The organism is Microbacterium sp. zg.Y1084, from assembly GCF_024623595.1.
GTDB lineage: Bacteria > Actinomycetota > Actinomycetes > Actinomycetales > Microbacteriaceae > Microbacterium > Microbacterium wangruii.
The window spans coordinates 1-57,179 of sequence record NZ_JANJGV010000012.1 but is presented as its reverse complement, the minus strand read 5'-3'; the positions used below and the strand labels follow the sequence as shown (position 1 = coordinate 57,179).

Annotated in this window: 49 protein-coding genes and 1 tRNA gene (1 of these 50 running past the window's edge); 37 read left to right on the top strand and 13 right to left on the bottom strand. The window is 71.5% G+C overall.

From position 1 onward, the window contains the following. From NQ165_RS13740 to NQ165_RS13725, 4 genes are all read left to right on the top strand, one after another. On the top strand, positions 1-501 hold the 3' portion of the coding sequence (locus NQ165_RS13740) for an SURF1 family protein (RefSeq protein ID WP_257533929.1). 291 nt of this gene lie to the left of the window's left edge; 501 of the gene's 792 nt are visible here — the last part of the coding sequence; the start codon falls outside the window, past its left edge; it ends in the stop codon at positions 499-501. A 51-nt stretch (positions 502-552) separates the two neighbouring features. Then, positions 553-1,104 carry a DUF3817 domain-containing protein gene (locus NQ165_RS13735; protein ID WP_257526375.1) on the top strand — a complete coding sequence of 184 codons (552 nt, stop codon included), beginning with the start codon at positions 553-555 and terminating at the stop codon, positions 1,102-1,104. Further along, a complete protein-coding gene (gene guaA, locus NQ165_RS13730; protein WP_257526376.1) occupies positions 1,101-2,684 on the top strand; it encodes a glutamine-hydrolyzing GMP synthase in 1,584 nt (527 codons plus the stop codon). Before NQ165_RS13735 ends, guaA begins: the two co-directional genes overlap by 4 nt. Before the next feature lie 95 nt (positions 2,685-2,779). Further along, the gene (locus NQ165_RS13725) at positions 2,780-4,201 is read left to right on the top strand and encodes a glycosyltransferase (protein WP_257533915.1); all 1,422 of its coding nucleotides are present in this window, start codon (positions 2,780-2,782) and stop codon (positions 4,199-4,201) included. A gap of 147 nt (positions 4,202-4,348) precedes the next feature. On the opposite strand, the gene NQ165_RS13720 is transcribed toward NQ165_RS13725, so the two are convergent. Further along, complete coding sequence (locus NQ165_RS13720) at positions 4,349-5,251, bottom strand: Bax inhibitor-1/YccA family protein (RefSeq protein WP_257533914.1); 903 nt, start codon at positions 5,249-5,251, stop codon at positions 4,349-4,351. Positions 5,252-5,412: 161 nt separating this feature from the next. Here NQ165_RS13720 and NQ165_RS13715 point away from each other — a divergent pair, with 161 nt between their 5' ends. The 3 genes from NQ165_RS13715 to NQ165_RS13705 are packed head-to-tail and all read left to right on the top strand — an operon-like array spanning position 5,413 to position 8,439. After that, positions 5,413-6,447 carry a glycerophosphodiester phosphodiesterase family protein gene (locus NQ165_RS13715; protein ID WP_257526381.1) on the top strand — a complete coding sequence of 345 codons (1,035 nt, stop codon included), beginning with the start codon at positions 5,413-5,415 and terminating at the stop codon, positions 6,445-6,447. Between the two features lie 10 nt (positions 6,448-6,457). After that, positions 6,458-7,408 carry an ABC transporter ATP-binding protein gene (locus tag NQ165_RS13710; RefSeq protein ID WP_257526383.1) on the top strand — a complete coding sequence of 317 codons (951 nt, stop codon included), beginning with the start codon at positions 6,458-6,460 and terminating at the stop codon, positions 7,406-7,408. Beyond that, the gene (locus NQ165_RS13705; RefSeq protein WP_257533913.1) at positions 7,405-8,439 is read left to right on the top strand and encodes an ABC transporter permease; all 1,035 of its coding nucleotides are present in this window, start codon (positions 7,405-7,407) and stop codon (positions 8,437-8,439) included. The genes NQ165_RS13710 and NQ165_RS13705 overlap by 4 nt, the downstream gene beginning before the upstream one ends. Positions 8,440-8,600: 161 nt before the next feature. Here the strand turns inward: NQ165_RS13705 and NQ165_RS13700 are convergent, their stop codons facing one another. Further along, a complete protein-coding gene (locus tag NQ165_RS13700; RefSeq protein ID WP_257533912.1) occupies positions 8,601-9,554 on the bottom strand; it encodes a M23 family metallopeptidase in 954 nt (317 codons plus the stop codon). A 227-nt stretch (positions 9,555-9,781) separates the two neighbouring features. On the opposite strand from NQ165_RS13700, the gene NQ165_RS13695 reads away from it, so the two are divergent. Then, positions 9,782-9,964, top strand: a complete 183-nt coding sequence (locus tag NQ165_RS13695) for a hypothetical protein (protein ID WP_257526386.1) — start codon at positions 9,782-9,784, stop codon at positions 9,962-9,964. 19 nt (positions 9,965-9,983) lie between these two features. Next, positions 9,984-11,090, top strand: a complete 1,107-nt coding sequence (locus tag NQ165_RS13690) for an FUSC family protein (protein ID WP_257533911.1) — start codon at positions 9,984-9,986, stop codon at positions 11,088-11,090. A gap of 21 nt (positions 11,091-11,111) precedes the next feature. Here NQ165_RS13690 and NQ165_RS13685 read toward each other — a convergent pair whose 3' ends face one another. Both NQ165_RS13685 and NQ165_RS13680 read right to left on the bottom strand, forming a co-directional pair. Beyond that, complete coding sequence (locus NQ165_RS13685) at positions 11,112-11,243, bottom strand: hypothetical protein (RefSeq protein WP_257526388.1); 132 nt, start codon at positions 11,241-11,243, stop codon at positions 11,112-11,114. A gap of 97 nt (positions 11,244-11,340) precedes the next feature. Next, a complete protein-coding gene (locus tag NQ165_RS13680) occupies positions 11,341-12,099 on the bottom strand; it encodes an MBL fold metallo-hydrolase (protein WP_257533910.1) in 759 nt (252 codons plus the stop codon). Between the two features lie 174 nt (positions 12,100-12,273). On the opposite strand from NQ165_RS13680, the gene NQ165_RS13675 reads away from it, so the two are divergent. The 4 genes from NQ165_RS13675 to NQ165_RS13660 are packed head-to-tail and all read left to right on the top strand — an operon-like array spanning position 12,274 to position 14,970. After that, positions 12,274-13,341: an iron-containing redox enzyme family protein gene (locus NQ165_RS13675; RefSeq protein ID WP_257526390.1), complete on the top strand. Its 1,068-nt coding sequence runs from the start codon at positions 12,274-12,276 to the stop codon at positions 13,339-13,341. Beyond that, positions 13,316-14,287, top strand: a complete 972-nt coding sequence (locus NQ165_RS13670) for a glycosyltransferase family 2 protein (RefSeq protein ID WP_257526391.1) — start codon at positions 13,316-13,318, stop codon at positions 14,285-14,287. Before NQ165_RS13675 ends, NQ165_RS13670 begins: the two co-directional genes overlap by 26 nt. After that, positions 14,284-14,505: a CDGSH iron-sulfur domain-containing protein gene (locus NQ165_RS13665; protein WP_257526392.1), complete on the top strand. Its 222-nt coding sequence runs from the start codon at positions 14,284-14,286 to the stop codon at positions 14,503-14,505. The genes NQ165_RS13670 and NQ165_RS13665 overlap by 4 nt, the downstream gene beginning before the upstream one ends. A gap of 57 nt (positions 14,506-14,562) precedes the next feature. Next, positions 14,563-14,970 (top strand): HIRAN domain-containing protein, encoded by a 408-nt coding sequence (locus tag NQ165_RS13660; protein ID WP_257526393.1) that lies wholly within the window; start codon positions 14,563-14,565, stop codon positions 14,968-14,970. Positions 14,971-15,016: 46 nt separating this feature from the next. Here the strand turns inward: NQ165_RS13660 and NQ165_RS13655 are convergent, their stop codons facing one another. After that, the gene (locus NQ165_RS13655; RefSeq protein ID WP_257526394.1) at positions 15,017-15,661 is read right to left on the bottom strand and encodes a MerR family transcriptional regulator; all 645 of its coding nucleotides are present in this window, start codon (positions 15,659-15,661) and stop codon (positions 15,017-15,019) included. Positions 15,662-15,764: 103 nt separating this feature from the next. On the opposite strand from NQ165_RS13655, the gene NQ165_RS13650 reads away from it, so the two are divergent. Further along, entirely contained in the window at positions 15,765-16,184 is a 420-nt protein-coding gene (locus NQ165_RS13650; RefSeq protein ID WP_257533909.1) for a hypothetical protein, read from the top strand. Between the two features lie 18 nt (positions 16,185-16,202). Here NQ165_RS13650 and NQ165_RS13645 read toward each other — a convergent pair whose 3' ends face one another. The 3 genes from NQ165_RS13645 to NQ165_RS13635 form a co-directional block, all read right to left on the bottom strand. Beyond that, positions 16,203-17,471, bottom strand: a complete 1,269-nt coding sequence (locus tag NQ165_RS13645; protein ID WP_257526397.1) for an MFS transporter — start codon at positions 17,469-17,471, stop codon at positions 16,203-16,205. A gap of 138 nt (positions 17,472-17,609) precedes the next feature. Then, positions 17,610-17,682 (bottom strand) — tRNA-Met (locus tag NQ165_RS13640). A gap of 349 nt (positions 17,683-18,031) precedes the next feature. Further along, positions 18,032-18,436 (bottom strand): YccF domain-containing protein, encoded by a 405-nt coding sequence (locus NQ165_RS13635; protein ID WP_257526399.1) that lies wholly within the window; start codon positions 18,434-18,436, stop codon positions 18,032-18,034. Between the two features lie 75 nt (positions 18,437-18,511). On the opposite strand from NQ165_RS13635, the gene NQ165_RS13630 reads away from it, so the two are divergent. From NQ165_RS13630 to ligD, 4 genes are all read left to right on the top strand, one after another. Next, complete coding sequence (locus NQ165_RS13630) at positions 18,512-20,995, top strand: ATP-dependent helicase (protein WP_257533908.1); 2,484 nt, start codon at positions 18,512-18,514, stop codon at positions 20,993-20,995. A gap of 30 nt (positions 20,996-21,025) precedes the next feature. Beyond that, positions 21,026-23,107, top strand: coding sequence for an acyltransferase family protein (locus tag NQ165_RS13625; protein ID WP_257533907.1), 2,082 nt, complete (start codon positions 21,026-21,028; stop codon positions 23,105-23,107). A 52-nt stretch (positions 23,108-23,159) separates the two neighbouring features. Further along, entirely contained in the window at positions 23,160-24,185 is a 1,026-nt protein-coding gene (locus NQ165_RS13620) for an SseB family protein (RefSeq protein WP_257526402.1), read from the top strand. A gap of 244 nt (positions 24,186-24,429) precedes the next feature. Next, positions 24,430-25,461 carry a non-homologous end-joining DNA ligase gene (ligD, locus tag NQ165_RS13615; RefSeq protein ID WP_257526403.1) on the top strand — a complete coding sequence of 344 codons (1,032 nt, stop codon included), beginning with the start codon at positions 24,430-24,432 and terminating at the stop codon, positions 25,459-25,461. 21 nt (positions 25,462-25,482) lie between these two features. Here the strand turns inward: ligD and NQ165_RS13610 are convergent, their stop codons facing one another. Further along, positions 25,483-26,748 carry an AI-2E family transporter gene (locus NQ165_RS13610; RefSeq protein ID WP_257533906.1) on the bottom strand — a complete coding sequence of 422 codons (1,266 nt, stop codon included), beginning with the start codon at positions 26,746-26,748 and terminating at the stop codon, positions 25,483-25,485. Positions 26,749-26,781: 33 nt separating this feature from the next. Then, on the bottom strand, positions 26,782-27,810 hold the full coding sequence (locus NQ165_RS13605) for an ATP-dependent DNA ligase (RefSeq protein ID WP_257533905.1): 1,029 nt from the start codon (positions 27,808-27,810) through the stop codon (positions 26,782-26,784). A gap of 76 nt (positions 27,811-27,886) precedes the next feature. Here NQ165_RS13605 and NQ165_RS13600 point away from each other — a divergent pair, with 76 nt between their 5' ends. Beyond that, on the top strand, positions 27,887-29,467 hold the full coding sequence (locus NQ165_RS13600; RefSeq protein ID WP_257526406.1) for an aspartate:alanine exchanger family transporter: 1,581 nt from the start codon (positions 27,887-27,889) through the stop codon (positions 29,465-29,467). Between the two features lie 588 nt (positions 29,468-30,055). Here the strand turns inward: NQ165_RS13600 and NQ165_RS13595 are convergent. Further along, positions 30,056-30,730, bottom strand: coding sequence for a TetR/AcrR family transcriptional regulator (locus tag NQ165_RS13595; protein ID WP_257526407.1), 675 nt, complete (start codon positions 30,728-30,730; stop codon positions 30,056-30,058). 70 nt (positions 30,731-30,800) lie between these two features. Here NQ165_RS13595 and NQ165_RS13590 point away from each other — a divergent pair, with 70 nt between their 5' ends. The 4 genes from NQ165_RS13590 to NQ165_RS13575 all read left to right on the top strand — a co-directional run bounded on the left by NQ165_RS13590 (position 30,801) and on the right by NQ165_RS13575 (position 35,101). Then, on the top strand, positions 30,801-32,318 hold the full coding sequence (locus NQ165_RS13590) for an FAD-dependent oxidoreductase (RefSeq protein WP_257526408.1): 1,518 nt from the start codon (positions 30,801-30,803) through the stop codon (positions 32,316-32,318). Positions 32,319-32,467: 149 nt separating this feature from the next. After that, on the top strand, positions 32,468-33,634 hold the full coding sequence (sucC, locus tag NQ165_RS13585) for an ADP-forming succinate--CoA ligase subunit beta (RefSeq protein WP_257533904.1): 1,167 nt from the start codon (positions 32,468-32,470) through the stop codon (positions 33,632-33,634). A gap of 25 nt (positions 33,635-33,659) precedes the next feature. Then, positions 33,660-34,562: a succinate--CoA ligase subunit alpha gene (gene sucD / locus NQ165_RS13580; RefSeq protein WP_257526410.1), complete on the top strand. Its 903-nt coding sequence runs from the start codon at positions 33,660-33,662 to the stop codon at positions 34,560-34,562. Between the two features lie 98 nt (positions 34,563-34,660). Further along, positions 34,661-35,101: a nitroreductase family deazaflavin-dependent oxidoreductase gene (locus NQ165_RS13575; RefSeq protein WP_257526411.1), complete on the top strand. Its 441-nt coding sequence runs from the start codon at positions 34,661-34,663 to the stop codon at positions 35,099-35,101. 37 nt (positions 35,102-35,138) lie between these two features. On the opposite strand, the gene NQ165_RS13570 is transcribed toward NQ165_RS13575, so the two are convergent. After that, positions 35,139-36,554 (bottom strand): NCS2 family permease, encoded by a 1,416-nt coding sequence (locus tag NQ165_RS13570; protein ID WP_257533903.1) that lies wholly within the window; start codon positions 36,552-36,554, stop codon positions 35,139-35,141. 99 nt (positions 36,555-36,653) lie between these two features. Between NQ165_RS13570 and NQ165_RS13565 the strand changes: the two genes are divergently transcribed. From NQ165_RS13565 to purH, 3 genes are read left to right on the top strand one after another with little or no spacing between them, the layout of a single operon-like run. Next, positions 36,654-38,006, top strand: a complete 1,353-nt coding sequence (locus NQ165_RS13565) for a DUF6350 family protein (protein WP_257533902.1) — start codon at positions 36,654-36,656, stop codon at positions 38,004-38,006. A gap of 4 nt (positions 38,007-38,010) precedes the next feature. Further along, a complete protein-coding gene (gene purN, locus NQ165_RS13560) occupies positions 38,011-38,604 on the top strand; it encodes a phosphoribosylglycinamide formyltransferase (protein ID WP_257526414.1) in 594 nt (197 codons plus the stop codon). A 16-nt stretch (positions 38,605-38,620) separates the two neighbouring features. Further along, the gene (gene purH, locus NQ165_RS13555; protein ID WP_257526415.1) at positions 38,621-40,228 is read left to right on the top strand and encodes a bifunctional phosphoribosylaminoimidazolecarboxamide formyltransferase/IMP cyclohydrolase; all 1,608 of its coding nucleotides are present in this window, start codon (positions 38,621-38,623) and stop codon (positions 40,226-40,228) included. A gap of 57 nt (positions 40,229-40,285) precedes the next feature. Here the strand turns inward: purH and NQ165_RS13550 are convergent, their stop codons facing one another. Continuing rightward, positions 40,286-41,707 (bottom strand): NAD(P)/FAD-dependent oxidoreductase, encoded by a 1,422-nt coding sequence (locus tag NQ165_RS13550; RefSeq protein WP_257533901.1) that lies wholly within the window; start codon positions 41,705-41,707, stop codon positions 40,286-40,288. A 222-nt stretch (positions 41,708-41,929) separates the two neighbouring features. Here NQ165_RS13550 and NQ165_RS13545 point away from each other — a divergent pair, with 222 nt between their 5' ends. The 11 genes from NQ165_RS13545 (at position 41,930) to NQ165_RS13495 (ending at position 56,733) form a co-directional block, all read left to right on the top strand. Then, positions 41,930-43,216, top strand: a complete 1,287-nt coding sequence (locus NQ165_RS13545; protein WP_257526418.1) for an extracellular solute-binding protein — start codon at positions 41,930-41,932, stop codon at positions 43,214-43,216. Position 43,217: 1 nt separating this feature from the next. Continuing rightward, complete coding sequence (locus tag NQ165_RS13540; RefSeq protein ID WP_257526419.1) at positions 43,218-44,195, top strand: carbohydrate ABC transporter permease; 978 nt, start codon at positions 43,218-43,220, stop codon at positions 44,193-44,195. Then, positions 44,192-45,031, top strand: coding sequence for a carbohydrate ABC transporter permease (locus NQ165_RS13535; RefSeq protein WP_257526420.1), 840 nt, complete (start codon positions 44,192-44,194; stop codon positions 45,029-45,031). The genes NQ165_RS13540 and NQ165_RS13535 overlap by 4 nt, the downstream gene beginning before the upstream one ends. A gap of 3 nt (positions 45,032-45,034) precedes the next feature. Then, complete coding sequence (locus NQ165_RS13530) at positions 45,035-46,111, top strand: glycosidase (RefSeq protein ID WP_257526421.1); 1,077 nt, start codon at positions 45,035-45,037, stop codon at positions 46,109-46,111. Then, positions 46,108-48,183, top strand: coding sequence for a hypothetical protein (locus NQ165_RS13525; RefSeq protein WP_257533900.1), 2,076 nt, complete (start codon positions 46,108-46,110; stop codon positions 48,181-48,183). The genes NQ165_RS13530 and NQ165_RS13525 overlap by 4 nt, the downstream gene beginning before the upstream one ends. A gap of 141 nt (positions 48,184-48,324) precedes the next feature. Beyond that, the gene (locus NQ165_RS13520) at positions 48,325-49,884 is read left to right on the top strand and encodes an AlkA N-terminal domain-containing protein (RefSeq protein ID WP_257533928.1); all 1,560 of its coding nucleotides are present in this window, start codon (positions 48,325-48,327) and stop codon (positions 49,882-49,884) included. Further along, positions 49,881-50,420 (top strand): methylated-DNA--[protein]-cysteine S-methyltransferase, encoded by a 540-nt coding sequence (locus NQ165_RS13515; RefSeq protein WP_257533899.1) that lies wholly within the window; start codon positions 49,881-49,883, stop codon positions 50,418-50,420. Before NQ165_RS13520 ends, NQ165_RS13515 begins: the two co-directional genes overlap by 4 nt. 219 nt (positions 50,421-50,639) lie before the next feature. Further along, a complete protein-coding gene (locus tag NQ165_RS13510) occupies positions 50,640-50,765 on the top strand; it encodes a hypothetical protein (protein ID WP_257533898.1) in 126 nt (41 codons plus the stop codon). Beyond that, positions 50,749-52,560 carry an ABC transporter ATP-binding protein gene (locus tag NQ165_RS13505; protein ID WP_257533897.1) on the top strand — a complete coding sequence of 604 codons (1,812 nt, stop codon included), beginning with the start codon at positions 50,749-50,751 and terminating at the stop codon, positions 52,558-52,560. The genes NQ165_RS13510 and NQ165_RS13505 overlap by 17 nt, the downstream gene beginning before the upstream one ends. After that, positions 52,557-54,365 carry an ABC transporter ATP-binding protein gene (locus NQ165_RS13500; protein WP_257526426.1) on the top strand — a complete coding sequence of 603 codons (1,809 nt, stop codon included), beginning with the start codon at positions 52,557-52,559 and terminating at the stop codon, positions 54,363-54,365. Before NQ165_RS13505 ends, NQ165_RS13500 begins: the two co-directional genes overlap by 4 nt. Before the next feature lie 148 nt (positions 54,366-54,513). Further along, positions 54,514-56,733, top strand: coding sequence for an NADP-dependent isocitrate dehydrogenase (locus tag NQ165_RS13495; RefSeq protein WP_257533896.1), 2,220 nt, complete (start codon positions 54,514-54,516; stop codon positions 56,731-56,733). Positions 56,734-57,179 lie beyond the last annotated feature (446 nt).

Below are 57,179 nucleotides of genomic sequence, written 5' to 3'. Positions count from 1 at the left end.
CTGCGCCTCGACGCCGCCTCCGTCGGCAGTGACCAGCCCACGTCGCTGGCCGTCGCCGTCGGCTGGGCGCCCACACGCGAGCGTGCCGCCGCCGCCGTCGAGGAGCTCGAAGCGCAAGCCGAACAGCACCCGGATGCCGTCGTCGACGTCACCGGTCGGATCATCGCCGACGAAGGTCCCGCCCTCCCGCCGCGCGGGACGGACCCGCACGAGATGACCCGCATGTCTCCGGCGGCTCTGCTGGCGCAGTGGCATGACACCGAGGGCCTCGACGTGTACCGCGCGTACCTCACATCGGCCGAGCCGTTCGCCGGCCTCGAGGCGATCCACTCGCCGCCGCCCGACGAGGGCTCGTCGGTGAACTGGCTCAACATCTTCTACGCGGTGGAGTGGGTCGTCTTCGCCGGCTTCGCGTTCTACATGTGGTACCGGCTGGCCCGCGACGCGTGGGAGAAGGAGCTCGAGGCCCTCGAGGAGGATGCCGCCGCGAACGCGCCGTGAGGCCTCCGCGCGCGGGCGGGGGACTCAGGCGGCGGCGGTAGGATGGAACCCATGCCGGCACCCAAACTCGCCTCCTTTCCGGCGATCCGCGGGGCTCTGCGCTTCTACCAGATCGCCTCGGTGATCACCGGTGTGGGACTGCTGCTGCTCTGCGCCGAGATGGTCCTGAAGTACACGCCCCTGGCTGTCGAGGTCTTCGCCGGGGGTTCGGGCGGACTGCTGTGGCTCGCGCCCGTCGTCCCCGGTCCCGAGGGGGAGCTCATCTCCACCGGTGACGGTCTGAACCTGTCGCTGGGCATCCTCATCGCGCACGGCTGGTTCTACGTGGTGTACCTCTTCGCATGCTTCCGCATCTGGAGCCTCATGCGGTGGCCGTTCTGGCGGTTCCTGCTGCTGGCCAGCGGCGGCATCGTGCCCCTGCTGTCGTTCTTCATGGAGGCCGGCGTCGCCCGCGACGTCAAGGCCTACCTCGCCCGCCGCGAAGCCGATGCCGCAGCTGCGGCGGTCGTCGCCGGCGACGCCGCTCCCGTGCCAACCACGCCCCCGGCGTCCGCCGGTGCACCCGATCCCGCCCCCGCCCCCGCTACGGAAGGCAACCGTTGACTTCTCAGACCGAGACCGCCCAGCGCCCCGTGCTGGTGGTCGATTTCGGCGCCCAGTACGCCCAGCTGATCGCGCGCCGCGTGCGCGAGGCCGGCGTCTACAGCGAGATCGTGCCGCACACCGCGACGGCCGAGGAGATCGCCGCCAAGGACCCGGTGGGCATCATCCTCTCCGGCGGTCCGTCGTCGGTGTACGAGCCGGGCGCCCCGGCGCTCGACCCCGCCGTCTTCGACCTCGGCGTGCCCACGCTGGGCATCTGCTACGGCTTCCAGGTCATGGCCAAGACCCTCGGTGGCGAGGTCGCCAACACCGGCCTGCGCGAGTACGGCGCGACCGATGCCGCGCTGAGCGGCGACGGCGGCGTGCTGCTGTCGGGTCAGCCGTCCACGCAGAACGTGTGGATGAGCCACGGCGACCAGGTCTCGGCCGCGCCCGAGGGCTTCGAGGTGCTCGCGTCCACCGCCGCCACCCCCGTCGCCGCCTTCGGCAGCGACGAGCGTCGCCTGTACGGCGTGCAGTGGCATCCGGAGGTCAAGCACACCGACCACGGCCAGGAGGTGCTGGAGAACTTCCTGCACAAGGCGGCCGGGCTTCCCGCCGACTGGAACAGCGGCAACGTCATCGCCGAGCAGGTCGCGAAGATCCGCGAGCAGGTCGGCACCGGCCGCGTCATCTGCGGGCTGTCGGGCGGGGTCGACTCCGCCGTCGCTGCGGCCCTCGTGCACGAGGCCGTCGGCGACCAGCTCGTCTGCATCTTCGTCGACCACGGCCTGCTGCGGAAGAACGAGCGGGAGCAGGTCGAGCAGGACTACGTCGCCTCCACCGGCGTGCGTCTGGTCACCGTCGACGCCCGTGAGCGGTTCCTCACCGCGTTGGCCGGTGTCAGCGACCCCGAGCAGAAGCGCAAGATCATCGGGCGCGAGTTCATCCGCACCTTCGAGCAGGCCGAGGCGGAGCTCGTGGCCGAAGCCGAGGCCGACGGTCAGCCGATCCGCTTCCTCGTGCAGGGCACGCTGTACCCCGACGTCGTCGAGTCCGGCGGCGGCAGCGGCACGGCCAACATCAAGAGCCACCACAACGTCGGCGGCCTCCCTGAGGACCTGCGGTTCGAACTCGTCGAGCCGCTGCGCACCCTCTTCAAGGACGAGGTGCGCGCGATCGGCCGCGAGCTGGGTCTTCCCGAGGTCATCGTCGCGCGCCAGCCGTTTCCGGGCCCCGGCCTCGGCATCCGGATCGTGGGCGAGGTCACCGCTGACCGTCTCGAGATTCTGCGTGAGGCCGACGCCATCGCCCGCGAGGAGCTGACCAAGGCCGGCCTCGACGGCGAGATCTGGCAGTGCCCGGTCGTGCTGCTGGCCGACGTGCGCTCCGTGGGGGTGCAGGGCGACGGCCGCACCTACGGCCACCCGATCGTGCTGCGCCCGGTCTCGAGCGAGGACGCGATGACCGCCGACTGGACGCGCCTTCCCTACGACGTGCTGTCGAAGATCTCCAACCGCATCACCAACGAGGTGCGCGAGGTCAACCGCGTGGTGCTCGACGTGACGAGCAAGCCCCCGGGGACCATCGAGTGGGAGTGAGCCGGTGACGGATGCCGCGGCCTGAGGGTCGCGGCATCCGTCGTTTGCGGCCGGGGATCGGCAGCCGACCGAGAGGCGTGGGGGAGGATGGATCGATGACCGACCCCGTGCTGCCCGATTCCGTGCTGCCCGATGCCGACTACCTGGTTCTGGCGAGCCGGCTGATCCCCGACCGCGACGGCGGCTTCACCATCTCGGTGCTGCGCCGCGCGCAGGACATGGCCGCCGCCGGCGCGCGGGTGACGCTGCTCACCGTCGACCCGGGCGAGCGGGCCGACCACGACCGCGATCGCGCGGAGTGGGTGCGCCGGGGGCTGCTCACGGACCCGGACGACCTGCGCAACCTCTTCGACGACGCCCGCGCGGATGCCGGCTGGCTGCGCGCGGCGGCCCTGCCGCTTCCCGCGCCGGCGCCGGACGAAGACGCGCACGGCACGGTGACCGGCGCCCGTGTCATCGCCGATGCCGCAGGCCGCACCGTGCTGGAGCTTCCGGTGATCTCCGGTGACCCGGCATGGCACCTGAGTTCCGCGCCGGTGACCGTGTGGTCCGAGGACGGCGCGGCGCCGGTGGGCTGGCTGCCGGGGTTCGGCGGGCTGTACCGCGCGTGGGTGAATGCGCGCGCCGCGGCATCCGCACGCCCGGTGGCGGTGCTCTGCGAGGCGCGCCAGGTGGGGGAGCTGCTGGTGGCCGATGCGCCTCCGCTGCTCGACCCTGCGATCCGGGTGCTGCACACCACCCACGCCTGCCACCTGCAGGCGCCGTATACGTGGGACGCGCCGATGGATGCCGCGTGGTCGCGGTGGCTCGACATCGCCGACCGCTTCGACGGCGTGCTGTGGCTCACCCCGTCGCAGCAGCGCGACGTGGAGCGACGCGTGGGCGACGGCATCCGCTCGTTCGTCGTGCCTCATCCCGCGCCGTCGGGGCTCGCGAACGACCCGGTGGCGGGGCGCATCGTCATGCTCAACACGCTGAGCGCCCGCAAGCGCGTCGATCACGCCACCCGGGCGCTGGCGACCGTGCGCGCGTCGGTGCCGCACGCCGAGCTGCATGTCTACGGCGACGGGCCGGAGCGCGCGGCGCTGCAGTCGCTCGCCGACGAGCTCGGCGTCGCCGACGCGGTGGTGCTGCACGGTCACACCGCCGATCCCGAGGCGGCGTGGGCCACCGCCGACCTGTTCGCCTTGACCAGCACGAACGAGGGGCAGCCGCTGGTCGTGCTCGAGGCGCTGGGCCACGGTGTGCCGGTGGTCTCGTACGACATGCCCTACGGGCCCCGCGACACCCTCGCGCGAGGCGGCGGCATGCTGGTGCCCGACGGTGACGTCGACGCTCTCGCCGGCGCGCTGACCGCGCTTCTGACGGGGCCGGGCGTGCGCGCCTGGCTGTCGGATGCCGCGCGGGCGGCGGCCGCGCAGATGGATGCCGCCTCCTCGATGCGCGCTCTCGCCGTCGCCGCGCGCGCCGCCCTCGACGCCCCCGCCTCGCGCCCCGGCCGCCCGCCGCATCGGTGAGACGAATCCTGACGGCCGAGAACATGGGTGGTACCCGCCGTCTCGGCCACCGGCTTTCGTCTCACGGTGGGGACGGGGCGGGGGACGGGGCGGGGACGACGAAGGGGCCGCCCCGGTGGGACGGCCCCTTCGTGCGAATGCGAGGTGTCAGTCGTTGCCGCGCAGGATGGCGAGCATCCGCAGGATCTCGACGTACAGCCACACGACGGTGACCATGATGCCGAAGGCACCCATCCAGGCGAACTGGCGGGGAGCGCCGTTGCGCACGCCCTGCTGCACCTGGTCGAAGTCGAGCACCAGCGAGTACGCGGCCAGGATGACCACGACCACACCGAGGAGGACGCCCCACGGAATGCCGAAGAGCGGGCTCGGCATGCTGCGCGCGCCGAACATCATGTCCTCGGGGATGACGTTCGTGAGCATGAGCACGACGTTCAGCAGCGAGAAGACGAGGTAGCCGATCATCGCGATCATGAAGATCTTGGTGGCCTTCTTCGACGCGCGCACCTTGCCGCTGGCGAAGAGGACCAGCGTGACGCCGACCACCGCGAGGGTGGCGAGGGTCGCCTGCATGACGATGCCGGGGAAGACGAACTCGAAGTACGCCGAGATGCCACCGACGAACAGGCCCTCGAAGGCCGCGTAGGCGAAGATCAGGCCGGGGCGGATCTTCTTGCGCGACGTGAAGATGACGACCATCGCCAGCACGAAGCCGCCGAGCGCGCCGATGATCCACGGCATCATCGTCGGGGCGCTGTTGGGCAGCGGCGACAGGGTCCACATCCAGCCGACGACGGCGGCGGCGACGAGGATGCCGAAGAGGCCGACCGTCTTGACGACGGTGTCCTCGACGGTCATGCGATCGGTTTCGACGGCCCCGGCGGACGGAGCGGCGTACATGCCCTCCATCTGAGCCTGGGCGGCGACGTCGACGCCCTGGTGCTGGGCGGCGGCGTACGAGGTAGCGGCGCCCGGAGCGGCGGGCGGCGTCAGACCGGGACGCTGCTCCTGGAACGCCGGGTTGGCGAATGCGGGGTTGTTGAGGGCCACGTGCTCTCACACTCCAAAGTCGGGATAGGTGACACAGCGCCGTGCTGTGTGTCTCCACAGTATCCGACACGCCCGTGGGGTGGTCTTGCATATCGCTGAGAGCGAGCATGGAACGTCGGATGCCCGGGCTGTGAGCGGCGCCCCGCGCGTAGCCTGAGCGGGTGCCCCGTCCCCGCCCGCTCGTCATCGGCCACCGCGGTGCGCCCGGCTACCGCCCCGAGCACAGCCGGTCCTCCTATGCGCTGGCCCTGGAACTCGGGGTGGATGCCGTCGAGCCCGACGTCGTGGTCAGCCGCGACGGCGTGCTCATCGTGCGGCACGAGAACGAGATCGGCGGCACCACCGACGTCGCCGACCGCCCGGAGTATGCCGCGCGACGCACCACGAAGAGCGTGGACGGTGAGAGGCTGACCGGCTGGTTCGCCGAGGACTTCACCGCCGAGGAGCTGACAGGCCTGCGCTGCCGCGAGCGTCTGCCGGCGCTGCGCCCGGCCAGCGCGAGCTTCGATGACACCCAGCCGGTGCTGACCCTGCGCGACGTGCTGGACCTCGTGCGTGCGGCATCCGAGGATCAGGGGCGCGAGATCGGCGTGGTGCTCGAAGTGAAGCACGCCACTTACATGTCGGCGCTCGGGTGGGACCTGGCCGAGCTCATCGCCGGCGAGCTGCAGGCGGCGGGGTGGGCGGAGGGCCGGCTGCCGCTGATCGTGGAGTCCTTCGAGCCCACTGCCCTCGCGCAGCTGCGCGCCACCGGCATCCGCGCGCGGTACGTGCTGTTGTTTGAGGCGACGGGGAGCCCTTTCGATCTGGTCGTGGCGTCGGGGCGTGCTGCGCCCACCTATCGGGACCTGTCCTCATCCGCGGGTTTGGAGGGGCTGAGGGGCGAGGTCGACGGCATCAGCGTCGACAAGCGGATGATCCTCGACCCCGACCGGCGCGATCGCCCGCCCGGGGCTCCCACGCTCGTCGCCGACGCGCGAAGCCGCGGGCTCACGGTGTTCACGTGGACGGCCCGACCCGAGAACGCCTTCCTCGCCCGGCGTCACCGCGGGCCGGGGGGCAAGGCCGCGTGGGGTGACTACGAGGCGGAGTGGCGCGAGCTGGTGGATGCCGGCGTCGACGGGGTGTTCGTGGACCACCCCGACCTGGGCGTGTCGGCGCTGCGCGATGACGGGGCGCAACGGCCGCTCCACTAGGGTCGGCCTTGTGACCAACCCGGGAATCACGGCGCGCGGCGTGCGCCGATCGTTCGGCGACGTGCACGCGGTGCGTGACGTGACGCTGCAGGCGCGGGCTGGGGCGGTGACGGGCCTGGTCGGGCCCAACGGCTCCGGCAAGACGACCCTCATGCTGATGCTGGCCTCGCTTCTCGCCCCCGACGCGGGCGAGGTGCGCATCGGCGGCGTCGATCCCATCTCCGATCCGGCCGCGGCCCGGCGCCTGCTCGGGTGGATGCCGGACGCCCTCGGGGCATGGCCGGCGCTCACCGCCCGGGAGACGATCGCGGTCACCGGTGAGCTGTACGACCTGCCGCGGGCGCAGGCGAAGGCGCGTGCGGCGGAGCTGCTGCGCGAGCTCGGGCTCGAGGACCTCGCCGATGCCCCCGCACGCGTGCTGTCGCGCGGGCAGAAGCAGAAGCTGGGGCTCGCCCGCGCTCTCGTGCACGACCCTCACGTGCTGCTGCTGGACGAGCCCGCATCGGGACTCGACCCCCAGGCCCGCATCGACCTGCGCGTGCTGCTGCGCCGCTTCGCCGCCGAGGGGCGCACCGTGCTGATCTCCAGCCACGTGCTCTCCGAGCTCGAGGAGGTCATCGACGACGCGGTGTTCCTCGTCGCCGGCGAGACGGTGACCGCCGACCGGGTGGCCGCCGCCGCTTCGCGGACGCGCACCTGGCGGGTGCGCCTGGCCGACCGCGACGGCATCGCCGCTGTGCTGCCGGTGGCCACCGCGCTGGGGCTCGACGCCGGCATCCTCCCGACCGATCGACGTGATGTGCTGGTCGGATTCGCTTCCGACGCGGATGCCGCGCGCGGGCTCGCCGCACTGGTCGCGGCAGGGCTCCCCGTAGCGGAGTTCTCCGCCGCGACGGGGATGCTCGAGCACACCTTCCTGGATCTGCGTGAGCAGCCGGGAACCCCGGGAGGAGCGGCATGAACGTCAGACGCATCCGGACGCTCGTGCGTCTCGAGCTCATCCAGCGCATGCGCTCGGTCGCCTGGTATGTGCTGCTGGGGGTGTTCACCCTGCTGCTGATCGGCGTGACCGCGCTGTCCTTCCTCGCGTGGAGCGGCAGCGGCGACCGGGGTGCCGGCGTCTACTCGACCGTGGTGCTGGTCACCCTGCTGCTGACGCTGCTGGTCTCACCGACCCTCAGCGGCAACTCCATCAACGGCGACCGGGATGCCGCCACCCTCGCCCCGGTGCAGGTGACGCTCGCCACGACCGGCGAGATCCTCGTCGGCCGGTTCCTCGCCGCCTGGGCGACCGGGCTGGCGTTCGCCGTCGTCGCGGTGCCCTTCCTCGTGATCGCCACGCTCGCGGGCGGGGTGAACCCCGTGACGGTGCTCGTGTCGCTTCTCATCCTGGTGATCGAGATCGGCGTCGTCGCCGCCATCGGCACAGCGCTCAGCGGCATCCTCGCCCGACCGCTCTTCTCCGTGGCCACCACCTATCTCGTGGTGGCCGCGCTGGTCATCGGAACGCCCATCGCCGTGGCGCTGGTGTCGTTCAGCGTGCGCAGCGAGGTGGTCTCCTCCTATCGCGTGGTGGTGGACTACACCGACACCGGGGTGACCTGCAGCGACGACTGGGAGACGACCACCTACGAGATCCCCCGGCCCGACACCGTGTGGTGGCTGCTGGCGGCCAACCCGTTCGTCGTCCTCGCCGATGCGATCCCGTTGCAGTACGACCGCAACGGCTGGCCGCCCGACCTCTTCGGCGCCCTCAAGCTCGCGGTGCGCTCGATCCAGCAGCCGCCCGAGCTGGAACGCACGTACGACGAGTGCGCCCCGGCGGTGGGAGATGAGCAGACGAGCGGGCGGGACATCGTCGAGGGTACGGTGCCGAGCTGGTTCGTCGGGCTCGGCGTGCAGGTGGTGCTGGCCGGCGCGCTCATGGCGTGGGCGTACCGCCGCACCCGCACGCCCGCCCGCGCCCTGCCGCGCGGCACCCGCATCGCCTGACCGCCGCTCGCCGCGCCGCCGCCTCTCGCCGCGCCGCGGCCGCGCGCCGTCCCGCACGCGCCGGCGCACGCTGAAACTGCAACTGGCGGCCGAGACCGTGGGTGGTACCCATCGTCTCGGCCGCCAGATGTCGTCTCACCGCTCGGTGCGGTGAGGGCGGGTCAGACGCCGTTGGCCAGCAGCCAGCTCTCGCCGTTGACGTAGCTGTTGTTGACCTGCACCTCGAGGTGCAGGTGGGCGCCGAACGCGCGGCCGGTCTCGCCGACCTGACCGATGACCTGTCCGGCGGACACGCGGTCGCCGACCTGCACCGTGCGGGTGCCGTAGGTCATGTGGGCGTACAGCGACGTGACGCTCACGCCGTTGATGTTGTGGGCGATCTTGACGTAGACGCCCCAGCCGGGGCCGCTCTCCGACGACTCGATCACGACGCCGTCGGCGATCGACATGATGGGGGTGCCGGCGCCGACCATGTAGTCCACGCCGCGGTGCCCCGCATAGGGGGTGCCGAAGTTGTTGAAGAAGGGCAGCGGCCGCGTCACGCCGCTGGCGCCGACGACCGGCAGAGCGGACGAGACAGAGGCCAGGTTGCCGCCCGCGATCTGCGCGGCGAGCCGGGCGCGCTCGAGTTCGGCCTGGCGTGCGGCCTCCGCCGCCTTCGCGGCGGCGGCCGCCTCGATCTCCTGCGGTGTCGTGGCGGAGTAGGACGCGCGCTCGAAGGTCACGTCCTCCTCATCGGATGCCACGACCAGCGACTGTGTCGCCATCGGCTCGGCGGCTGTGGCCGCGGCGAGGTTCTCGGTCGCCGCGGTGGCGCCGGCCGAGATGGGCTGAGCGGCGATGGTCGTGTCCAGCGGAGCCAGCGCCATCGCGGGAAGAGCAACCGTGGTCGCCATGCTGAGGGCGATGGTGATCGCGAACGTCCCCTGCAGTGCGCGGCGACGGCCGGCAGGCTCTGCGAGCGAGGCGCGGGTGCTGGCGATCCGGGCGCGTACCGCCGTGAGCACCGTGCGTGCCGTCCACTGCGGATTCCGACGAGTGCGGACCTGCTGTGCCGCTGCGGCGAGACGAGAAGCGCGGCGGTTGGATGCTGAGGAGATGTGGGACTGGGACAAACGATTCCTCTGGGCTCGGGGGAGCCCTCGGGTCGGCGCCGTTCGGGTCGGCGCATGGTCGGGTTTCGGGTATTCCGCGTGATTGCGGGCGCGTGTTGGGTAACGATCTTGTCACGGTCAACCTGAACGGAGCCTTTGAGCTTGCATAGCGGGGCCTTGATCTGCAGTCAACCGGATGCGTCTGGTCCCGCAGGGGCGCATGCTGTGCGGGAGGAAAGGAGCACGACATGAGCTTGTCCATCCCCGATGGCGAGGGTCTCACCGACCCGCACACCGGACTCCCCATCCCCTTCATCGACGACGACCGTCCTGTGGACCCCGAGACCGGGCTGCCCGTTCCGGTGCCCGATGAGGAGCGGCCCGTGCCGCTCGACGACGACGGCGAGACCATCGCCGGCGCGGACGATTGAGGCGGCGGGTGCCCAGGAGGTGACGCACACCTCCTCACGAACCGCTCGTCGCCCCGCGCTGGTCGCGTCGCTGCGCACCGCAGGCGGCGAGGTCGTTGCGCTGTCACGCCTGCTGCTGGCGGCGAAGACCGCCGTCGCCGCCGCGGTCGCGTGGTATCTCGCGCCGTACGTCCCGTTCGCCGACGCGGAGTACTCGTACTACGCGCCGATGGGTGTGCTCGTGAGCATGTACCCGACAGTCGCCGACTCCGCCCGGGCCGGGATGCAAGCCCTCGGGGGACTCGCCCTCGGCATCCTGCTCGGCTTCGGCGCGCTGACCGCCCTGTACGCCGGGGCGCCCGGCCTGGTGGCCGTCGCCCTCGTGATCGGGGCGGGGGTCGCGCTGGGCGGCATCCGCCGACTCGGGGCCGGGCGCGACTGGATCGCGATCGCGGGCCTGTTCGTGCTGCTCCTGGGCGGGCGGCATGCGGACGAGTTCTCGACCTCGTACATCGTCACGATCGCGTTCGGCGTGCTGGTCGGGGTCGTGGCCAACTACGTGCTGCTGCCACCGCTGTATCTGCGCGAGGCCGGGGCGCAGCTCTCGCAGCTGCGGTCACGCCTGGCAGGGGAGCTCGAGCGGATCGCCGACGAGGCGGACGCCGGCGGGCTGGATCCCGAGCGCCTCGGTCGTGATGCCGACGAGCTCGGCTCGCTGGCGGCGTCGGTCGCGGAGGGCGTGCGGGAAGCGGCCCGAAGCGCCCGGGCGAACCCGCGCGGTCGTCGACGCGTCGGCGAGCGCGAGGATGCCGAGCAGGCATGGGCGACGCTGGAGCGCGTGACGCTGCTCGTGCGGGAGGTGACCGAGGTGCTTGCCCAGCAGCCGGGTATCGGGACCGACGCCGTCACGGGCCGCGCGTTCACGGCCGCCCTGCGCGCCTGCGGCGGACTGCTCGCCGACGTGCCCGATGGGCCGGAGCCGGTGGCGGCTGCGACGTCGGCGGCATCCGCCGTGGGGAGCTACGCGCACGCCGTCGCCGGCCGGTCGCCCTCCCACCCCACCCAGCCCGATCCCGCCGTCGCGGTGGCCGGTCATCTCAGCCGCATTGTGCAGCTGTGCCGGCCGACGGAGTCGGTGTCGGGCTGAGCGGTCGGGTCGTCGGGTGCTCTAGGCGTCGTCGGTGTCTTCACCCTCGGCCTGCGAAGGGTGGCCGGTGGCGCCCTCGTCCTGCGCGGCGTCGCTGGGGCGGTCCGGGTCGTCGCCTTCGGCCTGGCTGGGGTGTCCGGTCTCTTCGGTCATCGTGTCCTCCTTCTATCGGGATGGATGCCACGACCGTAGGCACGCGCCGCGGGGCCCGTGAAGGGATTGACGTGGCCGCGGAGCGGGAGTATCGCCGTCAGGAAGCGCCGACCCGGCGCGCGTGCGCCACCGCGGCAGCAGCCCCCTCGGCCCACGCCTCGCCGTGACCGGGGAGCACGGCGGCGGCGCCGGTCTCCGCCAGTGCGGCGAGGGAGGCCAGCGCGGCATCCGGATCGGCCGTCGCCGCGTTTGCCACGATCCGGGGGCCGGTGCGCCCGGTGTACGGATCGAGGGTGACCAGAGCATCTCCCGACAGCAGCATCCCTTGCTCCGGAAGGAACAGCACGCAATGGCCATCGGTGTGGCCGGGGGTGAAGACCGGGACCGGGTGGCCGGGTAGGTCCAGCGGGGTGCCCGGGATGATCGTCCCCGTCGCGTCGACGCCCCGGATGCCGAGCGCCCCCGCCGCAGCCATGCGGGAGATGACGGGGATCGCGCGCGGGTGGCGGAACGGGTAGACCCAGCGAGCGGCGGCATGGCGGTACCGGTAGGGATGCCGCGCGAGGCGACGGTCGCGCTCGTGCACGAGGTGGCGCACACCGTGATCGGTCGCGAGGCGACGGGACATGCCGACATGGTCGAAGTGGCCGTGGGTGAGCACTACGGCATCGATCTCGCCGGGGGTCGCGCCCAGGTCGGCGAGCAGCGCGACCAGGTCCCGCCACATCCCCGGAAGTCCGGCGTCGACGAGCGTGAGTCCGTCGTCGGTGTGGATGAGGTAGCAGTTCACGTGGGCGCGGCTGAGGCGATGGATGCCGGGAGCGACCTCCGCCCGGACCGGGGTGTGCGGCGACATGCGCCCAGGCTGGCCGGGGCCGGTGCGCGCGGGGAGAGGGTTGTCCTCGGGCCGGACGCGGTGCTAGCGACGCGCGGCGGCGATAGCGAGTCGACGGCGGGGCGTCAAGCGAATGCGGGTGCCGCCCGGTTCTTGCGATGCTGGGCGTCGCCACTCGCACCGACGGGAACCACGATGACCCTTCACGCCCCCGCTGAGCCGCACACCTCCGCCCGGCCCGCGGCACGCGGTCCGCTCAGCCGAGAGATCCTCGAGCTGCTGGCCGACGACGCCACATCCGCGGCCGGCGCCCCCGAGGCGGCCGCCGCAGCCCTCGCCCTCGCCGACGATGTCGTCCGCGACGATGACGTGCAGCTGTCGCTGTTTCTTCTCTCCTCCCTCCATTACGGGTCGCTGCCGGATCTTCCGGTCGCTCGCGAGTGGGACCTGGGCCTGCTCGCCGCTCGTCGGCTGCTGGAGGACGCGTTCGAGGCGCAGCTGCGCCGCGAGGTGCCGGTGCCGGCGCAGCCCGAGCCCACCGTCGACGCCGTCGCGCGGCTGCTGTTCTCCCTCACGGCACCCACGCCCGGTCCGAGCCTGGCAAGGTACGTGGCCAAGACGGCATCCGTCGCGCAGCTGCAGGAATTCCTCATGCACCGCAGCATCTACACTCTGCGCGAGGCCGACCCGCACTCGTGGGCGGTGCCGCGCCTGACCGGCCGCGCGAAGGCGGCGATGATGGAGATCCAGTTCGACGAGTACGGCAGCGGCGACCCCGACCGCGCCCACGCCGGCATCTTCGCCGCGACGATGCGCGGCGCCGGCCTCGACGACACGTACGGCGCGTACGTCGACGCGGTGCCGGCGGTCACTCTGGCGTCGCTGAACATGATGTCCATGTTCGGGCTGAACCGGCGCCTGCGTGGGGCCATCGTCGGGCACCTCGCGGCCTTCGAGATGACGTCGTCCATCCCCAACAAGCACTACGGCGACGGATTCCGGCGTGCCGGATTCGGTGAGGACGTCACGGCGTACTTCGACGAGCACGTCGAGGCGGACGCCGTGCACGAGCAGATCGCCGGACGCGACCTCGCCGGAGCGCTCGCCGAAGACGAACCCGACCTGCTGCCGGACATCCTCTTCGGCGCGGCGGCCTGCCTCACGGTCGACGGCTGGGCAGGCGATCACATCCTGCACGCCTGGCAGCAGGGGCGGAGCGCGCTGCGCGAGGAATGGCATGAGCGCCGGACAGCCACCGACTGAGGATCGGCTGCACGGCGAGTACGTGCTGCCGTTGCGGTGGAGCGATGACGCCGGACTTCGGGAGTTGACGGAATACCTCCTGCCACTGGCGTCCATGATCGACGTGACAGTCGTGGATGGGTCGGAGGTCGCCGTCTTCGAGGCCCACGCCCGCGCGTGGCCGTTCCTGCGCCATGTGCCCCCGGCCGTCTCGGGCGCCAACGGCAAGGCCTGCGGCGCAGTCACCGGTCTCGGCCTGGCCCGCCACGACAAGGTCGTGATCGCCGACGACGACGTGCGGTACGGCCGGGAGCAACTGGCCGAGGCGCTCGACCGACTCGACCGAGCCGAGCTCGTGCGTCCTCAGAACGTCTTCGTCCCCGCGCCGTGGCACGCGCGCTGGGACACGGGGCGCACCCTGCTCAACCGCGCCCTGGGCGGAGACTTCTGCGGCACGGTGGCCGTGCGCCGCAGTGTTCTGCCGCACGGCCGCTACGACACCGACGTGCTGTTCGAGAATCTGGAGTTGGAGCGCACCGTGCGCGCTGCCGGCGGCCGGGTCGACGTGGCATCCGATCTGTACGTTCCGCGTCGGCCGTCGAGCGTGAATCGCTTCTTCGAGCAGCGCGTGCGGCAGGCCTACGACGATTTCGCGCAGCCGGTGCGCCTCGTGCGGGAGCTGGCGCTGCTGCCGGCCCTCGCGCTGCTGGTCAGGGTGGGCGGCGCACGGGTGCTGGTGCCGGTGGCCCTTGTGGTCGTCGCGCTCGCCGAGGTGGGGCGCGTCCGTGGAGGCGGGCGGACGTGGTTCCGCAGGACCGACACCCTGTGGGCCGTCGCCTGGGCGGCGGAGCGCACCGTCACCGTCTGGATAGCGGCGGCGCTGCGACTGCGCGGCGGCGTCCGCTATCGCGACGCCCGTATTCTTCGCGCGGCCACACCGCTGCGCGCACTGAGGAGGACAGCATGACCGGCCGAGAGCCCACCATCACCCCCTATCCCGACGGGCCCCTGGTCGTCCGTGGAGACGTCGTCTTCCGTGATGAGGCGGGGGAGGAGATCCGTCAGCCGCGGCGCACGGTGGCGCTCTGCCGCTGCGGCGTGTCTGCGATCAAGCCGTGGTGCGACGGCACGCACAAGCTCATCGGGTTCACGACGTCGCCGGAGCCCGCCGATGCGGAGCGGTAGACGGCGCCCACCACCGCACCGGCGGTTTCCCAGGGCACTTTCGATAACCTGATCGGAATGTCTGTCTGGTGGGAACACGTCCGCTCTCTGCTGTCGCTGCGCGCCCACGAGCACGCCGCCCTCCCCGATCTGCGCGGACTCGAATCGACCCGCGCTCGGGTGGAGCGCACCCACTTCCTCGCGGATGACCACGAGCGCTCGCATGCCGGGGACCGCATGTACGTGCTGCGCCGCGAGCCCGGCAACCGTCGCGATGCCTCGGCGATCGCCGTCTACGCACGCGGGCGCGGCGTCGGATACGTCGCCGACGCGTATGCCGCCGACATCGCGCAGTTGCTCGACGACCTGGGCGGCGCCGCCGTGGTCAACGGCCTGGGCTCCACCGCGGGCAGCAGCAGGCTCTGGGTCGAACTGCCCGAAGAGCACGCGCTGCGCGACTTCGTCGGTTCCTACAGCGCCACCTGACGGCCAGACCAGAGGTCGTCCGATCAGCTGAGCATCCTGCTCGCGATCAGGTGCTCTCCTCGCCCATCTGCTGAGGGGCGTCGCGAAGGAATTCGCGGTACAGCGAGGCATGCATCAGTCGGCGCAGGGCGAGGATGACCGGCTCCATCAGCACGGTGCCGAGCACGATGTCCTGCACGACGGTGGCCAGGTCGCGCGTGCCGTCGCCCTCGACGGAGCCGACCTCGCGCTCGGCGATGACGCGGATCTGCGCCGCGTAGCGTCGCGCGGTCTCCGTGCTGAGCGGGCGGTCGGCGGCCTCGAGGCCGGCCAGCGCCGCGTCGAGTTGGGCGACGGCCGCGGCATCGGGGTCATAGGCGAGACCGATCGCGTCGAGCAGCGACGTCGCCCGTGAGGAAGGAGTCGGCGCCGCGACGTACGGGGGGAGTGCGGCCATCGCGTGACCGACCGCGGCGTATGGATCGGGTCCCGGGGTATCGACGACGTCGAGCACGGCTCGCACCTTGGCCAGCGGAAGACCGCCGACTTCGAGCAGGGAACGGATCAGGCGCAGGCGCTGGAGGTGGGTCTCGTCGTACGTCGCCTGGGTCGCGCTGGTGGCGTGGCCAGGCGGGAGGACGCCCTCGCGCAGATAGAACTTCACGGTCGCCAGGGGAACACGCGCCGCACGCGCCAACTCGGAGATCCGCATCGTGAGCACCTCTGTATCGAAGGAGTGAAGGAGGGGGGTTGACAGTTGGAGAGTATCACTATCCAATAATGGGGAGTTGAACTATCCAACCAAGGAGGGTGTCATGGACCCTGGAGCGAGCCTCACGGCAGGGATCGTCGTGCTGACCATCGTCACCATCGAGACCGGCGGCGTGCTCATGCTGCGGATCGTGCGGGGGCAGAAGCGGGCGAACGTCCTGCAGTCCACGTTCTTCCGTGCCGGGCACGCCCACGCCGGGGTGCTGGTCATCCTCGGTCTCGTGATGCTGCTGCTCAGCCAGGCCGCCGGTGTGGGCGAGCCCTGGGCGGGGGTCGGGCCGACCGGCGTGCTGGTCTCCGCGATCCTGATGCCGGCGGGGTTCTTCCTGTCCGTGCTCGGGACGGACCCGCAACGGCCAGGACGCGCCATCGCCCTGGTCTGGCTGGGAGCGGGCGTGCTCGCCGTGGGGCTGATCGCCACCGGCATCGGCCTGATCTCCGCCGCCGCGAGCGCTGCGGCGTGAGGTGCCGGCCGCGACCGGCTACGCCGCGTCGTCGTCGCGGTCCGGCTCGCCCAGCACCGGCCGCGCGGCGGCGATGTGGGAGATCGAGCGCCACACCAGCAGCAGCGTGATGGCGGAGCCGCCGAAGGCGAACCACCACGGGGCGGTGAGCCCCCACCCTTGGGCGATCAGCCCGCCGAGAAGCTGGCCGATCACGAGGCCGCCGAAGACCCCCACCATGTTCACCGAGGCGATGCGGCCCTGCAGATGCAGCGGCACCAGCCGCTGGCGCACGGTGGTGGAGATGGTGCCCCAGATGAAGGCGTAGGCACCGAAGCCGAACATGATGATGAAGGCGACGGCGGGGATCGTCGTGAGCGCGAACGCGAGGTGCATGAGCACTTCGAGGGAGAGGCATACGCGCATGAGCGTCGCGAACGAGACGTGGCGCTCCAGCCAGCCGAAGCATGCCGTGCCCGCCAGGCCGCCGATGGCGGAGGCGGTCGTCAGCGCGCCGAAGCCGACGGCGCCCATGTCGAGGTGCTCGGTCGCGTAGAGCACGAGGATGCTCCAGGGCGCCGCCCACGTCACGTTGAACACCAGGATGATGACCACGAGCGTGCGCACGGGCGGGTGGGCACGCAGCCACTGCAGCCCCTCCCGGATGGGGTGCACCTTCGGGGCATCCGTCGTCGGCTCGTCCTTCGCCGGCACCGGAGTGCGAGCGATGCGCGAGATGAGCACGACCGCCAGGCTCACGCACACGATCTGCATGAGGAAGGGCCAGAACGACCCGAGCGCGAAGAGGAAGGCCCCCAGCGGCGGACCCGCCAGCTGGTTTCCGACGAGGTAGCCGGCCTGCAGACGGGCGTTGCCGATGCCGAGGTCGCCGGGGCGCACCAGCATGGGCATGAGGGTGCTGCCGGCGGTGTCGGCGAAGACTTCCGCGGTGCCGTAGAGGAACGCCGAAGCGAGCACGACCGCGACCGTGACCTGGCCGGTGGCGAGGAAGACCACCAGGCCCAGGACGATCACCGCCCGCGAGCCGTTGGCCACCATGACCAGCCGGCGCCGGTCATGGTGGTCGGCGATGGAGCCGGCCACCAGGCCGCACAGCAGCCAGGGGAGGAACTGCATCATCGCGCCCGCCGCCACGAGCAGCGGTGACGAGGTCAGCGACGCGAGCAGCAGCGGCGCCGCCGACAGGGCGATGCCGTCGCCGATGTTGCTCGTCCACGACGACGCGAGCAGCCAGCGGAAGTCGCGGCCGAGACGCCGGGGCGCGATCAGTTCGCCGAGCGGGGACATGTGGCCGTTCCTAGGGATGTTCGCCGGTGAGCATGACCTCGCAGCGCGGTGACAGGCGCGCGTGGCGTAGGGCGGAAGAACACCCTACCGCCGTCGGAATGGCGCATTTCGCGCGCTGAGGGGTCGCTCGCCGGCTCGACGCGACGGCGGGAGTCGAACCCGCAACGCACCCGGGTATGAGCCGGTGCCCGGGACCACCCGGATCGCCGCGATGACCCCACGCTAGGCGCTCGCGCCGACACGGGGTCGGCTTGTTGCGGTCGGTGGCGGCGTGTGACGGTGCGTGACGGACGGCCCGCCGGGCAGGTACCTCTGACGGGGGACGGCGGCCGCCCGGGATCGGCGTGCACAACGTCGTCAGGATCCCTCGGCCCGGGGGCGGAGGGGGCGAATCCGACGCGACCGAGTGCGAATCGGCGACGTTGTGCTCGGCGCGGTATCGAAGAACCGCTGGCCCGAGCCGCACGCGGCTTCCCCGCGGCGACGCTCAGGCGGTGGCGGCGGGGTCGACCGCTGCAGCGGTCGGTGGTGATCGATGAGCGCCCGGCGGTCCGGAGACGTCAGCGCGCGACGGCGCGGTCGAACGCGCCCACACGGGTGGAGACGATCTCCTTGCCCAGGGGCGCGAGCGACACCGGCACCATCTTGAAGTCCGCGATGCCGAGGGGGATGCCGATGATCGTGATGCACAGGGCGATGCCCGAGAGGATGTGCCCCAGCGCGAGCCAGATGCCCGCGACGAGCACCCACACCACGTTGCCGAGGAACGACCAGCTGCCGGCGGTGGGCTTCGCGACGACGGTGCGACCGAAGGGCCACAACGCATACAGTCCGATGCGGAATGAGGCGATGCCCCAGGGGATCGTCACGATCAGCACGCACAGGACGACACCCGCGGCGAGGTAGCCGAGGAACAGCCAGAATCCGGCGAGGACCAGCCAGATGATGTTCAGGAGGGTGCGCACGCGACGATTCTCCCATTACCGCCCTGGGGAGGCGCCCAGGCCGGTGTCGGGGTGCGCGCCTAGACTTGAGAGGACATGACCGACTCTGCTCCGGCCGCGCGCGAAGCGGCATCCGTTCCCGTGATCGTCGGCGATGCTGGACCGCGGGAGGACGACGATCTGCTGCGGGGGCTCAACGAGCCGCAGCGCCGTGCCGTGACCTATCGCGGGCCGGCCCTGCTCATCGTCGCCGGCGCCGGGTCGGGCAAGACCCGTGTGCTGACGCACCGTATCGCCTCGCTGCTGCGCAATCGTGAAGCCTGGCCGAGCCAGATCCTCGCGATCACCTTCACCAACAAGGCCGCCGGCGAGATGCGCGAGCGCGTGGGGCAGCTGGTCGGTGAGGCATCCAAGGGCATGTGGATCTCCACCTTCCACTCCGCCTGCGTGCGCATCCTCCGCCGCGAGGCCGAGCAGTTCGGCTTCAGGAGCTCCTTCAGCATCTACGACTCCGGCGACTCCCGAGCGCTCATCAAGCGCCTCGTGAAGCAGCACGAGGCCGACGCGTTCGGACTCACTCCCGCTGCGGTGCAGGGCAAGATCTCGAAGCTCAAGAACGAGCTGGCCGACGCCGAGTCCTACGCGCGGCAGGCGAACATGAACGACCCCGCCGAGCGCGTCTTCGTCGAGGTGTTCGCCGACTACGAGCGTTCGCTGCGGCGAGCGAACGCGTTCGACTTCGACGACCTCATCGCCCAGACCGTCTACCTGTTCCGCGCCTTCCCGCACGTCGCCGACGTCTACCGCCGCCGGTTCCGCCACATCCTCGTCGATGAGTACCAGGACACCAACCACGCTCAGTACTCGCTCATCCGCGAACTCACCCGTCCGGTGTCCGGCGCCAGCGGCGCCGAGCCGTATTCCGCCGGCGGAATGATGATCTTCGAGCCCGAGCCGGCGGCGAACGGCCCCGAGCTCGAGGGTGCGTCGCTCACCGTGGTCGGTGACTCGGACCAGTCCATCTACGCCTTCCGCGGCGCCGACATCCGCAACATCAGCGAGTTCGAGCGCGACTTCCCCGGCGCGGAGGTGGTGCTGCTCGAGCAGAACTACCGCTCCACGCAGAACATCCTCTCCGCGGCGAACGCCGTCATCGGCAACAACTTCGACCGCAAGGAGAAGAAGCTGTGGACTGATGTCGGCGAGGGTGAGCAGATCGTCGGCTTCACCGGCTATTCGCAGCACGACGAGGCGCAGTTCGTCGCTGACGAGATCGAGCGGGTGCGCAAGGCCGGCGTCGGCTACTCCGACATGGCCGTGTTCTACCGCACCAACTCGCAGTCCCGAGCGCTGGAGGAGATCTTCATCCGCTCGGCGGTGCCGTACAAGATCATGGGCGGCACGAAGTTCTACGAGCGTGCCGAGATCAAGGACGCCCTGGCCTACCTCACCGCGGTCGCCAACCCGGCCGACGAGATGGCGGTGCGCCGCATCCTGAACCGTCCTCGCCGGGGCATCGGAGACGTCACCGAGACGGCCATCGCCCGCTACGCCGCCGAGGAGCAGATCACCTTCCGCGACGCGCTCGCCAACGCCTCCGCGCTCGGCGTGGGGCCGAAGCTCCAGACCGCCATCTCGCAGCTGGACGCCGTGTTGGCCGAGGCATCCGCCCTCATGCTCCCCACCTCCGGGGAACTGCCGCCGCCGTCGGTGATCCCGCAGGGGCTGACGCTGCTGCTGAACAAGAGCGGCTACCTCGACGCGCTGCGGCGCAGCAAGGACCCGCAGGACGAAGCGCGCGTGGAGAACCTCGACGAATTCGTCGCCGTGGCCCGCGAGTTCGCCCGCAACAACCCGGAGGGCACGATCCTCGACTTCCTCACCGATGTCGCCCTGGTATCGGATGCCGACGACCTCGATGACGGTTCCGGCTCCGTGTCGCTGATGACCCTCCACACGGCCAAGGGCCTGGAGTTCGACACGGTCTTCATCACCGGTGTCGAAGAGGACCTCATCCCGCACCGCATCTCCGCAGGGGAGCCCGGCGGGCCGCAGGAGGAGCGCCGGCTGTTCTACGTCGGCATCACCCGGGCCCGACGCCGGCTGTACCTGTCGCTGGCGATGACGCGTGCGCAGTTCGGGGAGGTCTCGGCGGCCATGCCGAGCCGCTTCCTGCAGGAGATCCCGGCCGGTTTGGTGAACTGGCGGCAGTCGCCCGGCGACGTCAACTCGCGCGGCGGAAGCCAGTCGCGGGCGCTCAACGCGCGACGACCCGGCGGCGGATCCGGGTCATCGGGGGGCTTCGGGGGCGGATCGCGCTACGGCGATGATCTGGTGCCGCTCGGGCGCTCGGCTCGCGTCACCGACCCCAGCCGGTTCCCGAACCGCGTGACGGCCAAGGTGCGCGACAACGGCGACCTCGAGCTCGCCGCCGGGGACCGCATCCGCCACGACGACTTCGGCGAGGGCCGCGTCGACACCGTCACCGGAGAGGGCGCCAAGCGCATCGCCCACGTGCGCTTCGACACGGCGGGGGCGAAGAAGCTGCTGATCAAGGTCGCGCCGATCACCAAGATCTGAGCCCCGGCGCCGGTCTCCTAGACTGTCTCGGTGAGCGTGACGATTCCGTCGGCCGTCGTCCCGAAGCGACGGACCGCCGCAGAGCAGGGGAATCTGCGCGCCGACATCCAGGCGCTGCGCGCCCTGGCGGTCGGCGCGGTGCTGCTGTACCACCTGTGGCCCAATCGGCTGCAGGGCGGGTTCGTCGGCGTCGACGTCTTCTTCGTCATCAGCGGCTTCCTCATCACCTCGCACCTGCTCCGCGAGGCGTCCCGCACGGGCACGATCCGCGTCGCCCGCTTTTGGGCGCGACGGGCTGTCCGGCTGCTGCCCGCTTCGCTGACGGTGCTCCTCGCGACTGCCGTCGCAGTGGTGGTGCTCGTGCCGGACCTGCACTGGCGGCAGTTCCTGCGGGAGATCATCGCCTCCGTCCTGTACATCGAGAACTGGGGCCTGGCGTGGGATTCGGTCGACTACCTCGCGATGGACAACGCGGCGTCGCCCACTCAGCACTTCTGGACCCTGTCGGTCGAGGAGCAGTTCTATTTCGTCCTGCCGCTGCTGTTGCTCGTCGCTGTTGCCGCTGCCCGGCGCCGCCGCCGCGCGGTGCAGATCGCTATGGCTGTTGTCGTCGCGGTCGCTGTCGTCGCGTCTTTCGCCTACTCTGTGTTCTTGGTCGCCTACTCCCCTTCGATCGCATACTTCTCTTCGTTCACGCGAGCGTGGGAGTTCGGCGCGGGTGCGCTGCTCGCGTTCGTCGCCGTCGAGGCGCCGAGGTGGATGAGGGCGGCCCTGTCCGTGGCCGGCGTCGCCATGATCGGCGCCGCGACGCTGCTCTACACCGCTGACACGCCGTTCCCGGGAATCGCGGCCGCGCTGCCGGTCGCCGGGACGCTGCTCGTGCTGTGGGCGGGCGCCCGGTCTCCGATAGGGCGAGTCGGCCGGTGGCGCCCCGTCGCACTGCTGGGGCATGTCTCCTACGCGGTGTACCTCTGGCACTGGCCGCTCATCGTCCTGCTCCCCTTCGCGACGGGCAGGCCGCTGTCGACGCTGGACAAGGTGAGCATCGCGATCGCGGCGCTCGCGCTCGCGTGGCTGTCGACCCGGTTCATCGAGGAGCCCGTGCGCTTCTCGCCACAGCTGCTCGGCGGCCGTCGCCCGCGCACGGTCGCCCTGTGGAGCGCACTGGGCATGACCCTGGTGGTCGCTGTGGCCGGGGCAGCACTCGTCAGCGTCGACCAGCGTGACAAGGCTCGAGCTGACCTGCTGACCTCCTACGAGTCCGATCCGCCTGAGTGCTTCGGCGCCGCCGCGGTCGACCCCGTGCTGGCGCCCTGCGAGGACTCACGACTCGCCGGCCTCGTGGTGCCCGATCCTTCGGTGGCGGTCAGCGATGACGCCAACCTGCCGGAGTGCTGGGGATCGGACGACACCGGTGCCGCGAAGATCTGCACCATCCACGAGCCGGAGGCTCCCATGATGCGAGTGCTGGCCGTAGGCGACTCGCACAACAACACGCTCATCGGCGCCTATGGTGCGATCGCGGAGCGGCAGGGTTGGCAAATGCAAGTCGCCGGGGCGGGTGGCTGTTACCTCACCGCCGCAGAACCGCGTCCTGTTGCGGAGGCGAGCCGCCGCGCTTGCAGGCTGTGGCGAGCCTCCATCATGGAGCGGATCCAGGGCGACCCGCCTGACCTTCTCGTGGTCACGAATACCGGATCGGTTGCGGTGACCCCCTCGGAAGGCGAGACGGTGGATGAAGCGACCGTCCGCGGGCTGGTGGAAGCCTGGAGCGCACTCCCGGATATTCCTATCGTTGCGATCCGGGACAACCCCGGTATGACTCCCGAGACAGCAGCGTGCGTCGCGCAGAACCTGGCGAATGCGGCGACCGCGTGTGCCCGGCCTCGGGCGGACGCACTCGCGCGGACAGACGGGAATGCGGAGGCGGCCGCGCTGGTGCCCAACGCCGAGCTCGTCGACCTGACGGAGTTCTACTGCGACGAGAACGTGTGCCCGCCGGTCATCGGGAATGTGCTGGTGTACCGTGACGCGCACCACGTCACGGCGACCTGGGCACGCACGCTGGTTCCGTACCTCGAGCAGGGCATCCTCCGCGCCCTCGCGGACTGACCACGTCCTGACGGCAGGAGGGCGCCGAAGACCACCCGGTACGCTCGAACATATGGCTCTGTTCTCACGACGCGACAAGAACCCTGCGACCGACGGCGACGCACCGGCGGCCCCGGCTGCTTCCGCGCAGGCTGCCACGTCCGAGCCGGATGCCGCCGCGCCGGTCGAGGCCGTGCCGCAGGTGAACATCTCGATGTCCACCTTCGGAAAGGCGGCCAGGCCGGCCCCCGAGCCCCTGCCCGAGGGCGCGCGACGCACCCTGCGCGGGCCCGCCGAGGCGCCCGCGCGCACCGAGACGGTGCCCGGCCTTCCCGACAACATGCTGGTGCGCGCGGCGGTCGCGGCCATGCCCGAGCAGCCCCAGCCTGTCGACATCATCGCCCTGCTGCGCCAGCTGCTGCAGGGGCACCTCTATGTGCGGGTCCGCGGCGATGCGAAAGCGCAGCTCGCTGAGGGCAAGGAACTCACGATGGCCGTCTCGGCCCTGGGCGACGACCGGTACCTGCTCGCGTTCACGGGCGGCGACGCGCTGCAGGACAGCGTCAGCTCCGACGGCGACGCGCAGACCTCCGCGATGGGCCAGCCGTCGGGGGCGGTCCTGCGTAACGTCGTGTCCGGTCCGTACGCCGGCATCATCATCGACCACGCGTCGCCCGGCCGTCGCGCCGTGCTGCCGAAGGCCCTGATCGAGAAGGCGCTCTCTGACGCCGACCCCGCGTTCACCCTCAAGAACCTTCTCGCCGCCGAGCGCACGGAGGCCACGGCAGCGGCGGTGGGTGAGGCCCTCGCACGCACCCGCGTGTGGGTGGCAGCCGGCGAGGTCCCGGGCGCGGAGAAGCGCATGGGCGTCTCGGAGGTGCGCGCCGCCGACGGCAGCCGCCGTCTGGAGGTCTTCTCGCACCCCCTCGAGGTCGCGGTGCTCGGGCGCAACGACCGTGCGGTGCCCCTTTCGCCCGAGCAGCTCGGCAAGGCGATCGCCGCCGACGAAGGGCTGACCGGCGTCGTGGTCGACCCGGGCGGCCCCTGGATCATGCTCGACCGTCCGGCGTTGGCGCCGGTGATCGCCCTCGCCGGCTGACCTGGCCGGCGCTCGCGCCCGCCCGTCGCCGGGTGACCCGACGGCGCTGGGACCGCCGCTCGCCGCTCGCCGCCCGCCGCCCGCCGGTCGAGCCGACGGCGCGGCGTGCACAACGTCGCCGAACCACCGACCGCCGCGTGCCTGACCGCGCGGCCGGGCGGTTTCGCCCCCGATCAGCGACGTTGTGCACGGGTCCAGGCGTCGGCCGGGTGCGCGCCGCGCGACCGACCTCTAGGGTCGGGGCATGGCATCGGAGCGCATCACCCTCACCGTCCCGGGGCCCGACGGCGACCGCGAGGTCGGGCTGTCCAGCCCCAACCGGGTGCTCTGGCCCGATCTCGGCATCACCAAGCACGAACTGGCCGAGTACCTGATCGCCGTGTCGGTCCCCTTCCTCGCCGCCAACGGCGACCGCCCGGTCTCGCTCGAGCGGTTCCCCGGCGGAATCGACGGGGAACGGTTCTTCTCCAAGAACCCGCCCAAGGGCGTCCCCGACTACGTCGACGAGGTGATGTGCACCTACAACAGCGGGCGCCGGCATCCCCAGGTCGTGCTGCGGGAGGCCGCCGCGGTGGTGTGGGCCGCACAGATGAACACCGTCGTCTTCCACCCCTGGGCTTCGCTCGCCGGCGACACCGACGACCCGGTCGAGCTGCGCATCGACCTCGACCCGCAGCCGGGCACCGACTTCGCCGATGCCGCAGCGGTCGCCCCCGCGCTGCGCGAGGTGCTGGCCGAGGCGGGACTGACGGCGTTCCTCAAGACCAGCGGCAATCGCGGCATCCACGTGTTCTGCCCGATCGAGCCGACCCACGAGTTCCTCGATGTGCGTCACGCCGTCATCGCAGCCGGGCGCGAGCTCGAACGGCGGATGCCGGAGAAGGTCACGATGAACTGGTGGAAGGAGGAGCGGGGCGAGCGCATCTTCCTCGACTTCAACCAGGCCAACCGCGACCGCACGATGGCGGGCGCCTACAGCCCGCGCGCGCTTCCCGGTGCGACGGTGTCCACACCCGTCAGCTGGGACGAGATCGAAGCGGGCGTCGATCCGGCGTTGTTCACGATCCGCTCCGTGCCGCAGCGGCTCGCCGACGTGGGCGACCCGTGGGCGGACCTCGCAGCGAAACCGGGCCGCATCGACACTCTGCTGGAGTGGTGGCAGCGGGATCTCCAGGACGGGCTCGGCGAGCTGCCGTTCCCTCCCGACTTTCCGAAGATGCCGGGTGAGCCGCCGCGCGTGCAGCCCAGCCGGGCCCGGCAGCCCGACGAGGGCTGAGCGCGTCTTCGGCCGCGTCGGCTAGGGCGCCGCCTGCACGACGGGCTGCTCGCCGCGCTGGGATCGCGCGGCGTCCCGCTTGCGCTTGCGCAGTCGCCAGCGCTCCGTCGACCCGGCCGCCTCTTCTCCCGGCTTGGGCCGTGCCCAGCGGGCGGGGGTGCTCTCCCCGTCCCACACCAGGATCGCGCCCCAGACCACGGCGGTGATCGGCACCGCCAGCACCGCACCGAGGATGCCGGCCAGCACGGTGCCGACGGTCAACGCGACCAGCACGACGAACGCGTGCAGCTTCAGCGACCGGCCCATGAGCACGGGCTGCAGGAAGTTGCCCTCCAGCTGGTTGACGAGCACCACGAGGCCCACCACGACGAGGGCGACGACCCAGCCGTTGGCCACGAGGGCCACGAGGGCCGCGAGGATGCCCGCGACGGTCGCACCCACGATCGGGATGAAGGCGAGCAGGAACACCAGGGTCGCCAGCGGGATCGCCAGCGGCACCTGCAGGATCAGCAGGCCGATGAGGATGCCGATGGCATCCACCGCGGCGACCGTGGCCGTGCCGCGGACGTAGGAGCCCAGGGTCGTGACCGTCTTGTCGCCGATGCGCACCGCGCGGGCGTAGTTCTCGCCACGGAACGGGCGCAGCAGGAACGCCCACATCTGCGGGCCGTCCTTGAGGAAGAAGAAGAGCATGACCACCAGCAGCACGAAGCCGGTGACGAAATTGGCCACGGCGCCGACGCCGGCCAGTGCCCCCGAGCCGAACTGCGCGCTGGTGAGGAAGTCGGTGACACTGCCCACCCACTCGTCGACCTGTGCCTGGTCGATGGGGAGGTCGAGGGTTCCGAACCAGGCCACCGCCTGGGTGAAGCCGTCCTGGGCTTTGCTGTACAACTCGTCCCACTGGTCGCGCACGGCCCAGACGATGAGCCAGCCGACGGCACTCAGGATCACGACGATCGCCAGCAGCGTGGTGACGGTGGCGAGCACCGCGGGGACCCCGCGCCGCCGCATCCACCCCATCACAGGGGCGAATGCCGAGGCGAGGATGAGCGCGATCACGAGGGGGATCGTCACCACGGTGACCTGCTGGATGCCCAGCACGATCGCGGCGGCCACGATGACGACGAAGATCAGCTGCAGGGCGCGGGTGGCGAGCTTTCCCATGCCGTCGGCCCAGAGGCTCCACGGCGCGCGGTCGGCGGCCAGCTGGACGGGCGACTCGCTGTCGAGCCGCAGCGGGGCGTCGACGGTGATCGACCGGGGCGCGCGTGTGAACAATCCCATGCGACGACCGTACCCGTCAGGAGGCGGCGGCGGTCACTGCAGCACGTCGGCGAGGTCGTAGGCGCCGACGGTCTCGAGCTGGTCGTAGGTGCATGACTGCGGGTCGCGGTCGGGACGCCAGCGCTCGAATTGCACGGTGTGGCGGAACCGGTCGCCCTCCAGCTGGTCGTAGCGCACCTCGAGCACGCGCTCGGGGCGCAGCCGCACGAACGACGTGTCCTTCGCGGCGGAGAAGCGCGAGCGATCCGTCGCGCCCGTGACCGCAGCCCCGTCGGCGTCGGTCTCGACCAGCGGCGCCAGCTCGTCGACGAGCTCCAGCCGGCGCGCGTTGCTGAACGCGGCGACGCCGCCGACGTTGCGCAGCCGGCCGCTGTCGTCATACAGCCCCACGAGCAGCGACCCGACGCCCTCGCCGCTCTTGTGGATGCGGTATCCGAGGGCGATCACGTCGGCGGTGCGGGCGTGCTTGATCTTGAGCATCGTGCGCTTGCCGGGAGCGTAGGGCAGGTCGAGTGGCTTGGCGACCACGCCGTCGAGGCCTGCGCCCTCGAACTCGGCCAGCCAGCGCCGCGCCTGTGCGGCATCCGCCGTCGCCCGGGTGACGTGCACCGGATCGGGCACCCCTCCCAGCAGGTCTTCGAGCTGGGAGCGGCGCTCAGCGAACGGCTCGGCCTGCAGGTCGCGGTCGCCGCGGGCCAGCAGGTCGAACGCGATGAACATCGCCGGGGTCTCGGTCGACAGCAGCGCCACACGGGATGCCGCGGGGTGGATCCGCTGCGACAGTGCCGGCCAGTCCAGGTGCTGCGCCCCCGGCGGCCCCACCGCCACCACGATCTCGCCGTCGACGAGGCAGGGTTCCGGCAGCAGGCGCGCGAAAGCGGCGACGAGCTCGGGAAAGTAGCGGGTGAGCGGCTTGGCGCCGCGCGACCCGATCTCGACGTCGGTGCCGTCCCACGCGACGAGCGCGCGGAATCCATCCCATTTGGGCTCGAAGCTCAGGCCCGGACGGTCGGGGATCTCGGCGACGGCCTTGGCCAGCATCGGCGCGGGGATGTCGTACATGCGCCCATCCTGCCCGCCGCGGCGGACACGCGGGAGTGCCCTCGCCGCAGCGGATGCGGCGCGCCATACTCGGGACATGCGCCCGGTCTTCGAGTTCCTCGCCGCGTACCCGGTGCTCACCGCATTCCTCCTCGTCGGGCTGGGGTCGGCGCTGGGACGGGTGCGGGTCGCGGGCGTCTCGCTGGGCGCCATCGGCGTGCTGTTCGGCGCGATGGGACTCACCGCCTGGGGCGTCGCGAACGGCGTCACGATCGAGCTTCCCGCCCTCATCGGCGACATCGGGCTGGTGGTGTTCGCCTTCTGCGTGGGCCTCATGGCCGGTCCGGGTTTCGGCCACGCCCTGCGCACCGCCTACCCGCTGCTGCTGGTGGTCACCGGCTTTCTCGTGCTCGCCGCGGGGACGGCGTTCCTGCTCGGCGGGGCGATGGGGGTCTCCGCCCCCACGATCGCCGGCACCTTCGCCGGCGCGGTCACCAACACCCCTGCCCTCGCGGCGACGGGAGGAAGCCCCGAGGCGACCGTCGGCTACGCCAGCGCCTACGTGTTCGGGGTGATCGCGCCGATGCTCGCGGTGGGACTGGCGTTGCGCCACCGCGCCGACGACACCGACGAGCCGGTGGCGCTCGTCGACAAGGCCGTGCGCATCGACACCATGGCGCGACCCACCGCCGGCGCGGTCAGCACGCGCTACGGCGGCCGCATCACCTTCTCGCGACTGCGGCCGAAGGGCGGGGGCGAGATGGCCACCGTCGGCCCCGAGACCGAGTTGCCGCCCGGGGGAGTGGTCAACGTCATCGGCCCGCAGGATGCCGTCGAGGCGGTGGCGGCCGAGCTCGGCCATGCGTCGTCGCTGGACATCGTGCAGGACCGCACCCACCTCGAGTACCGCCGCATGATCCTGTCGAACCCGCAGCTGGCCGGCCGCCCGATCGCGAGCCTCGGGCTGCGTGAGCGATTCGGGGCCACCATCCCGCGCGTGCGCCGCGGCGACGTCGACATCGTCGCGACCGGCACCTTGGTGCTGCAGCAGGGTGATCGGCTGCAGGTGGTGGGCCCGCGCGAGGCCATGCCCCGCCTGACCGAGCTGATCGGCGACTCGGAACGCGGCATCAGCGACATCAACCCGATGGCGCTGGCCCTGGGTATCGCCGCAGGGCTCGGGCTCGGCCTCATCTCCGTCCCGTTGCCCGGCGGCGGCACCTTCGCGCTCGGTGCGGCCGCGGGCACGCTCATCGTCGGGCTGATCTTCGGTCGCATCCGCCGGATCGGACCGATCGTGACGACTCTGCCCGCGACGGCATCCAGTGTGCTGTCGGAGCTGGGGCTGCTGATCTTCCTCGCCTACGCCGGGACGAAGGCCGGGTCTCTGGTCATCTCGGCGATCACGTCCGGGGAGATCCTGCAGCTGCTGCTGCTGGGCTTCGTCATCACGACGATCAGCGTCGTCGGCACCTACGTCGTCGCGCGCCACCTCATGCACACCGGCGGCACCCGCCTGGCCGGGGTCATGGCGGGCACGCTCACCAACCCCGCGATCCTGGCGTTCGCGAACATGCGCACCGGCTACGACACCCGCGTGGCGCTGGCGTACACCCTGGTGTACCCCGCCGCGATGGTGGTGAAGATCCTGCTGGCGCAGGTGCTCGTCGCCCTCTGATCCCGCGCGCGGTCGCTCTCCGCGGCAGCGGAGCGCTCGGGCGTGGGGCGGTGCTGTGCACAACGCCGCCGATCCGTGCGGGGATCGGGCCTCGGGGGTGGGAACCGGCGCTCCCCGGTCCGCGGTGGCGACGTTGTGCACGTCCTGCGGGCCGGGCTGCTGGGGAAGCTCGGCCGGCGCGGCCGGGTCGGAAGTCGACCCAGCGCGGCCGCGGAGCGCTCGGGCGTGGGGCGGTGCTGTGCACAACGCCGCCGATCCGCGCGGGGATCGGGCCTCGGGGGTGGGAACCGGCGCTCCCCGGTCCGCGGTGGCGACGTTGTGCACGTCCTGCCAGCCGCACTCCCGCGCGGCCGGCTCAGACGGCAGAAACCAGCGCGGCAGCGGAGCGCTCGGGTGCAGGGCGGCGCCGTGCACAACGCCGCCGATCCGCGCGGGGGAGGGGGCGGCGGTGCCGCTACCGGGGCCCGCTGGGCCGTAATGGCGACGTTGTGCCCGCCCTGCGGGCCGGGCTGCGCGGCACCCAGGCCGGCGCGGCCGGGTCAGGCGGCCGAATCAGCGCGGGGGCCCGGCCGGCGCGAGGCGCGGCGATCAGCCCTCGAGCGAGGCGCGCACGCGCCGGGCGACCTCGGCTGCGGGCATGCGCTTGGGGAACACCGCCACCACGACGTCGTCGTCCGCCGGTTCCGCTGTCGGGGCGACGCCGAACCGGGCCAGCACGTCGTTGAGCGCCGCGCGCAGCACGGATGCCGGCACCCGCCTGGTTCCGCGCAGCAGCTGGCGCAGCACGTGGTTGTGCACGGCCGTCACGAGTGCCGCGAATCCGACGGCGTCGAGGGGATCGAGGTCGGGGATGGTCGCGCGCAGGTACTCGTCGAAGAGCCGCTCGTAGCGGAACACCGTCACGATCTCGCGGTCGCGCAGCGCCGGCACGCCCCGCACCACGGCGTAGCGCCGGCGCGCGGGCTCGGGATCGGCGGCGAAGTGCTGGAACACGATGATCGACGCCTCGCAGACCGCCTGCCACGGATCGGCATGATCCTCGGCGAGGAACGCGCGCAGCCGCTCGAGCAGCACCTCGTGGTCGGCGAAGACCACGTCGTCCTTGCCGCCGAACTGGCGGAAGAACGTCGACCGCGACACCCCGGCCGCCTGGGCGATCTGCTCCACCGAGGTCGCCTCGAACCCCTGCGTGGCGAAGAGGTCCAGCGCCACCGCCACCACGGCGGTGCGCGAGGCGGGCGCGGTCGCAGCGGTGTCACTCATGACACCGGAGCCTACTGTGCCGCCTGTCAAGCCGGTTGAAGCGTGCTGTCACCCACGTTTGAGTGTGGCGATGGACCCCCTGTGGAAGCAGCAGCAGACACCCGCCGTCCCCTCAGCGCCCTACGAGCCGGGTGCGCACCGTGATGTCGTCATCGTGGGCGCCGGCCTGACGGGTCTCTGCACCGGGGTGCTGCTCGCACTCGACGGCTTCGACGTCGCCGTGGTGGAGGCCGGCGACGTCGCCGCGCGCGCGAGCGGATCCAACACGGGCAAGGTGTCGCTGCTGCAGGGCAGCACGCTCTCGACCATCCGTGCGCACCATCCGGCGTCGCTGGTGAAGGCCTACGTCGAGGCGAACCGGGCGGGGCAGGAGTGGCTGCTGGCCTTCGCGGATGCCGCCGGCGTCGACCGCACCGTGCACACCGCCTACTCCTACGCGCAGCACGCCGATCAGGCCGGCACCGTGCACGACGAGCACGACGTCGCGCGCGAGGCGGGACTGCCGGCGCGCATCGCCCTCCACTCCGAGACCGACGACCTGCCGTTCCCCATCGCGCGCGCGGTGGCGCTGGACGGGCAGACGGCGCTGGACCCCGACACCCTCACGCGCGCGCTCGCCGCCGCGTTCGTCGCCGCCGGCGGGCGCCTGCACACCGGCGTGCGCGTCACGGGGCTGTCGATGCCCCCGCGCCCGGTGCTGCGCACCTCGGCGGGGGAGATGACCGCCGAGCACGTCGTGCTGGCCACCGGCATCCCGATCGTCGACCGTGGCCTCACCTTCGCGAAGGTCAGCGGGCACCGCTCGTACTGCGTCTCCTTCCGCACGCCCGGCGACGTGCCGACGGGCCTGTTCCTCTCCGTCGACGGCCCCACCCGCTCGCTGCGGCCCGTGGCACAGGACGGGGCGAACCTCATCGTCGGCGGCAACGGACACCCCGTGGGGCGCGCGCTGTCGGAGCGCGCCCTCGTGGACGACCTCATCGTCTGGACGCAGCGACACTTCCCGGGTGCCGAGCCCACGCACCGGTGGTCGGCGCAGGACTACACCTCGCACAACCTCATCCCCTTCGTCGGCGCGCTGCCGCGCGGCTTCGGCAGGGTGCGCTTCGCCACCGGCTACGCCAAATGGGGGCTCACCAACGCGCCGTGGGCGGCGTTGCGGCTGGCGGCCGAGATCCGCGGGCAGGCCCGTGAGGAGCTGCCGCAGTGGATGAGGCAGATCGGCACGCGACTGACCATGCCGGGGGACATCGGCCGCGGACTGATCGAGAACGCGAAGATCGCCGGTGCCGCTGCCCGCGGATGGTTCGAGGCCGAGCGACAGCCCGTGCCCGTTCCCCGCCCCGCCGAGGGCGAGGGGGTCGTCGCCCAGCGCGGCGGCCGGCCGGTGGCGGTGTCGACCGTCGGCGGGCGGACCCGCGCGGTCAGCGCCGTCTGCAGTCATCTGGGCGGCGTCGTGGCGTGGAACGACGCCGAATGCACGTGGGACTGCCCGCTGCACGCATCGCGGTTCGCCCCCGACGGCACCCGCATCGAGGGCCCCGCCTGTCGGGACCTGCCGACGCTTCCGCGTCGCGCCGACGGCTGAGTGCGCCGGCATCCGCGCCCGTTGCCGACCTCGCCGAAGCGCGGCGGGACCTGTCATGCGCGGGTAGTAGGCTGGGGGATTGGCTGATCTCTCGACATCGAGATTGTTTTCGGCACCGAAACCCACCGTCGCCCAGCGAAGGATTGCACGTGGATCTGTACGAGTACCAGGCACGAGACCTATTCGAGAAGTACGAGGTGCCGGTGCTCGCCGGTATCGTCGCGGACACCCCCGAGGAGGCGAAGGCGGCTGCCGAGAAGATCGGCGGACTCGTCGTCGTCAAGGCGCAGGTCAAGACCGGAGGCCGCGGCAAGGCGGGCGGCGTCAAGGTCGCCAAGACCCCCGACGACGCCTACGAGGCGGCGAAGGCGATCCTCGGCCTCGACATCAAGGGCCATGTCGTCAAGCGCGTCATGGTCGCCGCCGGCGCCGACATCGCCCAGGAGTTCTACTTCTCGGTGCTGCTGGACCGCTCCAACCGCTCGTACCTGAGCCTCTGCTCGGTCGAGGGCGGCATGGAGATCGAGCAGCTGGCGGTCGAGAAGCCGGAGGCGCTGGCCCGCATCGAGGTCAACCCCCTCACCGGCATCGACAAGGACAAGGCGCTCGAGATCGCCCGTGAGGCGAAGTTCCCCGAGGAGCTCGTCGAGAAGGTCGCCGACGTCTTCGTCAAGCTCTACGACGTCTACAAGGGCGAGGGCGCGACCCTCGTCGAGGTCAACCCGCTCGTGCTCACCGGCGCCGGCGACATCGTCGCCCTCGACGGCAAGGTCACCCTCGACGACAACGCCAGCGAGGTGCGCCACCCCGAGCACGAGCTGCTCGAGGACAAGGACGCCGCCGACCCGCTCGAGGCCAAGGCCAAGGCCGCCGGTCTGAACTACGTCAAGCTCGACGGCCAGGTCGGCATCATCGGAAACGGCGCGGGCCTGGTCATGTCGACCCTCGACGTCGTCGCCCACGCCGGTGAGAAGCACGGCGGCGTGAAGCCGGCGAACTTCCTCGACATCGGCGGCGGGGCATCGGCGACGGTCATGGCCGCGGGTCTGGATGTCATCCTCAACGACGAGCAGGTCAAGAGCGTCTTCGTCAACGTCTTCGGCGGCATCACGTCGTGTGTCGCGGTGGCCGAGGGCATCGTGAAGGCCCTGGAGATCCTGGGCGACACCGCCAGCAAGCCGCTCGTGGTGCGCCTGGACGGCAACCAGGTCGAGGAGGGACGTGCGATCCTCGCGGCCGCGAACAACCCCCTCGTCACCCTCGCCGCCGGCATGGACGAAGGCGCCGACAAGGCCGCCGAGCTCGCGAACGCCTGACCCCCGGACGAAGAAGGACAACGCAATGTCGATCTACCTCAACAAAGACTCCAAGGTCATCGTCCAGGGCATCACCGGCGGGGAGGGCACCAAGCACACCGCCCTGATGCTCAAGGCCGGCACGGACATCGTCGGCGGCGTCAACGCCCGCAAGGCCGGCACGACCGTCTCGCACACCGACAAGGACGGCAACCCCGTCGAGCTGCCCGTCTTCGCCTCGGTCGCCGAGGCGATGGAGAAGACCGGCGCCGACGTGTCGATCGCCTTCGTGCCGCCGGCGTTCACCAAGGACGCCATGATCGAAGCCATCGACGCCGGCATCGGCCTGCTCGTGGTGATCACCGAGGGCGTGCCCGTCGGTGACACCGCCGAGGCCTGGGCCTACGCCGAGAGCAAGGGCAACGCCACCCGCATCATCGGTCCGAACTGCCCCGGCATCATCACCCCCGGCGAGTCGCTGGTGGGCATCACCCCCGCCAACATCACCGGCAAGGGCCCCATCGGCCTGGTGTCGAAGTCGGGCACCCTGACCTACCAGATGATGTTCGAGCTGCGTGACCTCGGGTTCTCGACCGCCATCGGCATCGGCGGCGACCCGGTCATCGGCACCACGCACATCGACGCCCTCGCGGCGTTCGAGGCCGACCCCGAGACCAAGGCGATCGTCATGATCGGCGAGATCGGCGGCGACGCCGAAGAGCGTGCGGCGGAGTTCATCAAGGCCAACGTCACCAAGCCGGTCGTCGGCTACGTCGCGGGCTTCACCGCCCCCGAGGGCAAGACCATGGGCCACGCCGGCGCCATCGTCTCGGGCTCGGCGGGCACCGCGCAGGCCAAGAAGGAGGCCCTCGAGGCCGCCGGGGTCAAGGTCGGCAAGACGCCGTCCGAGACCGCCGAGCTGATGCGCGAGATCATCGCCGCGCTGTAACAGGCACGGGAACGCACGAAGGGTGGATGCCACGCGGCATCCACCCTTCGTCGTCTTCGGCGGCGCCACCGCAGCGGATCGGCACTAGCGTGGTGGCCATGGCGATCACAGGCGACTACCTGCCGAGCACTTCCGAGTGGGCGCGCACCCAGGCCGAGCAGTACGAGGCGTCGGGCGGCCGGGAGGCGAACACCCTGCGCGGCGTCCCCATCATCGTGCTGACGACGGTGGGTGCCAAGAGCGGGGGCGTGCGCAAGACCGCGCTGATGCGGGTGGAGCACGACGGCCGGTATGCCGTGGTGGCCTCCAAGGGCGGCGCCCCGGAACCGCCCGCCTGGTACTGGAACCTGCGGAAGAACCCGCGCGTGGCCCTGCAGGACGGCGCCGACCGCCGCGAGTACGTGGCGCGGCAGCTCGACGGCGACGAGTATGCCCAGTGGTGGGCTCGCGCCACCGCCGTCTGGCCCGACTACGACGCGTACCAGGCCAAGACCGACCGGCGCATCGCCGTCTTCGTGCTGGAGCCGGTCGAGGACTGAGCGGCGCGGGCGCGCCGGCTCAGCCCTCGACGAAGGGTCAGGCCAGCAGCGCCTCGATGGGGCCGCGGGCGAAGAACACGACGAAGCCGGCGGCGACGATCCACAGCAGCCAGTGCACCTGGCGGGCCTTGCCCGACAGTGCGTTGACGAGCACCCAGCTGACGAAGCCGGCGCCGATGCCATTGGCGATCGAGTACGTCAGCGGCATGACCGTGACCGTCAGGAACACCGGCAGCAGCACGTTGAAGTCCGCGAAGTCGATGTTCTTGATCTGCGAGAGCATCATGGCGCCGACGAGCACCAGCGCCGCGGCGGCGATGAAGCCGGGAACGAGGCCGGTGACCGGCGTGACGAACATCGCCAGCAGGAACAGCAGGCCGGTGACGACGTTCGCCAGGCCCGTGCGGGCGCCCTCGCCGATGCCCGAGCCGGACTCGACGAACACGGTCGCCGACGACGACGAGGTCGCGCCACCGACGACGGCGCCGACGCCCTCGACGACGAGCGCCGACTTGATGCGCGGGAAGTCGCCCTTCGCGTCGGCGAGGTCGGCCTCCTTCGCCAGGCCTGTCATGGTGCCCATGGCGTCGAAGAAGTTCGTGAACACGAGCGTGAACACGAACATCAGCAGCGCGACGAACCCGACCTTCGCGAAGTCGAAGCCGAAGTCCACCGCACCCACGAGGCTGAGGTCGGGGAGGGCGAAGATCCCGCCCGTGAGACCGAAGTCGGCGACGGGCGTGAAGATGTTGACGATCGCGGCGAGCACCGTGCCGGCGACGAGGGCGATGAGGATCGCGCCCTTCACCTTGAGCGCGATCAGGATGCCGCCCAGCAGCAGCGTGACGACGAACAGCAGCGTGTCGACCGTTGCGATCGACCCCGCCGTGCCGAGCTCGAGGGGCGTGCCGCCACCGGTGTTCACGAAGCCCGCGTTCACGAAGCCGATGAACGCGATGAACAGGCCGATGCCGACCGTGATCGCGAGCTTGAGCTGCACGGGCACGGCGTCGAAGATCATCTTGCGCAGGCCCGTCGCCGCCAGCAGCACGATGATGAGGCCGTTGATGATGGTGAGGGCCATCGCCTCGCCCCAGGTCACCTGGCCGACGACCGAGAAGGCGAGGAACGCGTTGATGCCCAGACCCGCGGCGAACGCGAAGGGCAGGCGGGTGACGATGCCGAAGAGGATCGTCATGAACCCGGCGGTGAGGGCGGTGCTGGCCGCGACCGCTTCCGGCGCGAGGAACGTGCCGTCGACGTCGGGAGTCGACAGGATGATCGGGTTCAGGATCACGATGTAGGCCATCGTCACGAAGGTGACGAGGCCGCCGCGCACCTCGGTGCCGACCGTGGAGCCACGTTCGGTGATCGAGAAGAAGCGGTCGAGCGTGCCCTTCGGGTGGGCAGGCGTGGCGGTGGGCGGCGTCGCGCCCCGGGAGGTGGAGGTCATACCTCAAATCTATTGCGATCGGCTGTGAGTCCTGACACGTATGACGCGCCCCGCGGCGCGCCCGGGCCGCGCACGGGCCGCGGGTAGGGTCGACAGCGGATGAATCGCCTGCTCGTCGCCCTCCTCGCCGCCTTCGACGCCGCCCTCGCCGTCGCTGTGGGGCTCGTCGTCGCGCTCGCGCCGCTGACACTGCTGTGGATCTTCGGGTTCGGCCCGGAAGCTCCCTGGTCAGGGCTGTGGCCCACCGCCGGCCGTCTCTGGCAGCTGGGGCACCTCGTGCCGCTCGCCGTGACCCTTCCGCAGGAGTTCACGGTGCCCGCCGGCATCAGCGAGGCAGCGGCATCCTTCACCGTCTCCCTCGCTCCGCTGGCCCTCGCCCTGTTCACCGCGGTGTTCGCCGCCCGCTCCGGCGCCCGCGCCGCCCGGGCGGGTGCCGGGTTCATCGGCATGCTCTCCGGCACCGTCGTCGTGGCTGCCGCCGCGGCCGGGGTGGCCGTGACGACCGCCAACGACATCGCCGCGGTCGAACTGTGGCAGGCGGTGCTGTTCCCCGTGCTCGTGTTCGCCGTGCCCGCATTGGGCGGCGTGCTCACCGTCGCGTGGCGCGCCGGCGACGACGGCGTGGTGGACGGGGTGCACACGGCGCTGCAGCGGCGGGGAGGCGCCTGGGTGGAGGTGCCCGGTCTCATCGCCCGGGGCGCCACGATCGTCGTCATGGTGCTCATCGGCGCCGGGGCGCTGCTGCTGGTGCTGTCCATCGTGCTGCGCGGCGCTCACGTGCTCTCGCTGTTCCAGGCCGGGCAGGTCGACGCGCTCGGCGCCTCGGTGATCACCCTGGGCCAGCTCGGCTACGTGCCGACCTTCGTGGTGTGGGCGGTGTCGTTCCTGGCCGGGCCAGGATTCGCCGTCGGGGCCGACACCGTCGTTTCGCCGGTGGGCACGTCGGTCGGGGTGCTGCCGAGCATCCCGGTGCTGGGGGCGCTTCCGGAGTCCAGCTCTCCGTGGCTGCTTCTGCTCGCCCTCGTGCCGGTGGCTGCGGGGTGCCTGGCCGGCTGGGTCGCGCGATCGCAGCTGGTGCGCGGTCACGCCGCGGATGCCGCGGAGCACGAGCCGGTCGCCCCGCGCCTGGTCATCGCTCTGGGGATCGCGGTGACGGCGGCGTGCGCCGTCGCGGTGCTGGCGGTGCTGGCGTCCGGCTCGTTCGGCCCGGGCGCCCTCGCCGTGGTCGGGCCGGAGCCGGGGCCCGTCGCCCTCGCCGTCGGCCTGGAGGCGGGCCTGGGCGCGGCGATCCTGCTGCTGTCGCCGCGGAACCAGGACGACGACGCCGCTGCGCCCCCGCGCAGCCCGCTCGCCCCGCAGGACGAGGCGGCCCTGCCTGCGACGCCCGACGACCCCGCCGCGAGCACCGATCACCCGGCCGCGGATCAGGTCCCGCGCACGCCGATAGACTGACGCGGTGCTCACGGTTGCCGTCCTCATCTCGGGTGCCGGGTCCAATCTCCGGGCTCTCCTCGAGGCTGCGGCCGATCCTGCCTTCCCGGCGCGCGTGGTCGTCGTCGGGGCCGACCGCGAGGCCGAGGGTCTGGCCCACGCCGAGGCGTTCGGCGTGCCGAGTTTCGTCATCCCGTGGCGCGGTGCCGCCGCGCGCGACGAGTGGGGGGCGCAGCTCCACGCGCAGCTGGAGGTCTGGAACCCCGACCTCATCGTCCTCAGCGGACTGATGAAGCTGCTGCCCGGCGCCGTCGTGGACGCGTGGTCGCCGCGCATCATCAACACCCACCCCGCCTACCTGCCCGAGTTCCCCGGTGCCCACGGCGTGCGCGACGCGCTCGCCGCGGGCGCGGAGCGAACCGGGGCCAGCGTCATCGTCGTCGACACCGGTGTCGACTCGGGGCCGATCCTCGCGCAGGAGCGCGTGGACGTGCTGCCCGGGGACGACGAGCACAGCCTGCACGAGCGCATCAAGCCCGTCGAGCGCCGTCTGCTGATCGACGTGGTGCGCCGCATCGCCGTCGGTGAGCTGGACCTCGTCGCGGCATCCACACCCTGACCCGGAGGAGTTCCCCATGGCCGCCCCGAGCCACGACCCGTCCCTCTACCGTTCCCGCGACGTCGTCCCGGTGCGCCGTGCGCTGGTGTCGGTGAGCGACAAGACCGACCTGCTGGTGCTCGCCGGCGCGCTCGCCGATGCCGGGGTCGAGATCGTCTCCACCGGCTCCACGGCGGCCACCATCCGTGACGCCGGATACGCCGTCACCGACGTCGCCGCCGTCACGGGCTTCCCGGAGTCGCTCGGCGGCCGGGTGAAGACGCTGCACCCCAGTGTGCACGCGGGCCTGCTGGCCGACCTCCGCTTGGAGGACCACGAGCGGCAGCTCACCGAACTCGGCATCGAGGCGTTCGAGCTCGTGGTCGTGAACCTCTACCCCTTCGTCGAGACGGTCGCCTCCGGCGCGGCCGGCGACGACGTGGTCGAGCAGATCGACATCGGCGGCCCGGCGATGGTGCGCGCCAGCGCGAAGAACTTCGCCAACGTCGCCGTCGTCGTCTCGCCCGAGTCGTACCCCGCCGTCATCGACGCCATCGCCGCGGGCGGCACCACGCTCTCGCAGCGTCGCGAGCTGGCCGCGCGTGCCTTCTCGCACACCGCTGCGTACGACGCCGCGGTGTCGACGTGGTTCGCCGAGCAGACCCTCGCCGAAGAGGGGGACCTCCCCGCCCACCTGACGATCAAGGCCGAGCGGCTGGCGACCCTGCGCTACGGGGAGAACTCGCACCAGCGCGCCGCGATCTACACGACCGTGGGCGGTCACGGCATCGCGCAGGCCACGCAGCTGCAGGGCAAGGAGATGTCGTACAACAACTACGTCGACGCCGATGCCGCGCTGCGCGCCGCCTTCGACCTGATCAAGCCCGCCGTGGCCATCATCAAGCACGCCAACCCGTGCGGCATCGCCGTGGCGGCGCCGCAGGCGCTGGACCCGATCGCCTCGGCCCACCTGCGTGCCCACGAGTGCGACCCGGTCTCGGCCTTCGGCGGCGTGATCGCCGCCAACCGCACGGTGACGCTGAAGATGGCCGAGAACCTGCGCGACATCTTCACCGAGGTCATCGTCGCCCCCGACTTCGAGCCCGAGGCGCTGGAGGTCTTCCGCCTCAAGAAGAACCTGCGCGTGATGAAGCTGCCCGCCGACTGGCGTCAGGAGCCGATGGACGTGCGGCTGGTGTCGGGCGGCCTGCTGCTGCAGGACGCCGACCGGTTCCCCGCCGAGATCGAGTCGCTCGTCGACGGCTGGCAGCTGGTGACCGGGGAGCGCCCGGCCGACGAGGACCTCATGAACCTGTCGTTCGCGTGGAAGGCGTGCCGTGCGGTGAAGTCCAACGCCATCGTGCTCGCCAAGGCTTCGGCCACGGTCGGCATCGGCATGGGACAGGTCAACCGCGTCGACTCGTGCCGGCTGGCCGTGGAGCGGGCGGGCGACCGCGCGACCGGATCGGTCGCGGCATCCGACGCGTTCTTCCCCTTCGCCGACGGTGTTCAGGTGCTGCTGGATGCCGGGGTGCGCACGATCATCCAGCCCGGCGGGTCGGTGCGCGACGAAGAGGTCATCGACGCGGTGCGCAGCGCCGGCGCAACGATGTTCTTCACCGGGGAGCGCCACTTCTTCCACTGACCCCGGTGAGCAGCCGCGTCGCCGGGTGCGTCGTCGGCGCCGCGGAGGCACCGTGCGTCAGGCGGTGGCCCGACCCGCACCCTCCAGCCAGCGCAGCCACACTTCGCTGAGGGTCGGGTACGCCGGCACAGCGTGCCAGAGCCGGTGCAGCGGCACCTCGCCCACCACGGCGACGGTCGCGGCGTGCAGCAGCTCGGCGACGTCGGGCCCCGCGAAGGTCGCGCCGACCAGCACGCGGCGGTCCTCGTCGACGACGGCCCGCGCCTGGCCGCGGTACTCGTCGGCGTGCACGGATGCCCCCGCCACAGCGGCGAGGTCGTAATCGAGCACGCGGACACGCAGCCCGGCCCGCTCTGCGGCGCGCGCGGTGAGCCCGACGGAGGCGATCTCGGGGTCGGTGAAGGTGACCTGCGGCACGGCGGCGTGGTCCGCCGTGGCGACGTGTGCGCCCCACGGCCGGTCCTTCACGTCCTGCCCGGCTGCGCGGGCGGCGATCACGTCGCCGGCGGCGCGCGCCTGGTACTTGCCCTGATGGGTCAGGAGCGCCCGGCCGTTGACGTCGCCGACGGCGTACAGCCAGTCGGTGCCGCGCACGAGCATCGTGTCATCGACGTCGAGCCACTCGCCGGGTGTGAGTCCCACGGCGTCCACTCCGAGGTCGCCGGTGCGGGGGGTGCGGCCGGTGGCCACGAGGACCTCGGCGGCGGCGATCCGCGAGCCGTCGGAGAGGTGCAGCACGGCATCCTGGCCCTCGACGCGCTCGGCGCGGACGACCTCCACACCGGTGCGGATGTCCACGCCCCCGTCGGAGAGCGCCTCGGTGACGAGGTCGGCGGCGAAGGGCTCCATCGTCCCCAGCAGGCGCGAGCGCACGATCATGGTCACCGTGGTGCCAAAGCCGGCATAGGCGGTGGCCATCTCGGCGGCCACGACGCCGCCGCCGAGGATCGCGAGCGACGTCGGCGCCGCGTGTGCGCTCGTGGCGTCGCGGCTGGTCCACGGGCGGATGCCGGCCAGGCCCGGGATGTCGGGCAGGAGCGCCGCCGACCCCGTGGCGACCACGACGGCGCGGCGTGCCTCGAGGTCTGCTGCGGTGCCGTCGGCGCGCGTCACCCGCACACGGCGCGCGCCGGTGAGGGTGGCGTGGCCGCGTACGAGGTCGATGCCGGCACCGCGCAGCCAGTCGACCTGGCTCTCGTCCGACCAGTCGTGGGTGATCCGGTCGCGGCGGCGCAGCGCGGCGGCGACGTCCACCTCCCCGGTGACCGCCTGCCGCGCGCCGTCGACGGCCTGGGCGGCGCGGATCGCGCGGGTGCTGCGCAGCAGCGCCTTGGACGGCATGCACGCCCAATAGGAGCACTCGCCGCCGACGAGCTCTGCTTCGACGATGACGGCGCGGAGCCCCCCCTGCACGGCGCGGTCGGCCACGTTCTCGCCGGTGGCACCGGCCCCGATGACGATGACGTCGTAGTCGCTCATCCCGGCACGCTAGCGCGCCGCGTCGCCGCCGTCACGCGCGATCGTCCCGAAGGAGGAGCGGCGATGCTGCCCGCCGTCTCGCTTTCGGGCGGCTACACCCGGCGCTGACGCCACGCAAGGGGTTGAGCGGCGACTGCGCCGGGTCTCTAATCACGCGTGAACCGCTCGCACCGGCGGGGCTGTCCGCGACGGGGCGGGCGGCCATCGACAAGGGGGCACACCATGCGACGCATCCTCATCACGGCCGGTGCCATGGCCGGCATCCTCACCCTCGCCGCCTGCAGTGGCGGAGGCGGCGGAGGGGAGGCCGGCGACCTCGAGGGGCGAGGAGACATCACCATCTGGTACTCCAACAACGAGGCGGAGATCGCCTGGGGCGAGCAGATGGTGGAGGCGTGGAACGCAGACCACCCCGACGAGCAGGTGAAGGCTCAGGAGATCCCTGCCGGGGCATCCAGCGAAGAGGTGATCGGCGCCGCCATCACCGCCGGCAATGCGCCGTGCCTGATCTTCAACACGTCGCCCGCGGCGGTGCCGCAGTTCCAGAAGCAGGGTGGCCTGGTGAACCTGTCGGAGTTCGAGGACGGCGACGACTACATCGTCGAACGCAGCGGCGACATCGCTGAGCAGTACCGGTCGGAGGACGGCGGCTTCTACCAGCTGCCGTGGAAGGCCAACCCGGTGATGATCTTCTACAACAAGGATCTGTTCAGCCAGGCCGGACTCGACCCGGAAGCCCCCGCGCTGTCGACCTACGACGAGTTCCTCGACACCGCCCGCACGCTGACGGAGGCCGGCGTCGCCCCCTACGCCATCAACCCCGCGCCCACGAGCGAGTTCTTCCAGTCCTGGTTCGACTTCTACCCCCTGTACGCCGCGCAGACCGGCGGCACCCAGCTGGTCGAGGAGGGGGAGGCGACCTTCGACAGCGATGACGCCGTCGCCGTCGCCGAGTTCTGGCGCACCATGTACGACGAGGGGCTGGCCGGACGCGAGCAGTACCAGGGCGATGCGTTCGCCGACGCGCAGGCGGCGATGTCGATCGTCGGCCCCTGGGCGATCGCGGTGTACGGCGACGACGTGAACTGGGGCTCCGTGCCGGTGCCGACCGAGGGCGGGACGGATGCCGCGCAGACCTGGACCTTCAGCGACGCCAAGAACGTGGGCATGTTCACGGCATGCGAGAACAAGGGCACCGCGTGGGACGTGCTGAAGTTCGCCACGAGCGCGGACCAGGACGGCATCTGGCTCGAGGAGACCGGGCAGATGCCGCTGCGAGACAACCTCACGGAGGAGTTCGCGGACTACTTCGACGCCAACCCGGCCTACGCCGCGTTCGGCGAGCAGGCCGCCCGCACCGTCGAGGTGCCGAACGTGCCCAACTCGGTGGAGATCTGGCAGGCGTTCCGTGACGGCTACTCCGAAGCTGTGATCTTCGGCGAGACAGACGTCGACACGTTCCTCTCCGACACCGCCACGCGCGTGAACGAGCTCGCGGCGGGCAGCTGACATGAGCACCGTCGCCCGGCCGGCGAGCGACGCAGACGCCGCGCCGCTGTCTGACGGGGGGACGCGGCGACGACGGTCGGATGCCGCAGCCGTCCGCCGGCGACGGGTGCTCGGTCCGCAGCCGTTCGGCCTGCTGCTGTCGGCGCCCTACCTCGTGTTCGTGCTGCTCGTCTTCGCGTGGCCGATCGTCTTCGCGGTGTGGATGTCGTTCCAGGATTACTTCTTCGCCGCGCCCGGAGCCGACGTGGAGCGGCCGTTCGTCGGCTTCGCCAACTACGCCGCGGTGCTCGGCGACCCCGCCGTCTGGCAGTCCTTCCGCAACGTGGGCGTCTTCCTCCTCATCAACGTGCCGTTGACGGTCGTGCTCTCGATCGTGCTGGCGACGGCGCTGGACCGCGTCGTGCGGGCGCGCACGTTCTTCCGGGTCAGCTACTACGTCCCCTACGTCTCGGCATCCGTCGCCGTCGTGGCGGTGTGGCTGTTCCTGTTCTCGCGCGACGGCCTGGTCAACAACCTGCTCGGCCCGCTCGCGCCCGACCCATCGTGGCTGGTCAACAGCGCGCTGGCGATGCCCACGATCGCCCTGTTCGTGACCTGGAAGGGGCTCGGCTTCTACATCCTGCTGTACCTCGCCGCCCTGCAGAACGTGCCGCGCGAGCTGTACGAATCGGTGTCGATGGACGGCGGGGGAAGGCTGAGGCAGTTCTTCTCCGTCACCGTTCCCGGGGTGCGTCCCGCGACGCTGCTGGTGCTGCTGCTGTCGACCATCACCGGGGCGAACCTCTTCACCGAGCCCTACCTGCTCACCGGGGGCGGTGGTCCCAACGGGGCATCCACCTCGCCGGTGCTGCTGATCTATCAGCGGGGCATCGAGCAGGGCAACCCCGACGTCGCCGCGGCGATCGGGGTGATGCTCATCGTGTTCGTGCTCGTCATCGCGGCGGTGCAGCGCAAGCTCGTCGGCGGGGAGGAATCGTGAAGCATGCACTGGGGAGTCGCATCGCCCTGTATGCGGTGCTGACGATCGGCGCGGTGGCGTTCCTCTTCCCCTTCTATTACATGGTCGTCGGCTCGCTGCAGACCGACGTCGATCCCACCCTCGCGGGGGCGTTCCCGGAGCCCGGCAACCTCACGCTGGAGAACTACGCCAACATCAACGAGCGCATCGACCTGGTGCGCGGTCTCATCAACTCGGGCATCTTCACCGGCGGGGTGCTCATCGGGACGGTGGTGTTCGGCGTGCTGGCGGGGTACGCGCTGGCCGTGCTGCAGTGGCGGGGCCGGCGGGCGACCTTCGCCCTCGTGCTGCTGGTGCAGGTCGTGCCGTTCCAGCTGCTGATGATCCCGCTCTACGTCATGATCGCCCGCGACTACGGTCTCTCCGACAACTACCTCGGCATGATCCTGCCCTTCTTCATCAACTCCACCGCGGTGATCATCTTCCGCCAGTACTTCCTGCAGCTCCCGCCGGATCTGTTCTCGGCGGCGCGCATCGACGGCGCGGGCGAGTTCCGGCTGCTGTGGAACGTGGCGCTGCCCCTGGTGCGGCCGGCGCTCGTGACGGCGGTGCTGCTGACTTTCATCGGGCCGTGGAACGAGTTCCTGTGGCCGTTCCTCATCACGAAGGACGCCTCGATGCAGCCGCTCGCGGTGTCGCTGGCGAACTTCATCTCGAACATCGCGGCATCCACGTCCAACCCCTTTGGGGCGATGATGGCCGGCGCCGTGGTGCTGGCCGCTCCCGCCGTGGCGCTGTTCATCCTGTTCCAGCGCTACTTCACCTCCAACGACCTCGGTTCCGGAGTGAAAGGCTGACCCATGTCCGCATCCGTCACGACATCCGTGCCCTATCGGCTCACCCGGCTGGGGGTCGTCATGACCCCGGATCCCGAGGCGCCCGCCGAGGCGGAGGGGGTGCTCAACCCCGGATCCGGCCGCGGTCCCGACGGGCAGCTGTACCTGCTGCCGCGGCTCGTGGCGGCAGGCAACGTGTCACGCGTGGGGCTCGCGCGGGTCGTCGTGGCGGACGGGGTGCCCGTCGGGGTGGAGCGCGAGGGCGTCGTACTCGCCCCCGATCGCGACTGGGAGCGCGGCGTCGGCAACGCCGGTGTGGAGGACCCGCGCGTCACCTGGATCGACGCGCTCGGCCTGCACGTGATGACGTACGTGGCGTTCGGGCCGCTGGGGCCGCGCACGGCGGTGGCGGTCTCGACCGACCTGCGATCCTGGCGGCGGCTGGGCCCCGTGCTGTTCCGCTATGACGACGATGAGCTCGACACCGACCTGAACCTCTTCCACAACAAGGACGCCGCATTCTTCCCGGAGCCGGTGACCGCGCCCGATGGCACGCCCGCCCTGGCGGTGCTGCACCGACCCATGTGGGATATCGGCCAGACACGCCCGGGACAGGGAGTGCAGGCGCCGGCCGGCGTCCCCGACGGGCGCGACGGCATCTGGATCAGCTACGTTCCGCTCGCGGCCGTGCGGGAGGATCTCGCCGCGGTGACGCTGTGGGAGCAGCACCGCTTCGTCGCGGGGCCACGGTTCGACTTCGAGGAGCTGAAGATCGGCGGCGGGCCGCCGCCGCTGCGGGTCCCCGAAGGGTGGCTGGTGCTGCATCACGGCGTCACCGGTGTCATCACGGAAGCCTTCACCCCGCAGCAGCACGTCACCTACGCCGCCGGCGCGCTGCTGCTCGACGGCGACGATCCCTCCCGGGTGCTGGCCCGCACCGCCGAGCCGCTGCTGGCGCCGGAGATCGCCGAGGAGCGCACCGGCCCGGTGCCCAACGTGGTGTTCCCGACCGCGATCGAACGCATCGAGGGGCGCCTGTTCGTCTTCTACGGCATGGCGGATGCCGCCATCGGCGCGGCAGAGCTGGAGCGGCTGTCATGATCGCCACGACGCGGTGGGCGATGCGCTCGGTGGCCGTCGCGGCGGTGGCGACCGCGGCGGCACTCGTGGCCCCCGCCGCGGCGGTGTCGGCGCCGACGCGGCCGGCATCCGTCCGCACCGTGAGCGCCGACGATGCGGATGCCGCGATCGCGGCGGCATCCGAGGGGCCGCTGACGAACCTCTCCCACCTGGAGTTCCTGCTCGACGAGGTGCAGCCGCCGCCGGCGGTGGCCGGTCACGACACGTATCGGCTGGGTGAGGAGCCCGTGCTCACCATGCCGTGGACGTATGCCGACGCACGCGACGGTGGCGCGTTCGAGCGGGTCGGGGGTGGGCCGCTGGACCCGGCGACGGGGTACTGGGGTCAGGGCGCGTTCAACGCCGATGACATCGCGCGCGCCGCGGTGGTGTACCTGCGCCACTGGCGCCAGACCGACGATGACGCCAGTCGCGACCGTGCGTACGAGCTGCTGCGCTCGACGGCGTACCTGCAGACCACGACGGGCGACAACGCCGGCAACGTCGTGCTGTGGATGCAGCCGGACGGCACCCTCAACCCGTCCGCCGAGCCGGTGGAGCTTCCCGACCCGTCCGACTCCGGACCCAGCTACTGGCTCGCCCGCACGATCTGGGCGCTGGGGGAGGGGTACGCGGCGTTCCAGGAGAGCGATCCGGACTTCGCCGCCTTCCTCGAGGCCCGCTTGAGCCTCGCCCTCGACGCGCTGGAGCGGCAGGTGCTCGTGCGCTACCGGCAGTGGCAGCAGGTCGACGGCGTGCTCGTGCCGGCGTGGCTGATCGTCGACGGGGCGGATGCCTCGGCGGAAGCCGTGCTCGGGCTGTCGGCCCGCGTGGGCGCGGCGCCCGACGACGAACGCGCCGCCCGAGCGCTGCGGCAGCTCTCCGAGGGCATCGCGGCGCTCTCCGCCGGGGATGCGCGCACCTGGCCCTACGGCGCGCTGCTGCCGTGGGCGCTCTCGCGCAGCACGTGGCATGCGTGGGGCGCGCAGATGCCGGCGGCCCTGGCCGTGGCATCCCAGCGGCTGGACGACCCGGGACTGCTGGCGCCGGCCGTGCGCGACGCCGCCGTCTTCACCCCGACGCTGCTGACGGCCGGCGGGCCGGACAACGGGTGGTCGCCGACGCCGGCCGACCGGGTGCAGATCGCGTACGGGGTCGACGCGCGCGTGCAGTCGCTGCTGGCCGTCGCCGATGCGAGCGGGTCGAGCGGGTTCGCCGATCTCGCGGCGATGCAGGCGGCGTGGTTCTTCGGCGCCAACCGCTCCGGCACGACGATGTACGACCGCGCGACCGGGGTCACCTTCGACGGGCTGCAGCCCGACGGCGGCGTCAATCGCAACAGCGGCGCCGAGAGCACCATCCACGGGCTGCTGACGATGATCGCGCTCGATGCGCGCCCCGCGGTGGCCGCGCGCGCCACCGGCATCACGACGGTCGCGGAGCGCGACGGGCTGCGCCTCGTGGAGGCGGAGGCCGCGACCGAGACCTCGGGCGAGGTGCTGCAGCCCGAGCCCTGGACCGGCGAGTCGCTGTGGTCGGGGCAGGCCCTCAGCCTGCCGCCCGGCGGGTACGCGGTGTTCGACGTGGGCATGGGCGAGTCCGGCCGGTGGGTCGAGCCGGTGCTGTGGTCGGCGCCGGGGCAGTCGAGCGTCACGCGCTGGAGCACCGACCGCAAGCCCCTGGGCGAGATCTCGGAGTCGGCGCCGCCGCAGGGCGCGTCGCCGGCCGACGGGATCCTGGCGCCGCACACCCTGCGGCATCCACTCGATCCCCGGCGCGGCACCGTACGCGTCGAGGTGGCGGAGGGGCATCCGCTGATCGACGGGCTGCTGGTGCATCCGTTCGTCTCGCGCCTCGTGCTGACCGGAGATGGACGCACCGAGCTGGTGCACTCCGCCGCGTCGGCGTCGCAGCCGGTGCGGGTGGGTGAGCCCGGCGTGACCTCCGTCGTCACGGTGTACAGCGCCGAGGGCGTGCCGAAGGGGGAGCGGACGATCCGCGACGAGAAGACCGTGGTGCTGCCGACAGGAGGCTTCGCGATCGTGACGTCGTGACGGCACCCGCCGCGACGACGCCGCGCACCGGCGGATGCCGTCTGCGGGCGCGGGGCGGGTTCGTCGCCCGGCTGCGATGTCCGATTTCCGCGAGCCGGCGGGTGCGGGGCGTGGCAGGCTGGGAGCGTGACCGGCTCTGCGATGACCTTCTCCGAGCGGTATCGCGCCATCGACTCGCGCGACGCCCGCTTCGACGGGCAGTTCGTGACCGCCGTGCGCACCACCGGCATCTACTGCCGCCCCAGCTGTCCTGCGCGCACGCCGAAGCCCGGCAACGTCGAGTTCTTCGCCACCAGCGCCGCCGCGCACGAGGCCGGTTACCGCGCCTGCAAGCGCTGCCTGCCCGAAGCCGCCCCGGGCTCGCCGGCATGGGATCTGCGCAGCGACGCCGCCGGTCGCGCCATGCGCCTCATCGCCGAGGGCGTGGTCGAGCGGGAGGGCGTCTCCGGGCTCGCGGCACGGCTCGGCTATTCCACGCGCCACCTCAACCGGCTGCTGACCGCCGAGCTCGGCGCGGGCCCCCTGGCCCTGGCGCGCGCGCACCGGGCCCACACGGCGCGCATGCTGCTGGTGGGCACCGACCTGCCGGCATCCGACGTCGCCTTCTCGGCCGGGTTCACCAGCGTGCGCCAGTTCAACGACACGGTGCGGGAAGTGTTCGGGATGCCGCCCAGCGCCCTGCGTGCGCGACGGCAGCGAGCACAGGCGCCCACGCCCGCGCCGGGCCTGATCGAGCTCACCCTGCCGGCGCGGCAGCCGATCGACCTGGCGGGGCTGTTCGCCTGGATGCACGCCCGTGCCGTCGCGGGCGTCGAGACGGCCACGGCGACCTCGTTCGCACGCACCCTCGCCCTGCCGGGAGGCACGGCCTGGTTCCGTCTGCGCGCCGAGGGCACGCGGCTCCGCCTGGAAGCGCGGCTCACCCGCCTCGGTGACCTGCCCGTGCTCGTGGCGCGCGTGCGCCGATTGTTCGACCTCGACGCCGACCCCCTCGCCGTCGATGAGGCTCTGTCCCGCCACCCCGAACTCGCGGACGCCGTGCAGCGCACCCCCGGCATGCGCGTGCCCGGCGCCGCGGACCCGCACGAGATGCTGATCCGCGCCATGGTCGGCCAGCAGATCTCCGTCGCCTCCGCCCGCACCGTGCTCACGCGGCTGACCGAGGCGCTGGGGGAGCGGATCCCCGAGCACGAGGGCACCGACCGGCTCTTTCCGACGATGGCTGCGATCGCCGAGCACGGAGCCGACGTGCTGCGGGGACCCGCTGCCCGCATCCGCGCGATCACCGGCGCGGCCGCCGCACTCGCCGACGGCACGCTGGTGCTCAGCACCGGGGACGACCCCGTCGCCCAGCGCGAGCGGCTGCTGGCCATGCCCGGCATCGGCCCCTGGACGGCCGACTACGTGCGCATGCGCGTCTCCGGCGACCCCGACGTGCTGCTGCCGGGCGATGTCGCCGCCCGCGCGGGCGCTGCGGCGCTCGGCATCCCGGCCGACCCCGCAGGTCTGGTCGCGTGGTCCGCCCGCACCGCGCCGTGGCGCACCTACCTCACGGCGCACCTCTGGCGCGCCGCCCTGCCGTCCGCCCGCACGGCAACCGTCCCTGCCGCGGCTGCGGAGCGCCTCGGTGGCGAACCGGGCACGCCGCCGGCAGGCCGCAGCCGCCCCGCAACCCCCGTCACGGAAGGAACCGGCGCATGACCGCCCTCATCGAGACCTTCGACACCCCCGACGGTGCGTTCACGATCGTGGCCCGTACCGACGGCGCGGTCCTGGCCGCGGGTTGGACCGCCGACCCCGCGATGCTCGTCGCCCGAATCCACCCCACCCTGCGCCCGGACGTGGTGCGGGAGGGGGGCCTGGGCGCCGCCGATGCCGTGCGGGCGTACTACGCCGACGACCTCACCGCCATCGACGCCGTGCCGGTGCACCAGGCAGGCACCGCCCTGCAGCAGGCGGGATGGACGGCGCTGCGCCGCATCGCCCCCGGCCGCCCGCTCACCTACAGCTCCTTCGCCGCCGCACTGGGCAACCCGCGAGCGGTGCGTGCCGCGGCATCGGTGTGCGCCCGCAACGCCGCCGCGCTGTTCGTGCCCTGCCATCGCGTGCTGCGCGGCGACGGCACCGCGGGCGGATTCGCCTGGGGGGTCGACGTCAAGCGCCGGCTGCTGCGTCGTGAGGCGGAATCCGACATCGACGCCGCGGATCTGTTGCCTTCAGTGTTTTCCCAGGGTTAGGCTGGAGAGCTGTCGCTGTCGCGCGAGCAGCCCGACGCAGATCCTCAGGAGGAAGCCATGTTCCAGGCCGTCACCGCGAAGCCGATCGTGCGCCTCCCGTTCCCCGCCGGTCCCGCGACGCGAGCCTGGTAGGCGCGGACTCCTCCGGGAACACCGCGCGCCTACGCGCCGCGAAGCGCCGCTCACCCCGCCTGCAAGCGGCACCGCCCGGCGGCACCGATGTCCGCCGGCCCCGTCTGGCCGCCCTCGGCATCCTTCTTCTTCTTCCTCCTCATCCCCGTCGGTGTCGCCCTTCTGCGACACCCCGCTTCGGACACCCGCAAGGATCATGACTTCCTCTCCTGAGAGACTCTCCACCCCCCGCGCGCTCCTGCGCCTGCTGCCCTACGCCAAGCCGGTCCTTCCGCGGCTCATCCTCGGCGCCGCGAGCGCCCTGGTCGCGAGCTTGCTGGCCCTGGCCATCCCGCTCGTCCTCGAGGCGCTGATCGACGGCCCCATCGCCTCGGGCGACATCGTGCTGCTCATCTGGGGATCCGTCGGGATCCTCGCGCTGGGCCTCGCCGAGGCGGCGATGGTGTGGCTGCGCCGCTGGTTCGTGCTGGGGCCCGCGACCCTCATCGAGTACGACCTGCGCCACGGGTTCTACGCCCGCCTGCAGCGTCTGCCGGTCTCGTTCCACGACCGCTGGCAGTCGGGTCAGCTGCTCAGCCGCATGATGCAGGACATCAGCATGGTGCGCCGCTGGATGGCGTTCGGCCTCGTGCTGCTGGTGGTCAACGCGCTGACGATCATCGTGGGACTGGCGCTGCTGTTCAACTGGCACTGGCTGCTGGGCACGATCTTCCTCGTGTGCTCCGCACCGCTGTGGTACGCCGGATACCGGTTCGAGAAGACCTACGGCACGCTCGCACGGCGCAGTCAGGACCAAGCGGGCGACCTCGCCACGTCGGTGGAGGAGAGCGTCCACGGCATCCGCGTGCTCAAGGCCTTCGGCCGCGGCAAGCACGCGCTGCAGAAGTTCACCCGTCAGGCGGAGTCGCTGCGCGAGACCGAGCTGAGCAAGGCGCGCTCGGTCGGTTTCATCTGGTTCTGGCTGACCCTCCTGCCCGACATCGCCTTCGCGCTGTGTCTGGCGGCGGGCATCGTGCTCGTGCAGGCGGGCGAGCTGACCGTGCCGGGGCTGCTGGCGTTCTTCGCCATGGCGACGGTGCTGCGCTGGCCGATGGAGTCGATCGGATTCCTCTTCTCCTTCCTCCTCGACGCGCGCACCGCCACCGACCGCATCTTCGAGGTGTTCGACGAGGAGAACACGATCGTCGATCCGGCCGAGCCGGTCACCCTCACCGAGCCGCGCGGCCTGCTGCGGTTCGAGAACGTCCACTTCCGGTATCAGGACGCAGGCCCGGGGGAGCGGGACCTGCTCGACGGCATCGACCTCGAGCTGCACCCCGGTGAGACGATGGCGCTGGTCGGCCTGACCGGATCAGGGAAGACGACCCTGACCACGTTGCCGGCGCGGCTGTACGACGTCACCGGCGGTCGGGTCACCCTCGACGGCATCGACGTGCGCGACCTGACGCTGCGGGAGCTGCGCACCCACGTCGGCATGGCGTTCGAGGACGCGACGCTGTTCTCGCAGTCGGTGCGCGACAACGTGCTGCTGGGCCGCGAGGACCTGGAACCCGGCAGCGACGAAGCCGAGCGGGTGCTGCACGAGGCGCTCGCCGTGGCGCAGGCCGGGTTCGCCCACGAGCTGCCCGACGGCGTCGACACGGTCATCGGCGAAGAGGGCATGAGCCTGTCCGGCGGGCAGCGTCAGCGCCTGGCGCTGGCGCGCGCCGTCGCCGCCCGCCCGGCGGTGCTCGTGCTCGATGACCCGCTGTCGGCCCTGGACGTGGACACCGAGGCACTCGTCGAAGACGCACTGCGCGAGGTGCTCGCCGACACCACCGCACTCGTCGTCGCCCACCGTCCGTCGACGGTGACCCTCGCCGACCGGGTCGCGCTGCTGGAGGGCGGCCGCGTGACCGCGGTGGGCACCCACTCGGAGCTGATGCGCACGAGCGAGCACTACCGTCACGTCATCTCGAGCCTCGAAGACGAAGACTCCCGCGCGCGGGAGAGGGAGGTGAACCTGTGAGCACCGTCACCGGTACCAGCGGGGAAGACCGCTCCGACTACACCAAGGAGGAGAGCCGTGCCGTGCGGCGCCGCTCGCTGCGCCTGCTCGGGTCCCTCGTCTCGCCGCTGAAGGGCCAGCTCGCCCTCGCCGCCGTGGTGCTGGTCGTCTCGACGGCGCTGCGGGTGATCGGCCCCGCACTGATCGCCATCGGCATCAACCAGGCGCTCCCGCGCGTGCTCGACGAGGGCGACTGGATGCCGGCGATCGTGGTCGTGCTGGTCTACCTCGTCGCTGGCATCGGCGGGGCGCTCCTGATCGCCTGGTACGTCGTCATCACCGCGCGTCTTACCCAGGCCGTCATGCTCGACCTGCGCAAGCGCATCTTCGTGCACACGCAGCGGCTGAGCCTGGAGTTCCACGAGTCGTACACGTCGGGCCGCATCATCTCGCGCCAGACCAGCGACCTTGACACCATCCGCGAGCTTCTCGACGGCGGCCTCAACGAACTCGTCTCCGGCGTGCTCTACGGCAGCTTCACCCTCATCGCGCTGCTGCTGCTGGACTGGCAGTCCGGCGTCATCCTCATGGCGATGGGGCTGCCGCTGTACCTGCTGATGCGCTGGTTCTACCTGCGCTCGCAGCTGGTGTACCGCGAATCCCGGGTGGTCAGCGCCAAGGTGATCGTCAAGTTCGTCGAGACCATGACCGGCATCCGGGCGGTGAAGGCGTTCCGCAAGGAGGAGCGCAACGACGCGGAGTTCGGCACGCTGGCCCGCGACTACCGTGACGTCAACATGCGCTCGATCCGCCTGTTCGGCACCTTCGAGCCCGGCCTCATGGCCGTGTCGGCGGTGACGGTGGCCGCTGTGCTGCTGTGGGGCGGCGTCCGCCTGATCGACGGCACGATCGGCCTCGGCACTCTCGCCGTGGTGCTGTACGTGCGCAACTTCTTCGCCCCCCTGGGCGAGGTGGCGTTCTTCCTGAACTCCTACCAGTCCGCCGCCGCCGCGCTCGAGAAGGTGTCCGGGGTGCTGGAGGAGGAGCCCACCGTCCCCGACCCCGCCGATCCGGTGGATCTCTGGCATGCCAAGGGGCACGTCCGCTTCCAGGACGTCGAGTTCGGCTACGCGTCCGGGCGCACCATCCTGCCCGATTTCACGCTGGACATCCCCGCGGGGCAGACCGTCGCGCTGGTGGGCACGACCGGTGCGGGCAAGTCGACGCTCGCGAAGCTCGTGTCGCGGTTCTACGACCCCACCCGCGGCGCCATCACCCTCGACGGGGTCGACCTGCGGTCGCTGCACCCGAAGGACCTGCGCCGCGCGATCGTCATGGTCACGCAGGAGGCCTACCTGTTCAGCGGGACCGTCGCCGACAACATCGCGCTCGGCAAGCCCGACGCGACCCTCGAGGAGATCACCGCGGCCGCGCGCGCGGTGGGGGCGGATGCCTTCATCCGCGCCCTGCCCGACGGCTACGACACCGACGTGAACAAGCGAGGCGGCCGCGTGTCGGCCGGTCAGCGTCAGCTGATCTCGTTCGCGCGCGCGTTCCTCGCCGACCCGGCGGTGCTGATCCTCGATGAGGCGACCGCGTCGCTCGACATGCCGAGCGAGCGCATGATCCAGGACGCGCTGCAGACCCTGCTGTCCGATCGCACGGCGATCATCATCGCCCACCGCCTGTCGACGGTGGCGATCGCCGACCGCGTGCTCGTGATGGAGCATGGCCGGATCATCGAGGACGACACCCCTGCCGAGCTCATCGCCGGCACGGGCAAGTTCGCCCAGCTGCACGCCGCCTGGCGGGAATCGCTGGTGTGATCGCGGGCGGGAGCGGGCGCCGCGCCTGAAGGCGGCATCCGCTCCCGCTCGATCCGGTCAGCCGGGCACCGGCATCCGCAGGCCCTTCGCCGGCGCCCGGGGTATCTTGATATCGAGACAATTGCAGTTCCGGACGGAGAATACGACAGTGACCGAGCCGACCATCATCTACACGTACACCGACGAGGCGCCGGCGCTGGCGACGGCATCGTTCCTGCCCATCGTGCAGGCCTACACCGGTCAGGCTGGGGTGTCCGTCGAGACGCGGGACATCTCGCTGGCCGGCCGCGTGCTGGCCGCTTTCCCCCAGCGTCTGACGACGCAGCAGCAGGTCGGCGACGCGCTCGCCGAGCTCGGCGGCCTCGCGACGCTGCCCGAGGCGAACATCATCAAGCTTCCCAACATCTCCGCCTCCATCCCGCAGCTCAAGGCGGCCATCGCCGAGCTGCAGGCGGCCGGCTACGACATCCCCGACTACCCGGATGAGCCCGCCACCCTCGAGGAGAAGGACATCCGCGCCCGGTACGACCGCATCAAGGGCTCCGCGGTGAACCCGGTGCTGCGCGAGGGCAACAGCGACCGCCGCGCGCCGCTGTCGGTGAAGAACTACGCCCGCAAGCACCCGCACCGCAACAAGCCCTTCGCCGAGGGCTCCAAGACGCGTGTCGCCACGCTCGGCCACGACGACTTCAAGTCCAACGAGACCTCCGTGGTGATCCCCGCCGATGACGTGCTGACGATCCAGCACGTGGCATCCGACGGCACCGTCACCACCCTCAAGGAAGGGCTGAAGGTGCTCCCCGGCGAGATCGTGGATGCCACCTTCCTCTCCGTCGCGGCCCTGGACGCGTTCCTGGCCGACACGCTGCGCGCAGCCGAGGCCGACGACGTGCTCTACTCGGTGCACTTGAAGGCCACGATGATGAAGGTCAGCGACCCGATCATCTTCGGCCACGTCGTGCGCGCCTACTTCGCCGACGTCTTCGCCCGCTACGGCGACCGCATCGCCGCCGCCGGCCTCACGCCGAACGACGGTCTCGGCGGCATCCTGTCGGGCCTGAAGGGCGTCGAGGGCGGCGAGGAGATCATCGCGGCCTTCACCGACGCGATGGCGCAGGGGCCGCGCCTGTCCTACGTCAACTCCGACAAGGGCATCACCAACCTGCACGTGCCGTCCGACGTCATCGTCGATGCCTCGATGCCGGCGCTCGTGCGCAACGGCGGCAAGCTCTGGGGCGCCGACGGCGGCGAGGACGACACCATCGCGGTCATTCCCGACTCGTCGTACGCCGGGGTGTACCAGACCGTCATCGACGACGTCATCGCGCACGGCCCGCTGGACCCCGCCACCATCGGCAGCGTTCCCAACGTCGGCCTCATGGCGCAGGCGGCCGAGGAGTACGGCAGCCACGACAAGACGTTCGAGATCGCGTCGGAGGGCGTCGTGCAGGTGGTGAACTCCGCCGGCGACGTGCTGCTGGAGCACACCGTCGCCCCCGGCGACATCTGGCGTGCGACGCAGACCAAGGACATCGCCGTGCGCGACTGGGTGAAGCTCGCCGTCACCCGCGCGCGCGCCACCGGCGCCCCCGCCGTGTTCTGGCTCGACGCGTCCCGCGCGCACGACGCACAGCTCATCGAGAAGGTCAAGACCTACCTCGCCGACCACGACACCGAGGGCCTCACGATCGAGATCCTCGCGCCGGCCGAAGCCACCCAGTACTCGCTGGACCGCATCCGCAAGGGCGAGGACACCATCTCGGTCACCGGCAACGTGCTGCGCGACTACCTCACCGACCTCTTCCCGATCCTCGAGGTCGGCACGAGCGCCAAGATGCTCTCGATCGTCCCGCTGCTGGCCGGGGGAGGCCTCTTCGAAACCGGCGCCGGCGGCTCGGCGCCCAAGCACGTGCAGCAGCTGCTGAGCGAGAACTACCTGCGGTGGGATTCCCTGGGTGAATTCTTCGCGCTGGCGGCATCCCTCGAGCACCTGGCGACGACGACCGGCAACGTGAAGGCGCAGGTGCTGGCCGACACGCTGGATGCCGCGACCGGCACGTTCCTCGAGCAGGACCGCTCACCCGGCCGCAAGCTCGGCACGATCGACAACCGCGGCAGCCACTTCTACCTCGCGCTGTACTGGGCGCAGGAGCTGGCCCGCCAGACCGCCGATGCCGACCTCGCCGCGGTGTTCGCGCCGATCGCCGAGGCGCTGGCGTCGCAGGAGGAGCAGATCGTCGCCGAACTGAACGCGGTGCAGGGCTCGCCCGTCGACATCGGCGGGTACTACCGCCCCGACGGCGCCCTGGTCGAGGGCGTCATGCGGCCGTCGGAGACGTTCAACGCCGTGATCGACAGCATCGGCTGATCGCCGCCCGCGGCCCCTCCGGGCCGTGAGACCGCAACGGGCGGCCGAGACGATGAACCGTCATCTCGGCCGCCCGTCGTCGTTCAGCCCGCGTGCGGGGTGCCGCGTGGCGCGCCCTTCCGGTTTGGGTCGCGTATCGGTTCCCGAAGCCGCCGCGGGGCCGGTTTGGGTCGCGTATCGGCTCCCGAACCCCCGGATGGGCGGGTTTGGGGCGGGGGTCGGATCCCCGGGGCGCGTGGGTGATCGTGGCCCGTTTGGGTCGCGTATCGGTTCCCGAACCCCGTGGGTGGGCGGTTTGGGTCGCGTATCGGTTCCCGAACCCCGTGGGTGGGCGGTTTGGGTCGCGTGTCGGTTCCCGAACCCCGGGTGGGCGGGGTTGGGTCGCGTGTCGGTTCCCGAATCCCGGGTGGGCGGGGTTGGGTCGCGTGTCGGTTCCCGATCCCGTG

Excerpts from the sequence above, each read along its gene's own strand:
- NQ165_RS13735 (WP_257526375.1), top strand. The coding sequence starts at position 553 with ATGCCGGCACCCAAACTCGCCTCCTTTCCGGCGATCCGCGGGGCTCTG.
- NQ165_RS13725 (WP_257533915.1), top strand. The coding sequence starts at position 2,780 with ATGACCGACCCCGTGCTGCCCGATTCCGTGCTGCCCGATGCCGACTAC.
- NQ165_RS13705 (WP_257533913.1), top strand. The coding sequence starts at position 7,405 with ATGAACGTCAGACGCATCCGGACGCTCGTGCGTCTCGAGCTCATCCAG.
- NQ165_RS13695 (WP_257526386.1), top strand. The coding sequence starts at position 9,782 with ATGAGCTTGTCCATCCCCGATGGCGAGGGTCTCACCGACCCGCACACC.
- NQ165_RS13685 (WP_257526388.1), bottom strand. The coding sequence starts at position 11,243 with ATGACCGAAGAGACCGGACACCCCAGCCAGGCCGAAGGCGACGACCCG.
- NQ165_RS13680 (WP_257533910.1), bottom strand. The coding sequence starts at position 12,099 with ATGTCGCCGCACACCCCGGTCCGGGCGGAGGTCGCTCCCGGCATCCAT.
- NQ165_RS13675 (WP_257526390.1), top strand. The coding sequence starts at position 12,274 with ATGACCCTTCACGCCCCCGCTGAGCCGCACACCTCCGCCCGGCCCGCG.
- NQ165_RS13670 (WP_257526391.1), top strand. The coding sequence starts at position 13,316 with ATGAGCGCCGGACAGCCACCGACTGAGGATCGGCTGCACGGCGAGTAC.
- NQ165_RS13665 (WP_257526392.1), top strand. The coding sequence starts at position 14,284 with ATGACCGGCCGAGAGCCCACCATCACCCCCTATCCCGACGGGCCCCTG.
- NQ165_RS13660 (WP_257526393.1), top strand. The coding sequence starts at position 14,563 with ATGTCTGTCTGGTGGGAACACGTCCGCTCTCTGCTGTCGCTGCGCGCC.
- NQ165_RS13655 (WP_257526394.1), bottom strand. The coding sequence starts at position 15,661 with ATGCGGATCTCCGAGTTGGCGCGTGCGGCGCGTGTTCCCCTGGCGACC.
- NQ165_RS13650 (WP_257533909.1), top strand. The coding sequence starts at position 15,765 with ATGGACCCTGGAGCGAGCCTCACGGCAGGGATCGTCGTGCTGACCATC.
- NQ165_RS13645 (WP_257526397.1), bottom strand. The coding sequence starts at position 17,471 with ATGTCCCCGCTCGGCGAACTGATCGCGCCCCGGCGTCTCGGCCGCGAC.
- NQ165_RS13630 (WP_257533908.1), top strand. The coding sequence starts at position 18,512 with ATGACCGACTCTGCTCCGGCCGCGCGCGAAGCGGCATCCGTTCCCGTG.
- NQ165_RS13620 (WP_257526402.1), top strand. The coding sequence starts at position 23,160 with ATGGCTCTGTTCTCACGACGCGACAAGAACCCTGCGACCGACGGCGAC.
- ligD (WP_257526403.1), top strand. The coding sequence starts at position 24,430 with ATGGCATCGGAGCGCATCACCCTCACCGTCCCGGGGCCCGACGGCGAC.
- NQ165_RS13610 (WP_257533906.1), bottom strand. The coding sequence starts at position 26,748 with ATGGGATTGTTCACACGCGCGCCCCGGTCGATCACCGTCGACGCCCCG.
- NQ165_RS13605 (WP_257533905.1), bottom strand. The coding sequence starts at position 27,810 with ATGTACGACATCCCCGCGCCGATGCTGGCCAAGGCCGTCGCCGAGATC.
- NQ165_RS13600 (WP_257526406.1), top strand. The coding sequence starts at position 27,887 with ATGCGCCCGGTCTTCGAGTTCCTCGCCGCGTACCCGGTGCTCACCGCA.
- NQ165_RS13595 (WP_257526407.1), bottom strand. The coding sequence starts at position 30,730 with ATGAGTGACACCGCTGCGACCGCGCCCGCCTCGCGCACCGCCGTGGTG.
- NQ165_RS13590 (WP_257526408.1), top strand. The coding sequence starts at position 30,801 with ATGGACCCCCTGTGGAAGCAGCAGCAGACACCCGCCGTCCCCTCAGCG.
- sucD (WP_257526410.1), top strand. The coding sequence starts at position 33,660 with ATGTCGATCTACCTCAACAAAGACTCCAAGGTCATCGTCCAGGGCATC.
- NQ165_RS13575 (WP_257526411.1), top strand. The coding sequence starts at position 34,661 with ATGGCGATCACAGGCGACTACCTGCCGAGCACTTCCGAGTGGGCGCGC.
- NQ165_RS13570 (WP_257533903.1), bottom strand. The coding sequence starts at position 36,554 with ATGACCTCCACCTCCCGGGGCGCGACGCCGCCCACCGCCACGCCTGCC.
- NQ165_RS13565 (WP_257533902.1), top strand. The coding sequence starts at position 36,654 with ATGAATCGCCTGCTCGTCGCCCTCCTCGCCGCCTTCGACGCCGCCCTC.
- purH (WP_257526415.1), top strand. The coding sequence starts at position 38,621 with ATGGCCGCCCCGAGCCACGACCCGTCCCTCTACCGTTCCCGCGACGTC.
- NQ165_RS13550 (WP_257533901.1), bottom strand. The coding sequence starts at position 41,707 with ATGAGCGACTACGACGTCATCGTCATCGGGGCCGGTGCCACCGGCGAG.
- NQ165_RS13545 (WP_257526418.1), top strand. The coding sequence starts at position 41,930 with ATGCGACGCATCCTCATCACGGCCGGTGCCATGGCCGGCATCCTCACC.
- NQ165_RS13540 (WP_257526419.1), top strand. The coding sequence starts at position 43,218 with ATGAGCACCGTCGCCCGGCCGGCGAGCGACGCAGACGCCGCGCCGCTG.
- NQ165_RS13530 (WP_257526421.1), top strand. The coding sequence starts at position 45,035 with ATGTCCGCATCCGTCACGACATCCGTGCCCTATCGGCTCACCCGGCTG.
- NQ165_RS13525 (WP_257533900.1), top strand. The coding sequence starts at position 46,108 with ATGATCGCCACGACGCGGTGGGCGATGCGCTCGGTGGCCGTCGCGGCG.
- NQ165_RS13520 (WP_257533928.1), top strand. The coding sequence starts at position 48,325 with ATGACCTTCTCCGAGCGGTATCGCGCCATCGACTCGCGCGACGCCCGC.
- NQ165_RS13515 (WP_257533899.1), top strand. The coding sequence starts at position 49,881 with ATGACCGCCCTCATCGAGACCTTCGACACCCCCGACGGTGCGTTCACG.
- NQ165_RS13510 (WP_257533898.1), top strand. The coding sequence starts at position 50,640 with ATGTCCGCCGGCCCCGTCTGGCCGCCCTCGGCATCCTTCTTCTTCTTC.
- NQ165_RS13505 (WP_257533897.1), top strand. The coding sequence starts at position 50,749 with ATGACTTCCTCTCCTGAGAGACTCTCCACCCCCCGCGCGCTCCTGCGC.